The following is a 57,671-nucleotide window of genomic DNA, read 5'->3' as shown; positions in this document are numbered from 1 at the left end:
TACATTTGAAGTGAGTTTAGAGGTGCAAAGATCATCAGTACTTGATTGGAAGAGTATGTGCTCTGAAGATAATCTTGGAAAGGGGTGTTTGCCGAAACAATGAACGAGTCATACGTTTATTGTTGGGTCTGTGATTGAATAAATGCAGAACTGTCGTATAGTCATTTGACTATATGGAGGGCTATCTCACGCTGGATTACCGTTTAATTACACTTTCTAGCAGCAACGAGACCCTCGTTGTTGCTTTTTATTATTTTTTAGCGGTTGTTTATGCGATTTAGCTCTATTCAAGAACTTTCATCTTTTGATGAAAGAGACAAATCTGTTGAATAGAGGTGTTTTACATGAATTTCGGACAAGTAATAACAGCTATGGTCACACCATTTGACCAAGAAGGAAACGTTGATTTTCAAGCAACTAGAGAATTAATCCAACATTTAATCACAAACGGTTCTGATGGCATTGTCGTAGCAGGTACAACAGGAGAATCTCCTACGTTAAGTATTCAAGAAAAGGTTGCCTTATACGAATTTACAGTAGAAGTCGTAGATGGCAGAGTTCCAGTCATTGCTGGTACAGGAACAAATAGCACGAGAGCAGCAATTGAGCTAACTGAATTAGCAACAACAGCTGGGGTTGATGGCGTCATGCTAGCAACACCATATTACAATAAACCTAACCAAGAGGGCATGTATCAACATTTTAAAGCCATTGCTGCATGCACTCATTTACCTGTCATGCTTTACAACATCCCAGGTCGAAGTGCTGTGAATTTAGTTCCAGCTACAGTCATTCGTTTATCTGAAATCGAAAATATCGTCTCTATTAAAGAAGCGAGTGCAGATTTAGATGCAATGGCTGAAATTATTGACAACACTCCGGAAGATTTCACTTTATACAGTGGAGATGACAGTTTAACGTTGCCGATTTTATCTATCGGAGGTAATGGAGTCGTTTCTGTATCATCTCATATCATTGGCAATGAAATGAAAGCGATGATTACAGCTCACGAATCAGGACAAACAAAATACGCGGCAAAACTTCATCGCGAATTATTGCCGGTGTTCAATGTGATGTTTAGTGCACCAAACCCAACACCAGTGAAAGCTGCATTAGAAATGGGTGGAATAAAAGTTGGTTCTGTGAGATTACCAATGGTACCTCTCACACCAGAAGAATCTCAAAACGTATTCAAAACGATTCAAAGTAGAATTTTTTCTTCTGCTGTATAAAAGCGAGGCTGCCATTAACTGGTAGCCTCTTCTTTATTAGTCCTCTTCATAAACATGAGTGAAAGTCTAATCATATCACGACACCATATTCCATTTTTCTATTAAAGTTTTGAATATTTTTCAGTAAAAAATCTTGTTTCATTTCCGAAAAAAGACTTCCTTACATATGAGAATATGCAAGTTGATTAATACTTGAACTACCAGTCGCAACTTCCAAGACTTTCACATTTTAGATTTACATCGCTTAATAGCGACCACCATTCACTTTACTAATACTTCTTTGATAACTCGTTTAATTTTGTTGTTGCTGACAAGCATACCTGTTTTATCTCTTCCGTAGACATCATGAAGTGATCAGCTGTAAATGCAATAGGAGATTTACCATCTACAATTAACTTTCCATACTCTTTCATATTCGACTTTTCTACTTGTCTAAAATACCCGTAAATTGATTTTTCAGGTTCAGATAGCTTTTTAATTAATTGATCTCTCCGTTCAAAATAGGCATCTTTCTCATAGTCTGTCATCATTGTTCCTCCCCCATATTAACCGACAATGTAGTTTATATCTTATTGATATAGTTTAATCATCAATTAATTTGCTTGTATTACCTTTTCTTCATGATTAATTCATTTTCCTTTTAATAATTAATTTAACTATACATTAATTCTAATAAAGAACAAAAATACTCGAGATTTACATACCAAAATTGTGCCTGTTACAGTAATCTTAATACACATTTGGAGGGATAGATTTTATTATAATACAAAAAAATGCTTTAATATCAAGTATTAACTCATTATAATGATCGTTAAATTTAATCTGTTTCAACAAAATATTCATTCTGTTATATTTTTCATGAAAGTGTCACATTTATCCCTTGTTGTCATCCTTATTTCCTTTTATACTTAGGTTATACTAATAGTGTGAAGTGATTCACAATTGTTTAATTTAATATGACTTATGAATAAACAAACAAAACTTTATGGAGGCGTTAAAATGAGTAAAACAATGGAAAAAGTTAGTCGACCAGAGTGGTTAAATTTTAACAGTGGGGCTTGGGAAAAAGAAATTAATGTCCGCGATTTCATCCAATCAAACTACTCGTTGTATAGTGGTGACGAAAACTTTCTAGAAAGCGCTACGGATGCAACGGAAGAGCTGTGGAAACAAGTCATGTCTCTAACAACGCAAGAGCGCGAAAGAGGCGGAGTCTATGATTTAGATACGGAAATCGTCTCCACAATAACGTCCCATAAAGCCGGGTATCTAGATCAAACAAAAGAAAAAATTGTCGGTGTGCAAACAGACATTCCATTCAAACGGTCAATGCAACCATACGGTGGAATTCGTATGGCCAAGGCTGCTTTAGAATCTTACGGATATGAATTAGATAAAAATGTTGAAAAGATTTTTAGTGATTATGCTAAAACACATAACCAAGGCGTGTTTGATGCGTATACACCAGAAATGAAGCTAGCTAGAAAAGTCGGAATCATTACTGGCCTTCCTGACGCATACGGACGAGGACGAATCATCGGTGACTATCGTCGAGTTGCATTATACGGTGTAGATTTCCTTATAGAAGAAAAAATCAAAGAGAAAAATAGTCTATCAGGAAAAATGTCCGAAGAAGTTATTCGTTTAAGAGAAGAAATATCTGAACAGACACGAGCCCTTAAAGAATTAAAAGAACTTGGTAATATATACGGATTTGACATTTCACAACCAGCAACAAATGCTAGAGAAGCATTCCAATGGCTTTATCTTGGATACTTGGCTGCAGTAAAAGAACAAAATGGTGCGGCAATGAGTTTAGGTCGTGTATCAACGTTCCTTGACATTTACATTGAACGCGATCTCGAAAATGGAACATTAACGGAAAAGATCGCACAAGAATTAGTTGACCACTTTATTATGAAGCTTCGGTTAGTGAAATTTGCTCGCACACCTGAATACAACGACCTTTTCAGCGGTGACCCAACTTGGGTAACGGAATCAATCGGTGGTATTGGTGTCGATGGTCGACCACTCGTCACAAAGAGTTCTTTCCGGTTCCTTCATTCATTGAACAATTTAGGACCGGCTCCTGAGCCAAACTTAACGGTGTTATGGTCTCCTGCATTACCTGAACCTTTTAAGCATTATTGTTCAAAAATGTCCATTGACACAAGCTCTGTTCAATATGAGAATGATGAAATCATGCGACCAGAATATGGTGACGATTACGGAATTGCTTGTTGTGTCTCCGCCATGGAAATCGGAAAGCAAATGCAGTTCTTTGGTGCCCGTGCCAATATAGCGAAAGCTCTCCTCTATGCTATCAATGGTGGTGTTGATGAAAAGGCGAAGATGCAAGTTGTCCCAGGTATTGAACCAATTACATCAGACTATCTTGATTATGATGAAGTAGTTGAAAAGTACGATACTGTGTTAGAATGGTTATCAAGTCTTTACATTAATACACTGAATATCATTCATTTCATGCATGATAAGTATGCATACGAGCGTATTGAAATGGCTTTGCATGATAAAGATATTTTACGTACGATGGCTACCGGTATTGCTGGACTTTCGGTTGCTGCCGATTCGTTAAGTGCTATCAAACATTCTAAAGTTAAAGTTATCCGTGATGAAGATGGTCTAGCGGTTGATTATGAAATTGAAGGTGACTATCCACAGTATGGAAATGACGACGAGCGTGTTGATGACATTGCTAAAGAACTTGTCAGTAAATTTTCTGATATGCTTCAACAACACGATACGTACCGAAATGCAAAAACAACAATGTCCGTCTTAACGATTACATCCAATGTTGTTTATGGTAAGAAAACTGGTAACACACCAGACGGTCGTAAAGATGGCGAGCCATTTGCACCGGGTGCAAACCCACTTCATGGGCGCGATAAAAAAGGAGCCCTTGCATCATTGAATTCTGTTGCAAAATTACCTTATGCAAAGTCACTAGATGGTATATCGAATACATTCTCAATCGTACCGAAAGCTCTAGGAAAAGATGAAAATGTTCAAAAAGCGAACCTTTCTGCTATTCTAGATGGGTACTCTGAGAAAAACGGTCATCATTTAAATATCAATGTATTTAACCGATCTACATTGTTAGATGCTATGGAGCACCCAGAAGAGTATCCACAGTTAACAATCCGAGTGTCTGGTTATGCTGTAAACTTTATAAAATTGACTCGTGAGCAACAAATCGAAGTAATTAATCGAACATTCCATGAGTCCATGTAATAACTTTATCAAAAGACTGTTTTAGTAAGCTTAGACTTATTTCCGGAAGCATCAGCAGCTCCCTGCTGGTGCTTTCATACTTATAGGGGGTCATCTTATGGAAGGAAGAATCCATTCAGTAGAAACATCAGGTATGGTAGACGGACCGGGAATCCGCTACGTTATTTTTACACAAGGCTGCCTTTTACGCTGTCAATATTGCCACAATCCAGATTCGTGGGATCTTGGTGGTGGCGAAATGAGAAGTGTTGCTTCTTTGATCGAAGATATTAAAAAGTACACACCTTATATGAAACATTCCAATGGTGGTGTGACTGTCAGCGGTGGCGAACCACTCTTACAACTGGACTTTCTTATTGAACTATTTAAAGAATGTAAAAAAATAGGCATTCATACTACGATTGATAGCTCAGGAGGATGTTATTCTAATAGTGAATCATTTCAAGAAAAATTCACTGAACTCTTAGCTAACACTAATTTATTTTTAGTCGACTTAAAACATATTGATGATGATAAGCACCGAAAATTAACTGGAGTTTCAAACACCCATATATTAGAGTTTGCCAAAAAACTTTCTGATGAAAATGTACCTGTTTGGATACGCCACGTTTTAGTCCCTGGTATCTCAGATGATGAAAATGATTTAACAAACCTATCAACCTTCATATCAACGTTAAATAATGTTGAAAAAGTAGAAATACTCCCTTACCATAAAATGGGTATTTATAAATGGAATGAACTTGGTATCACCTATCCTCTTGAAGGTGTTGAATCACCAACAGAAGCTCAAGTAGATCGTGCTAAAAAACTCCTTAACATACAACAATAAAAAAACATCGTTTGTTCATTTTGAACAAACGATGTTTTTATTGATGACATCAGATTTAATAAATGAATATAGCTTACCTACTACCTATCTCAGTTTTGGATACCGTAATTTCAATAATCTATACACATTTTGTACGATGACTTTAGATACCGCATAAAATGGGATGGCTAGTATCAACCCTATTAAACCTGCAAGATTACCTGCTAGAATTAACAATAAAATAATCGTCAATGGATGAACATTCAATTTTTGTCCCATCACATTTGGAGAGATTAAATTACTTTCGATTTGCTGAATAATAACAATGGCAATAATGACCCATAATGCCGTAATAGGTTCGGTGAAAAATGCAACAAACACCGCAGGTATTGTTCCGATAAATGGACCGATAAATGGTATTAAGTTTGTAAACATAGCAATTAAAGCTAAAATTAATGCATATTCAACACCAATGATTAAATAAGCAATCAAAGAAAGTATTCCTACACATACACTAACAATCGCTTGTCCTTGAATATAAGCACTTAACGTTTCATCCATATCTTTCATAATAATTCTTCCGTCGTTCTCTTGATCTTTTGGTAAAAAACGAAGGATATTATCAGGCAATTTATTTGCATCTTTCAATAGAAAAAATAGCACAAATGGTAGAACAATAATAAGTGTAATCAAGCTTACTAACATACTGAAAAATTCAAGTAGATTACCGCCCATGTTAGCAAGTATGTTAGATAGATTATCGGTTATTGCTGAGGGATCAAAGTTTTGAAATGCTTCCTCCTCCATCGCTCTTCCTACCCATTCGTTTTCCATGAAATTGTTTAACCAAGCTTCCATATCATCAATATAGCCAGGAATATTATCTACAAAACCACTGATTTGAGTGACAAGAATAGGCCCTACAAATGTGATTAAACTGGCAACGATCCCTGCAAATAACGTAAACATAATGACGATAGACAGTGTGTTTGGAACAACTTTACTAATAAGTCTAACTAGTGGTCTTAATATGTAATAAAGAACACCACCTACTATAAGTATAGGTGCTAAAGTACTAAACGCCACTTGAATCGGATGAAAAACAAATGGAACTTGAGTAGCTAAATTTACGGCAATTAAAATTAATACAATACTATATAAAAATAGAAACCAATTTGATTTAGGCATAACAACCTCCTTTACTCCGCACATTCCCATAAATACAAGATTTTAAAACTTGGAAATAACATACAGAAGTATAACATACATATATTTGAAACTCTATTGCCTGATAATACAACAAAAAAGCGTCCACAAACCATCGCTACATCAGCAATAGAGTGTGGACGCTTAAACTAGGAACTCCTGAATCAATATAAAAATAAAAATCTTGAGCTTTCCTGCAGTATTCACTTATATCGCAGGGAACACATCTACTTCAAATCCTCTCGCTTTATAGGATCAACTCCTATTGAGATACCTTACGTAACTTACCATCCCTTAGAAGGAAGGGCAGCTATAGATCCTCCATTCCTCTCATTTAAAGAAAACAGCACCAAAACCTTCTGGAGATCAGAGTTATATTTGAAACTATATCAACTAGGAGATCTTTTCAATGTTAATAAGTTAATTTCAGGAGTGTTAAAAAGACGAAAATCCAACCAACTTACTGCATTACTACTTCCTAAGCCAGCACTGACATATTGCTTTAATCCATTGTATTCCCATACTCCCTTTACTCTATCTCGCGGTGGGAAAAACATGCTATCAGCATAAACTTCGGGTACAAATAAGGCACCATAAAAAGGAATCCTAATTTGACCACCATGATAATGCCCAGCAATATGAAGGTCATAATCTCTAAATAAAATTGACTGGTCATTTTTATATTTATCTATTCTATTATCAATTAAAGGGTAATGGTTGAGAGAAATGAGGACATCATCATCAGTCAGATCGTCAAGTATTGTCATATTATTATATAATTTCTTTTGATATTCAATATCCTTAACAGAACTGCTTGACGCCCCCTTCAATTTTTCTAATTGAGTTATAGGGTTTTTTAGTGAAATATCAAATTCTACAAAATGTATCGTTGCATTTCCTTTATTTATCGAATATAAAGATTCTAGAGATTGTACTCCTCTTTCAGACATTCCACGAATGAATTCATGCTTGTTAGCAGAACGTTCAGAAACGGATATAGAATTTTCAGGATCTGTATTTCCAGCAACATATAGAGCATGTGTAAGGTTATCGATACCTTCTAATAGCAAATATGTTGGTGTATAAATATCACTATTCTCATCGTCTAACATGTCACCAGTAAATACAATCACATCATAATCTAGTTGATTAACTTTATTAATTAATTTTACTTGATCTTCACCAAATACTTTTTCATGTAAATCTGTGACTTGTAAAATGCGAAACCCTGCTAACTCATTCGGTAAGTTTTCGATAAATATCGTTTCTTTAGCAACAATGACTCGTTGATTATCCCACATAGTATAAATAACTACTGATATAAAAACAATTAAGAACCCTGAAATAACACGAATTATCAATTTCATAGCCAACAACTCCGCTAGCATGTCTTATACACTATTTTACTAGTTGTCTTTCCTAACAATATTAGATTAGGAGAAAAGAAAAAGTCAGAAATAAAATAAGTTTTCGTTAACAAATATTATAGAAATGAATCTAGAGAGATCATATGATTGTGTCAGTCGGTATTATTTCTTTGTTTATCCCTTCAAAAAATACATTAATGTTTTTATCTGAAGAAATAATTGGTTCTCGATCCATATCACGTATCCATATTAATCCATCTTCAAGAGGATTAATTTTATTAGTTAAAGAGGGAAATTTATTATATAAGGCTATATCTTTATATATTTCCGGCATATTTAAACCAGCTTGTGTGAAAAAATTAGACGTTGTGAAAAAACGCATATTTATTTCCGTTGGATTAGGAAAATCGTTATAATCATATGCCATATCTACACCATAAACGCCATGTGGTTTCTTATCTATTGCATAAATCGTGTCAAGAGATACTCTGTTGACCTCATTGCACGAATATGTCTCACCAACACTCGTAATTCCAGTCACACCAGATAAAGTTCGATTTCCAAACCCCCAAGATTTTCGCCGTCTAGTTTGAGCCACCACCAGTTCACCTTCATACCAAATTGATAACCATGTCACAGTTTTATCAGATTGCAGTAATTCTGACGCAGTAAAATCCCCCCATCCTTTGTGTATATCTATCCAGTTTTGGGCAAATTCATAATCATTCGTTGGTAATGCACCTCTACCTCCTGCGCCAACAGTAGAACGCAACCATATATTCCCTTGAAGATTACCAAGTTGACTAAATGCTTTTTTTAAATCATTTTCATCCATAATCATCATTGTTTTCGGCACTTTAATTCCTTCTGTTTTCCAAATTTTATAAGATTTATATTTATCAGTACAGGCATCTATAACATAGTGATTAGGCATAAATACATTTGTCCCTTTTTCAATTAAATTACTTCTAAATTGAGAGGCCGCGAGTATCTCTCTATCATTCATAAAAACAGCTAGATTAGGTTTTTCTTTGTCTATAATGCTTAATAATGATTTCTTGTACTGTTTACTAAAAGCATAGTTATAAGGAATATAACGTTTTATATGTGCTCTTGATGAATATAAATTAAATGGGTTTCTGGACACACCAATAATTTCTTCATTTATTTCAGATTTTTCCCAAGATTTAATGACATTTTCACTAGGAGATGCTCCTACATCAGTAATTAATATTGTGCCCATCATTACACCCCTTTATTAGTTCTATTAGATAGATAGATTTATTAATCAAATCCCTTTATATCGCTCCATACTATAATGCTTTTTAGAACTCACTCCTTCTTTTTTAAATACCTTCTTCACAGTTATTAATAATATTTTAATATCTAAAAGGATAGATTGATTATCTACATACCAAATATCGAATCTAAACTTTTCTTCCCAAGTAATTGTATTTCGCCCATTAACTTGAGCCCATCCTGTTATACCTGGTTTTACATCATGCCTTCGTGCTTGTTCTTCTGTGTAAATAGAAAGGTAACTCATTAACAGCGGTCGTGGACCTACTAAACTCAATTCGCCTTTGATAACATTAAAAAGTTGCGGCAATTCGTCTAAACTATATTTTCTTAATGATTTCCCAAGTTTCGTTAATCTTTTACTCCCTGGAAGCAAATGGCCATTCTCATCTTTGTTTTCATTCATTGTTCTGAATTTCCAAATTCGAAACGGTTTTCCATTTAGACCAGGTCTTTCTTGTTTAAATAAGATGGGAGATCCTAATTGAAGTTTAACAACCCCAGCTATAAATAACATCAAAGGGAATAATAAGCATAATAAAGAAAGTGAACAAAGCAAATCAAAAATACGTTTCAATATTTTCACCTCCAAATCCCTGAAATTGTCCACCCTTTGTCCTTTTGCTATTTCTGTTCAACCCGTAAATTGAGTGGATGACTGTATAGAAAGAAATATTGTGTTTTGTTTTTAATAAAACTAGGCTCATATATATTAATATTTGAATCATCTACTATACTGCACGCATTCTCTTCCAAATATGTTCTGTATTGCAGCGAATAAATAGACTCAATCATGTTATACGCAGAAATTAATTCGAATTTACGTCGTAAATAATGATGTGCATCAGACGCAATGAAATGGACCAGATTATGATCTAACAAATCCCGAGAAAAATTTTTTAACCGCTTCCCATGGAGTCCAGTTACACTTCCAGCCGTTATTTGAACTAAAATCCCTTTTTTAACCATATTATATATTTTCACTGGATTTTTCCTAATCATTTTATTTCTCTCTGGGTGAACAAGTATCGGAATAAACCCTCGACTTTTTAATTCATACAAAGTTTCTTCTGTGTTTTGAGGATAACTATGACAAGGTAGTTCAATTAGAATATATCTTCCTTTATTATTTAAAGTTAAAAAATCATTTATGTTATTATCCATATCTTCACGAATATTTTTATGAAGATGATACTCAATCCCTGAAAATACAATAAGAGAAATATTTTCCTCTTTAAGAATGTGATTAAATTCATCCACCACTTTGATAATTTGCTGAGGATCATTTTCATAATAGTGATGTTTATGATGATGTTTATGATGAGGAGTTGCAAAAACATGAGTAATCCCAGAATCTGCCGCTTGTTTAGCTAATAAAATGGCTTCCGACCAATCTTTTGGTCCATCATCAAAATTCGGTAAAATGTGGTTATGGATATCAACAATCATTTCTTCCTCCTTCAATAAAGGTATTCAACCAATCAAATCAAAGTCATCTGACTTTGAACTCGACTAATAATTCGGGTTGTTTTTCTATTAATTCCCCTCTGTAGATTGGAAAATATTCATTCGTGTGGTATGTCTGTTTAATATCATTTTCAATTTCTCTGTATATATCATGATTATAAATTTTTGTTCCAATATAATAATCATAGTTATTGTTATTAGTAAAAGAAGATTTAAACTTAAATAAACCATCGTCTTCTTTATATCCTCCACCTAAATGTAAAACAGATGAACCATTCAACTTGCAATATTCAATCATGAAATCAAATAATAAATTATTAGGTTTTAAATTTAGGAACTCACTATTTGAAGCACCTAGATGATAATGAGCGTTTGTTTTACCAATTATCACCATAACTGCCGCAATAATTTCGTTTTTATACATTGCGAAAAGTAAAATTGTTTCGCTCATTGATGTTTTGTTCATTTGTTCTGAAAAGTAGCTTTTATCAAAATAGTAAAAGCTAGTAGCTTTATTTTTCTTCATTGTTTGTTTATACAGGGAGATAAATATGTTCATGTTTTCTTCTGTACTTTCTGCTTTTATACAGGTGACGCCTTCCTTTTTCGCTTTCTTAATATTACGTTTATTCATGGATGAATAATTATTTCTTATTTCTTCTAATGTCTTGTTAAGATCTACCGCGGTGGTCTTTCTGATATACTTACAATTTAAAAAACTCCCACAATAGGTTGCATTATTAATGATTGGATGAAATCTTACCGTCTCCGTAATAATATTATTAGTTAAACAATAGTATTTAAATTTATTATAGAATTCTACAACTATTTTTTTGCTTTCTCCTTCAACGATCGGCCCCCCATACCCATATGGAGTAATGATGTCATTTAATTTCTCATTTCCTATTTCTACCTTTCGTTTTATAAATGGATAAAATAATTTAGAACCTTCATTAGAATAATAGGCAGCAAACAGATCTCCATTTTCTTCGTTAGCAGATGTTTTTCCATATTGGTATGAATAATAGATATCTAAGTTATTAAATTCACTTGTAGCCATTTCCCAATCTAGTAACGAGTTTATTATTTTAAATGTAGTCATAAATGATACCACCTCCTAATCAATTTACTTTTTGTAAGTGACCAGCTATTATCAAGGATTACTTTCCGTTTCTAAATAATTTTCTGTTATTTTTTGTAAGTAATCCAATACTTCATTTCTCAAATCATCTCTTTGCAAAGCAACGTCTATTGTAGCTTTAACAAATCCTAATTTGTCCCCAACATCGTATCGATTCCCAATAAATTCATAAGCTAAGACGATTTGGTTTTCATTCAGTTTTTTAATAGCATCTGTTAATTGTATTTCCCCACCAGCTCCAGGAGCCAAATTTTCTAGAATATGAAAAATTTCTGGTCGTAATATATAACGTCCCATGATTGCATAGTTTGAGGGAGACTCATTTTGTTTTGGTTTCTCGATCAAGTCCTTTACGTGAATAACCCCATCTTCTATTGGTGTTATTTTTGGAGATACAATTCCATATTTTGAGACATCTTTATCTGGGACTTGCTGAACCCCAACTACAGATGAATTATAACGGTCAAATATATTTATTAGTTGCTTTAAACAAGGAGTTTCTGACTGAACAATGTCATCTCCTAGCAAAACAGCAAACGGTTCATCACCAATGAAATGTTTTGCACATCCAATAGCATGCCCCAGACCTAGGGGTTCTTTTTGCCTTATATAATATATATTCGCCATATTTGAGATACCTTTAATTTCTGCTAACAGGTCAAGCTTTTCTTTCTTTAGTAACGTTTCTTCTAATTCATATGATTTATCGAAATGATCCTCAACGGCACGTTTTCCTCGTCCGCTAATAATGATGATGTCTTCAATTCCCGAGGCAATAGCTTCTTCAACAATAAATTGAATTGTCGGTTTATCGACAATTGGAAGCATCTCTTTTGGCTGAGCTTTTGTTGCTGGTAAAAATCGTGTACCAAGACCAGCCGCAGGAATGATTGCCTTTTTAATTTTCATATCGTTTCACTCCTTTTAAAAGCAAATATCTTCTTTCTATATTGTAAAGGTACAAATGTTCTCGCTTGCTTTACTTCATAATAATCTTTATACCAATCTACAAATTTCTTTAATCCCTCATCAATCGTTGTGGAAGGATTAAATCCGATGGCATGTTGTATGTCATCTATTTTCGCAAAGGTTGATTGCACATCGCCTGGTTGCATCGGTAAAAATTCTTTCTTTGCTTCCATGCCTATGTGCCTCTCTAAAGTTTGAATAAAGTCCATAAGTTTAACTGGTTGATTGTTGCCAATATTATAAATCTTGTATGGGGCATAACTAGAACTAGGGTCTGGATTCTCTCGGTCCCAAAACGGGTTAGCTTTAGGTGGATGACCAATCAATCCAACAATGCCTTCGACGATATCATCTATATAGGTGAAATCGCGCATCATTTCACCTTTGTTAAACACCTTAATCGGTTTACCTTCAATGATGTTCTTAGTAAATGAATAGTAGGCCATATCAGGTCGCCCGTGTGTTCCGTAAACAGTAAAGAAACGTAACCCTGTCGTTGAAAGATTAAATAAATGACTATAGGTATGAGCCATTAATTCGTTAGATTTTTTTGTAGCAGCATATAAACTAACTGGATGATTTACTTCATCAGACGTTGAAAATGGCATTTTTACATTGGCTCCATAAACGGAACTAGAAGAGGCATAAATTAAATGTTTAATATGATGATGTCGACACGCTTCTAAAATATTAGTAAACCCTAGAATGTTAGAATTAATATATGCTTGTGGATTTTCTAAACTGTATCGTACTCCTGCTTGAGCAGCTAAATTAATAACCACATCAATTTTTTCGTTATCAAAGCATTGATTCAATGCCTGTCGATCAGCTAAATCTTCTTCGTAAAAAGAAAAAGAATCGAATGGAAGAAGAACTTCCAATCGATCCCTTTTTAATTGAATGTTATAATAATCATTTATATTATCAAAACCAATGACAGTATATCCATCTTGTAACAGCCGTTTTGATAAGTGCATACCTACAAATCCTGCTGCACCGGTAACTAAAATTTTCATTAATCATACCTCCTCAGACTCCTTGCACATAACAAAATGAAAACAACCCTTATTATAGTCTACATATCTAAAAATAAAATAAACTTTCATTTTCAATGTATTCTACTTTCTTTCTTAATCTAGGCAAAAGAGTTAATGCCCTCCGGTCAATACAACCAATCTGCGCTGGCACCTGTTTAAAACCTAAAATAAGAGCTATTGCAATTCTGTGAGTACCTCCATCAGCAAATATTAACTCCCCTTCTGGACCTATATTGATTCTAATGCCAAATTCTTCTCGATAAGCTAAAAAGCTTAATTCTTTTCTAGTTTTTAATTTCCCATCTTTTTTAATTTCTTCAAATATGCGATCTAACTCTTTGTGCCTTTTAATTATACTATTCATATTATTTGATTTCTTTTTATAGAAAGAATATTCGCCTGTATCTTCCCAGCTAGTTCCATCCACCCAATGCTTTATACAATAGTTAATTTTTTCAACTTCAGTAAGTGGTATATAATCACTTTTACTCAAAGGCCAAGATTCAATAACCTTTCCTGAATATTTCGGCCCCCACCCTATTTTCTTATGAGTATCTAAGTCAATTGCTAATAATTCAGTTGGATCAACATAGATTCTCTCTGCATATAAAGGTGCTATTTTACCATAATCTAAAATGTTTTTTATATCTCTTAAAAAAATCATTCTAATTCTAAATTTGACTCGCTTGATAAAATATTTATATTTTTTTTTCATTATGGTCATCCCCCCTTTCTATAATTAAGGCTCCCCTGAAGATATAGAAAATAAAGTTGCACTTTGTTTGGAAATCACCTGATTGCTATTTTTGAATCCAATTGAACTTTCTCCCTTGAATTAATTGTTTTCCATATTACCGTTTTCACTATCAATAAATTAGAAGGATTTTCTTTCTCTTGAAAAATATCTGGAATGTTTTCTTTTAAGTTTGTTATCATTAAATCACAATCAGGACTATTATCTATTAATGCAATCCCGCCTAAATTTAAATACTTTTCTAAGTCATTAATTAATCTTTTGGGATTTCTGTTTCCCAATTTAATATCAATTATTTTTACTTCTATTTTCCAATTTAGCCATTCCTTCACTTGATTAACAGTATCGTTATCATCTAGTATCCAAATAAACCCTCTTGCAGGTAATAATTTTTTTGTAATTGTAGTAGAATTATTATTGTATCTCATTTGAATTTTTCTGATAGTAATTCGATATTTCCAAATGTAATACTTCAACTGAGCGAAATTGGTGTTTTTAATGATGATTTTTTTAACTTCACGTTCTACTTTTTCGAAATTAATCCTTTCGAGAGATTTATGACTTAAAACATTCAAAAACTCTTCTTGCGCCCCTTTCTCAATCCCTGCTTCCTTTAATATAGAAACAAAGTCACCATAAGAGATTCTATTTATTAAAAAAGAAAAACTTGCTTGATATTTATTTTTGCTGCGTTCATCTTTAGATTTCTCTAATACTATTCTTGAGTATAGTATTAGTAATTCTATACAGGGGTTTTGAACATAAATATTATGAACGGAATCATATTCTCTAAGTTTTAATGATAGGTCATTAAAAGGAAGATTATATTCATTTACGTACTTATGTCCAATCTTTAATTCATAATGTAAATGTAAATGGACTAACTTTCCAGAAGGTAAATCTAAACCAATCCAATCTTCAATATTTTCACTTCTCTGTTCTTTTTGTGTAATAACATGAACAAAGTTTATAGACCTCAATAAAACAGAGCATTTTTCTTTCATTTGTATGGATACTAGTATATCTATATCACCAATACCGTTAAGTCCCTTGTAAACATGATCGTTTCCTTTCCAATGACAATACAAAATATTTTGTTTTTCAAATTGATCCAAAAGTTCTTTACATACATTTAACATTAATTTCACCACTCTCTTTTCACAGTTTTGCCCTCATACAAAAATGGTGATCATATGTTAGAATAACGCATATCTAAAATTTGACGCAGAATTAAAAGTTTCAATGATATATATTTATATCATGCAAAATCACATAACTATAAGAATATTTATTTAAAACGGCTCAGCTCTTCCATTATTAATTTTTTTATTTCTTTTAACTCATTTTCATAAGGTTGCGTAGCATCAATATTATATATAGTTGAATTTTCAAACTCTAATTCTTTAGTGATCTCAGCTTTTCTTTTTATTTTATCGAAGGAATGATCAGGTTTTCGGCTGATTGACACTTCTGGTGGCAAATGAAGTTTAAATACTAATCTAGGTGAGTATTTCTTCGCTTTTCCTAGAACATTTTCCTCACGATCAGCTAACTTTCTTATCACAGTTATGTGTGAATATTGAGAATATTTATCTCGGATTTTGGGACCATCATATATCCCTTTAAACTGCACTTGAGGAAAACGATCAAATATTACTATTCCACCTTTTTGTTGATATTTTTGTGCTTCCTTTAGCTTTTTTAATGATCTCTTTGATAATTTTAATAAGTCCATTGCATGAAACATAGTAAATAAAAATCGAATAAATACTTTATGTTTATTTATCTTTATGACCTTTATCTTGTTTACCTTTCCATCTTTAAAAGCTTTATCATTTTTATTGTGTTTGTTTGATAATTTATTTTTTTGTACTTTACTAATCACTTCTTTAGACCTTTTAAACATACTTAAATGTTGATCATTACTACCAAGATAAACTTTTTTACAAGTGTTATTTAAAGATAGCCATTTTTCGATTTCTTCACTAATCGTCGTTTTACCAGCACCATCTGAACCAATAAAACATATAGAAAAACCTCCATTTTTGATCTTTTCCATTCATACCCCCCCTATTACATTTTTGTGCTACATACGATAAGAAAGCATTTTCGTTGCAAATTAGTAATCAAGAGAGCAATTACAACGTGATATGAGTGTCAAATTCATGTCTGTGGTAATTTCTGTCAAAGAAGAGAAATGACATATATTAACCTTGGGCCTGATTAACTTTTATTAGTTCACCTCTATCCATCTCAAATACAACATCACAATTTTGTATAGTGCTTAATCTATGTGCAATAATAACCAACGTTTTCTCACCTTTAAGACTGTCAATCGCTCTCATAATTTCTTTTTCCGTATCATTATCAAGTGCTGAAGTTGCTTCATCCATAAATAGTATTTCTGGATCATGATAAAGAGCTCTTGCAATTCCAATTCTTTGTCGCTGTCCTCCTGACAGTCGGACGCCTCGTTCTCCAACAACTGTATCAAGTTTTTCTGGGAGACTATCTATATAATCTTTTAGTTGTGCTTGCTCGATAGCTCGAGACACTGCCTCATAATCTATTTGCTCATTTTCTATGCCAAATGCTACATTACGACAAATAGTATCATCTGATAAGTAGATAAATTGTGGTATATAACCAATTTTCTGTTTCCATGTCGTGTCGATAGTCTTTATTCTATTTCCGTCTATTTTAATTGCTCCAATAGAAGGTTCAAGAACACCTAATATAATATCAACTAATGTAGTTTTTCCTGAACCAGTTGGTCCAACAAATGCAATTGATTGGCCAATTGGTATAGAAAGAGATACATTTCTTATTGACTGCTCATGAGCATTTGGATACGTATATGACACATTGTCTACTTCAACAGATTGATGAAAGGATTTTTCCTTCGAGTTGATTGAAACTAATTCAAGAAGAGTATTTTCTATTTCCGTATTGTCATCTTCCATAAGTAAGTCATTATAGATCGCATCCAAAGCTGGCTTTTTATTTCGAATTGTTGTCATAGCACTAGTCATGCGATTAATTGATGGCATTATTCGAATGGCAGACATTGCAAATAAACTTATTGTCGCAATGAGAGTGGTTAGTTCTTGTGATTGAATCATTACGACTAATATGATTAATAAAATTGTTGCCACAACAATAGTTTCTATAAATAATCGTGGAACTTCTTTGATTACTGAATAAAACTGTGATGCTTGAGCATATTTTTGACTTTCTTTTGTATAAGCATTTATAAAGAAATCTTCTCTACCAGATACCTTAACTTCTTTCCCTGCACCTAAGCCTTGGTTTACCCATTTTATCATTTGCCCTTGAGCTTTCTGTTGTATTTTTCCAGATTTCTCGATTTGCTTTCTGAATATTTTGAAGAATAATATGACAGACACTAAGATTAAAGTTCCAGATAATAAAGTTGGTATGGGTGCAACAACTAATAGCAAAATGATAATGGCTACAATAACTAAGAGTTCTGTCATGATCATAAATGCAGGTGTTATGATGCTATTAAAAACTTTTTGAACTCCTGAATTTGTGTTTCGAACTAGATCAGCTGAGTTTCGTTCTAAATGGAATGTATAGGGTTTCGCCATATAAGCAGTTAGTAGTTTTTTAGACATTTTTACTTGCTCTCTAAAAATTAAACGGTATTTTAAATAATTAAATAAATATAGGTATAGATTCTTTAGTATGAAGACTCCTAACAACCCTATAATTGCAAAGATAAGAAAAGAATTTGTTGAGTTAAATCCAAAAAATGAGTAGATAGAAAATAATACATCATTTTGGAATATTATATCTGGATTAGTGACTATGCTTACGAATGGTGCGATAAGACCTATTCCTAGAGTTTCAATTAATGCAGCAATAATCATTAATATAAAAAGACCAAAAAACTTTTTCTTTTCTTCTTTGCCTATTAGGGCTCGTATTTTTCGGAAAGTGTCCATGCTAACGTTCACAACCTTTTTTAAATATATGATAAAAAAGTTGAATATCTTTTCACCTGTAACTCAACTTCAACTAAAATCTTTATTGTATTTCGCTTTAAAATTATAGAAGGTTTGACTGAATATTAACTTCAACTAATTCTGTACTTTTATGAGGTGAATGCAATTGGAATGAATATGTTAATCATAGAAGTTTTTAAGCTCCTCGATTATTTTATCTTTAGAATCTTTTAAATTATTATTGTTGATTGATATTACTTTCGTTCCTCCGCTTTCTAATATAGGTATTAAATCCTCACTAAATTCACTTATTTTATTAAGTTTATTTTCTAATTCTTTTGAAGTAAGCATTCGAAAACTTTCTGGAACACCTTTCTTTCTATTTTTCATTCTATCCAAAGAATTTGAAATGTTACACTTAACATAAATTACCACTTCAGGAAATTTTAAATTTGTATAAATTCTATTTATATATACATTCACATTGTCATTATTAAGTGGTAAGTTCATCATTAAAAGCCTATTCGTAAAGCCTTCATCCATTATCATATATCTTTCATCTTGTAGAGTCTTATTTACAATTCCCAATTGTGCAACAGTAATCATAATGTTTTTAATAATGTATCTTCTACGTTTTTCATCGTCATTTAATAACGTTAATGCCATTAAATCTTGCCATACTTTATTATTATCAATCATAAATATAGAAATTTGTTCGTTATAATCCTTCATAGGAGTATATGAACCTCTAAACATTCTATTAATTAATATATATCGTAAATACGTTATCTTTCCTTTCTGTCTATATTGTTTATTTAATGAATCCTTGAAAAACATATGAAAATTATCTACTTTTTTATTGTGTAATTTTAATTCTTTTGCAACCAAGTTACTTAATGTTGTTTTTCCGCTTCCTGGTAATCCCATGAATTCAATTCTTCTTACCATTTCGTTTAAGACCTCCTTCTTTAACTAATACCTACAGGTCCCAACTCATTAAAAAATATTTTTATCTTTTACTAATCAACTCAACGTTTTTATTGCTTCAAACGTCCTTTTGCAATTATCATTATCTCGCAATGTAAAAAATTCACTCGTCCTTCTCAAATATTTAGCTTCCATCTTAGCTTCATTGAGTAAGACTTTCTCAAGCTCCTCTAACAACTTTTCTATACCATTTACAACTGGGCCAAAACCATCCTTTTCATAACTAAAGTATCCAGAATGATAGTGCTTAGTCCTATAGTCTTTCTGGTCAAACTGAAAAAATATTTGAGGTTTTTTCATATAAGCAAAATCGAAAAACACACTCGAAAAATCCGTTATCATAACGGAACTGTTCATCAATAACTCCTGAACATCATATTTAAATCTATCAGCTACAATTATTCTGGTATTCTCAACTTCCTCTCTAAAAAGTGGAATATAACTTTGTATGGAATAATGAGGATAAAAGATTAACTCGTAATCAAAATCAGCAAGTAACTTTGCTAAGTGATCCCTGTTCATAAAATCAACATATGCTTGGTAGAACATACTTTTTTTGAACGTTTCTTTTTCTGACTTTTTAGCTTCTTTCGTTACGTCTGAAGCAGATAACCATTTTCTAAATGTCGGCATGACAATTATTTGTTTCTTTAGATTTTTTTCATTTTCATGTAGTTTATCAAACCTACAGAAACCTAAAAGCAACGCATTTTTTTCTGGATAACCATATTCTTTAATTATCGACTCACGCTCTTTTTCCGCTGCGCACGAAATGATGGAAAATCCAGTTTTATTAAAATGGTATTTGGGTCCTTTATAATCTTTTTCTATTCCGTGCTTTAAAAGAATATGTTTTTGCTGTTTATTTAATAAAAATGGAAACTTTTCCACTAAATTCAACCAAAAGGGAAAGGCACTATTATTAGATTGAGAATTTATATAGTTTTTTGCTGTTAGAAAAAAAATATAATGTTTCATTGAATAACAATAAATTACATTTCCGTATTTTATAATTTTAGATACATCTGGAGAATCTTTTGTAATAACATAGTAAGCATTTATATCAGGGTGATTTTTTCTTGTGTACTTAAAAAAATGATAACCATTATCTCTAGCTTCCGTTTTCTTTTCACCTATCAACCATATATTTTGTTTGTATAACGGTCTATAATATGTTTTTGCTAATATATATGCAACAAAAAATTTAAGAGCATGTATGAAGTATTTCATTTTTTTCATTTATAATAACCCCCTCCCAAGAATCTTTGAGATTTTATTGACTCTCTCCCTAGTGCAAATTAAGAATTTGATGTAGTAATCAAACATATAGCAGAATAAAACGATATTATAGCAACAGAAAATACATTGCTATGACTAACTAGCAATGTGCAATTGATAACTTTTTGCTCGACTATTATTCTTTATTTTCTAAATGTAATCCTTTTAATATCAATTCTCTATGAGCTTCACTTTCAATAGTATTTTCTATCGCTAATAACTTTTTTCTACTATACTTATTCCTCAAAAGCATTCCATTTAATAGCCTTCTATCAATTCGAGTTAACCATTTATTAAAACCTGATAATTTCCTTATATATGATTGAAAGCTCTCTTTTGCAAATTCTTGATACTTTTCTTCAATAAAGCCTTCTTCAAGTATCTCTTTTGAACGTAATTGAAATTCTTTTAATATATGTTCTCCTTTGTCAACAGCTAAACGAACACCATTATCTTTTTTCACTAATGGGATATAGTCAACAGTGAGAACGTTAGTGAAATTTAATTTTATTAGTAAACTTGTTTCCCAAAATTCATTTTTTTTAGAATAATCGAATAAGAAATTCCCTTGACCATATACGATAGTCGACCCTTTGAAATCTTCATAACTACCAATACAATGACTATGTTGACAGACCACAAAATCGGCTCCCTTTTCAGTCATTCTTCGGCACACTTTCTTAAGGTATGGTGATGGGTACCGATAATGTTCTTTCCCTCCATGATGTAAGACAATAACGTAATCACATTTTTCCTTAAGAGATGCAATATGATCAAGACTTAATAACGGATCAAATGGGTTTACACCTGCAGTCTTCGAAGTAGCTATAGAAAATTCATTTTCAGCACAAGCATATACACCAATTTTTATACCTTGATGTTGTAAAATAAAAGGTTTGGTAGCTTCATTAAGATTATCTCCTACTCCTACAAATGGAATACCTGTCTCATTAAATAGATTTACTGTAGTATTTAGCCCTTGTATTCCTTGGTCCAAAATATGATTATTTGCTAAAGTCACCAAAGAAGGCTTTAATGCTTTTATTCCATTGAAAGTTTCTGTTGGAGCAATAAGGTTTGGTCCATATTTAGGTATCGGTTCTTCTTTGTTACTTAGCGGTACTTCTAAATTTAAAATGCGGTAATCAGCTGAATTCCATACTTCAAGCAATTCTTCTCCAAATAAAGTAGTGATGTCCGCACTATTGAATAAATGCATATTTGATTCTGTTGGTGCTAAGTCACCAGCTATTATTAAGTTCATAAAACACCTCCTAAATTACTTACTTAATTTGAGTGGTAATTCTAACCAGCTACCTAATTCATAGTCATAAGATACAGGAGTAAGCAAACCAAATCCTGATCCTGGATAATAAGTTAATTCGCCAAAATACAACTCTCCATTTACCTCATAAAAATCTACTCTTAAAAAAATAGTGTCTTTCGATAGCTTCTCTGCTAATTTCACCATCTTGTTAAAATTCATTGGTTTATCTATCTTATTTTCACTCCTCGGAAAGTGCAATTCGAATGGTAATGACACCCAATTTAAATCATAATAATTTGCGTACGTTCCACCATCTTCCTTATTTCTTTTGGCACCAACATAAAAACATTTAACTATTCCGTTAAAGCACAAAAATTTATAATCTTTAAGTTCTGTGCTTGATTCATCTACCAAATACTTTTCACACACAATTTTAGGTGTTACGTTTTTATATGGTAATTCTCTATGATTCCAATAATATCTGAGTTTTAGCCACTTATTTATTTCATTTTTTAATTTATTGAAATCTATCTCTGATTTATCTTTACAAACAAATACATCCCCCGATGTATGATTAGGCTTTAATACAAATTGATTTGGTAAATTACTAAAATCTATCTCATGATAATTATTATAAACGCCTATTAGTGGAATTAAATATTGTTTTCCAATCGTTCTTTCTATATATTTTCTAACTTCATATTTATCGACCATTTTTGTATATTCTGGATTATGGTCAAATAATTTTAACCATTGAAGTTTTTCATTAAATGTTTTTGGATTCTGTAAATCTAGTTTTTTACCCATTCTTAATTTAAATTTGATTTTTAGATAGATTTTATCTGGTAATAACCTACATATTTTTGATTTAAGAAAATAAAAGATAACAATTTTAGGATTTTTAACTCCTTTAATTATTTTTCTCACCATAATATATCTCCTTAAATAATTTTATTTTGTGTTTCATTCTGAATGATGATATTTCTAGTTTCTGAATAATTACCATTTATAGATTTTTTTATATTCACTTTTTCCATACACACAATCACGCTTATTAACACAAATAGTATTTGATTGTATCGAGAATAGTACGAAACAAGTCCCCAATCGGTAACAATAGCTGATATCATAATAAACAAAGCAATTAATTTAAGTGGACTCTTTTTCGGAATCCATTTAATTATTCCATAAAGAGAAATTGCATAGAAAGAAAAAAATATAAGGAAACCTGTTAAACCAGTATTCATGAGAATCTCAATATAATTATTATGGGAATATGTTCCAAATATTTCGCGCGAATATGCAACTCCATTACCAAAGATAGGTTTATTAGCGAAAGCATCAATGCCTCTCTCTATCATATATAAACGGTATTCATCACTGCTACTTACTGCACCAGTACCAGTAAAGGTACCTATCATCTCCTCTGTTCTTTGCGCTATATACCAAAATGCTTCCACAGTATTAATTAACCAATAGACAGATGTCAGAAGTATGATCCCACTAACGAAATAAAAAATCCTTTTAAGTATTACGTTTTTCTCCGCATGTTTAAAAATAACAATTAACATAATTCCAAATACTAAAATAAATAACGCTTTTTTGGAACCTGTTAAAAATACAAAGGGAACACTTACTACTATTGCAGTAATATAAAATAAAAAAAATTTATTTCTATTAGAGAAGTTAAGCACCATATATAATGCAAAAACTGCACTGTATGCAAATGTCATCCCTAAAAAGTTTGCATTTCCGATATCACCACCAAGTCTATAACCTTGGTTACTAGCTGCCGCATGAGAAAATACACTGAACCCATTAAGACTAATTACAAGAATACTTAAAACTATCCCAGCCAAAATAAATCCATTGATTAAGAAATAAATCTTATCTTTACTGTCTAAATAGTTAACAAGAAGCACCATGATGATTGCACAAGTGATAAATGAATATATATCTGACAATCCTAGTCGCCAATCTGGCGTATAAATAATGGATACCAACAATAAAATAGAATAAAGCAAAATCGCAATAGTGTAATAATTACCTTTCAAATTTTTCTTTATAAAAATGTAAAGTACACTCATTAACATAAATGAATACAACATCAACGTTCCTAACAAAGGAAATACCTCATTAAAAGCAGATAAACTTACGATATAAAGCACAAGAAAAATACCAGTTAAATTGTTTACAATTGTATACCAATTAATTTGTTTTGATATGTTCATATAATTCACCTAAGTCTGTTTTTGAAATGGATTCATTAAATTCCAACCATTGATTAGCTATTTGTGGTAGTGCATATTTTCCATTATTTATTTTTATTGCATTTAGTGATATTTTTTTTCTTAAATGGGTATCTCTAGATACTCTTTTCATCGCATGAATTAAAGCTTCTTTATTATCAGGTGGAATTAATAATCCATTTTCTTCATCTGTAATTAGAGATGCAGGTCCTCCGCATGGACAATCTGTTGAAATACACGCTAAACCTAGAGCCATTGCCTCCATTAAAGCATTCGGCATCCCTTCATAATCCGAACTCATCACAAAAAATGACGCATCAAGTATAGATTGATGAATGTTAGTTACATTGCCTTTAAGCGTAATTTTATCCTCAAGTCCAAAATGTTTAATTAATTGTTCAAGAGGATCTCTTTCTGTTCCTTCACCATAAATATCTAGAATGTAATCCGCATTTTCTCTATGAAATATATGAAATGATTCAATAAGCAATGGTAGATTCTTTTGTTTTTCTAGTCTTCCAATTGCTATAATTTTTTTAGTTCTTTCTCCCATAAACGGTTCTGGTAAATCTCCTTTTATTGGATTTGGAATTACTATTGATTTATCTTGAATAACTTTATCGAAATAATGTTGTGCATCTTCTGTTTGAAAAACAAGTCCATCTGCCAATCTATAAGCCCATTCTCTGACTCTCCTTTTGATCACACTCTTAGGATCATGCCTAGGATCATTGCGTTCACTGACAATTACTTTGTGATCAGTAAAACCTAAAGCAAAACAAGTATATATATTAGTGACAGATAGAAAGGAGATCACAACGGAAGGTTTAAGTTGTTTTGCATACTTTCTTATTAATTTCCACCTTGATATCATTGCAGATAAACCGGCTTTTTTACTAATTTCATTACATACAGGAATGATATTTACCTTTTTATTGATCTTAAAAAATATATCATCACTTGATAAGAGTAAAATGTGTATAGTTATATCATTGTCAGCATAGTAATTTGCCAGTTCACTAATAACTCTCTGGGCACCACCATTAGCAAGAGAGGATACAATAAACATCATGCTTTTAGCAGAACGATTTATTTTCACCATACCATTCCTCCTAATCAAAATTAATTCCTTATTTAATAGATTACTTTTGTTTTGAAAATATAAAAAATGTACAGCAGTACCCATTTTGAAATCATAGGTAATTCTGTACATTCATTTCTTTTATATTTTTATTTTTGTGACATTTATTCTAAATTTATTTTTGTTTTAGCGATTAACGATGATTCTATTATTGTCGACTGTTGTTTCGGAGTGTTAACTTAGTTTAATTATTTGTTGAGAAGTAGCATTCAGAATAAAAATATATTGTTTTAAATTAATTTATAATAAAGCCAACTTTTAACTATTCAATAGTTCTTTACCATATCTTTTAAATCGGGATGATTCAATAGTTTTTTATCTACTTCCTGTAAATAATTATAGTTTTTATTATACAGATTTTCTCTTTTTTGTTGCCATTTTATATGCCTCGCTTTTACTTTTACAGGTATACTTTCTATTCCGAGTATCTTTGCAATAGACAATCTATGATTTCCATCAGCACTAAATAAAAATTGGCCGTCTCTATCTATATAAACATAAATCATATCTATTTCTGGATTATCTTTTGAGGGTAATAATATACCATTTGCTTTTATATGAAGATACATACTGTCAATTTTACTTTCATATCTATCTACAAGCTCATTTATAGTAGTACATCCAATTACGATCTTTTCTTTTTTTAACCTTTCTTCATAAATTCTAAATAATTCAGTATTTTCCCAATCTACCCCTTCTTCAAAGTGTTCTCTTATGCTTTTAAACTTACAGTCTTCTTTAATAGAATGAACATCATAATCCCAATTTCCATCCATTATTACTCCAAAACTCCACTTTTTGTTTTTTTCATTATTAATTCTTTTACTTATTTCCAATGGATTAACTTCAATTATTTTATTTGGATCGGCTCTAAATTTAAACTTATATCTGTAAAAAATATCCATAATTTTATTTTTAATACTATATATACTAATTCGCATTAATAATATGTTTATGTGTCTGATCAAAACGCTAATAATACTGAGTAAAAAATTATTCAATCCTACCTCTTTGTATTTATTCAAATTTCTTATAAGTGTACTCATTTTACACCCCCGCCCTATTAAACACAATTTAGAATCTTTAGAAGTATTTTTATAGATTGTTTTATTTACAAACAATCAATATAACAACAAAGTAATTTATTCCTAAACTTATGAATAGAACTCTTCGAGTACCTTCGCAGTATCTTCTATATCAAAAGCAGATCTTTTCAATTCAAAAGACATATTTTTCCTTTCATACCCATTTTTTAATAGATATATGTTCTCCACCCAGTGTTCTGTCTTATCATTGATGTTTAAATTTGTGATTAGATTCTCTACATTTACTTCTTTTGACACATTATCAGCTACAAAGCATTTTAGCCCCGCAGCTTGAGCTTCTACTAAGGTTACAGGTAGCCCTTCATACAATGATGGCATTATAAATACATCCATTGCCTGAAAATAGTCATTAATATTAGTAACAACTCCTGCCAATATGACACTGTCAGAAAGATCTAAACTTTTAATTTTATTTTCGATATCATTTCTTAGTTCCCCATCTCCAACTAACAATAATTTGCTGTCTGGTAATTTTGACTTTATCTGCTTAAATATATCGAGTAAAAACATATGATTTTTAGCAGGGTGAAATCTCCCAACATGACCTAATATAAAATTATTTTTTAATTCGAGTTTATTTCTTATTTGGTTTCTAGTGCTTTCTTTGTATATAAATTTTTGAATTTCAATACCATTTTTTAAAATGGTAAATTTAGTATTACCAAAAAGCCACAGTCCAGCTTCATGAGAACAAGCAAAAGAATTTGTTGCAACTGCGTTTAACAAAGGTCTACAAAAATAATGTAACTTATTTAGTTTTGCAGCATTCGTATTATGGGAATGAGCAATCAAAGTCTTTGCTCCTCCTAACTTTGCTGCTAACAAATCTAGAAAAACTGTCGATGTATTCGTATGTCTATGAACTATTTTATATTTATTATCTTTCACAATTCTTTTTATATTTTTAAAATTGTTTAACAGAGCTTTTTCTTTTGGCGAAACAAGAAATATTTTGCCTCCGAGTTTCTTTATTTCATCATCAAAGCCATTTTCACTTTTTATATTAACAACGAAGTCGAATTGAATTTTAGTTCGATCTATACTTCGGTATACATTCATTATAAACGCCTGAGCACCTGCTCTATTTAAACTTCCTATTATATGCAAGACTCTAATCATTTTACCCCCTCCTTTAATTCAGATTTACATGCATGAGTACTTCAAAATAAATAATAATAGATAACCGTTATTCTTCAATAACTATGTCCATAATAGTTCTCATATATCTGTTGTGACAAATACAACTCTTCATAGTAGTTCGACACAGATTGTATATCATATCCCGCTTCAACTATATCGCTGTAAGTGTTTATTCTTTTGAATTTTTGAGAATACCTTAATAAAATATCCGCCCAATAATCTGGACTCTTACTTAGCGAAACATACTTCACTAAGTTTGTTATTTTAACTTCATCTGTTATATTTTCTGAAATAACACAAGGAATACCAGACGCTTGTGCTTCAAGCACTACCCCTGGTAACCCTTCAAAAAGGGATGGAAATAACAATATATCCATGGCTTGAAGAATTTCAGGAACATCAGATCGAATACCAAGTAGTTGAACTTTATTCTCAATACCTAGTTGTTGAATTTTAGCTTTAACCATTTCTATTGCAGGACCATTACCTATCAAAAACAATTTCAAATTTCGACTTTTTCTAACTGCTTCTTTAAATACTCGTAACAAAAAGTCGTGATTTTTCTGAGATTCAAATCGGCCAATGTGTACGACTGCTAATTCATTTATTAGCCCTAATTCTAGTCTCTTTTCGATTCTCATTTGATTATTAAAAGAGTATTTATTTACCTGAATTGCATTCGGAATGATTTTAACGGTTCCCTTATTGACAAACTTTTTTCCAAATTCGCTTATTCCTGCTAACTTGGAAACTGCTAAAAGATCTGTCGCATAAAAACGAGTTAAGCGAGTTGTATATTTTTTAATCGAACTATCTTTATTTGAATTTCTAGCGTGAGCTATCCGCTTTGGGATACCATTTTTTTTCGCCTCATTTAAATAAATAAAGCCAGTACTCGTTTGATGTCCATGAATAATTTTATATTGCTGATGACTTTTGAAAAAATTTAGCCATGAGTTTTTGTATTCAAAGTAATTTTTTCCAGTAAAACGAGGAAAGTGAAATATTTTACCACCTAAGGACCTTATTTCTTCTGAGAAAAAGCACTCGTCCTCTGTGTGAATAGCAAAATCAAATTGTACCTTTGTTTTATCTATACAACGATAAATATCCATTGTTCTACTTTCTGCTCCACCAGAATCTAATCTACCAAAAACATGAAGAACTCTTGTTAATTCTCCCATTTTCTCATACCCCTAAAGTAATTTTTTAGTAGTTATGAATGAACCTTTCTCTTTAAGATATACCTTTAACATTGTCTATCCTTAAATGTTTATAGACCTATTTAACATGAAGCTGGTCATGTCACAACTTTATTGACCTCCTCTATATAGGCATCTACAACAATATTTCTATCAAATTCTTTTTCTACCTTTTTTCTTCCAGAAAGTCCCATTAGCTTTTTAGACTCATATTCTAACTTCAAAAATTTCTCTATCTTGTCTATTAAGTCTTTACTATCTTTTTGATTCACAATAAATCCATTTACACCATCCTCCACTATTTCACGACACCCCGCTCTATTTGTCGTAATAACTGGCCTTCCACTAGCTGCACTTTCAAGTAAAACATTTGACATACCTTCTGGATAATAAGTTGGATGAATCGTGCAGTGTGATATTTTGTGAAATTCTCTAACATCACTTTGCATTCCATGATATTGAATAATTCCTTTATCTTGCATGTATCTCAACTTCTCTTCGTAACCTTCTTCACAAAACCCTAAAATATGAAATACTGTATTAACATATTTCCCTCTAATAGTTTCAGCAGCTTCTAAATACTGATCAATTCCTTTTTCCTTCATCACTCGTGCAATGAATAAAAAATGAATAGAATCATCATTCGGATAATCCATAACTGAAAATTCATCAAGATTGACACCTGACCCTGGTATTAATCTCTGTCTACAATTAGTAATATTCTTTTTTATAAAAAAATCCGCATTTTCTTTATTTTGATAAAAAACACATAATTTTTTTTTCAAAGATAACTTATACATAAACAAAGTTGTTTTTTGTAATAGGCCACCATTTTCTACTGCAGAGCCTAAACCAGTTATATTAGCTATATTAGGTACACCTTTCATTCGACAAACAAGTCCACCGAATACATTGGGTTTTATCGTATAAGTTAAAACAACATCCGGCTTCAGTTTATTTAATAGAATCCTATATTTCATCATTAACTTTAGATCTGTAAATGGGTTCTTACCTCTCCTACTTATATCGGTGTCTATAAACTCACACCCCAACTCTGTAAGAAAGGGTATAAATTCACCATTTGGTAAAGATATATATACTTCATATTTCTTAACTAATTCCTGTATTAACTCTTTTCTAAATTTATATAAACCTCCATCATTGTTTGCTAATATTAGTATCTTTTGCATAGGAAGCTCTCCTAACGGAACATTTTTACAACGTTCACCATAGCTTTTTAATAATTCGAACAATTCTTTCTAGATCTTCTTTTGTCATCTTTGTATCGCTCGGTAAACAAATTCCTGTTTCAAATAACTTCTCAGATACACCTTTTCCAACAAAATCATATTTTTGAAAGTAAGGTTGCATATGCAATGGCTTCCATATCGGTCTTGCCTCTATATTTCTTCTTTCTAAAGCTTCTATAATATCTATAGGTTTAACCTTCCCACTAAGCGTCAGTGAACTTAACCAATAATTCGGTTTATTCCAATCATTTACTGGCATGAGCTTTACACCAGCGAGCTCACCTAGTTCTCTTTTATAATATTCAAAAATATACTTTTTCTTTTCTATCCTGTCGTCTAATACCTTCATTTGACCTCTTCCAATTCCTGCTACAACATTGCTCATTCTGTAATTGAATCCTAATTCACTATGCTGAAAATGTCTTGCTGGATCTCTAGACTGTGTAGCCCAATATCTCACTTTTGCAATTCTTTCTTCATTATTTGATACGAGCATGCCTCCACCAGATGTAGTAATAATTTTGTTACCATTAAAAGAGAAGACTCCATATTCTCCAAAAGTACCAGTATGTTTTCCTTTGTAAACAGTACCTAAGCTTTCAGCTGCATCTTCAATTAGAGTAACATGATGTTTTTTACATATCGTAACAATTTTATCCATATCTGCAGATAAACCATACAGATGCACAACAATAACTGCTTTTACATTTGGATACTTCTCAAATGCCTCTTCCAATGCTTTAGGACACATATTCCAAGTCTCATAATCACTATCTATAAACACGGGTGATGCGTGTTGATAAATAATGGGATTCGCTGTAGCAGAGAAAGTCAAACTAGGACAAAATACTAAATCACCTTCCCCAACACCTGCAGCTATAAGAGCTAAATGAATAGCACTTGTTCCCGTTGTTAGGGCTGCAGCAGCCTTACTTCCTATTTTCAAAGCAAGTTCATTCTCAAATTCATTTACGTTTTCACCAAGTGGTGCAATCCAATTAGTATCAAACGCTCTCTTAATATAGTGCATTTCATAACCCTCTTCACTCATATGAGGAGACGAAAGGAATATTCTTTGCTGTTTCTCCAAAGGTAATTTAATACTATGTTTTCTTATTACTCTTTCTACTGGATCTATAATGACATGACGAAGTGTTTCATTTCGCGCTCCTACAGTAGAAGCAAATGCCTGATTATACTCCATCTCTTTTCTTTCTTTCATAGAACCAGCTCCTCATTGTAAATGATTAAGCACCTACTATTATTAGAGAAACAAAAAAAAGAGTTAAATTAACTCTCTCCATAATAGTAATTAACTTCTTTTTCTAGTTCACGTTCATTTAGTACAACGCCTAATATCTTAGCATCTACCTTGCGCAACGATTCTAAGGCTTGTTTTGCATGTCGTTCTTCTGTTTGGCCACTACGTATGACAAAAACAGTTCCATCTACTAATCCTGATATCACTTGTGGATCTGTTACAGCATTAACAGGAGGTGCGTCAAACAAAATATAATCATAACTTTTTGATACATTATTAACAAATTCTGCCATTGATTTTGATCCAAGTAATTCACTTGGGTTTGGCGGTATTGGTCCTGAAGTTATTACATCGAGTCTTAGAATGGATGTTTCAACAACAACATCTTCAACCCTTGCTTGCCTTGTAATAATGTGACTCAAACCTACATGGTTAGGTAATTTAAACGTGTAATGTATCGTAGGCTTTCGCATGTCTGTATCTACTAATAATACCTTATTATTCTGCTGAGCTAGTACAACACCTAAATTTGCAATAATAGTCGACTTTCCTTCCCCTGTAGTAGTTGAAGTAATCATAATTTTTTTGATTTTACGATCGATTGCTGCAAACTGAATATTCGTTCTCAATGTTCGAAATTGCTCTGAAACAGTTGATCTTCTATCAAATTCTGCTACAAGACTACGTCTGTTGTCGGATAACTTCTTTTTTAATTTTTTACGCGCCATAGTTTTCACGTCCTGTTTTCGCTCGTCTCGTTTGTGCAATTTCATCCATCTTCACCTTTGAGACATCAATTTTGGAAATGGATGCTAGCAAAGGAACACCTAATATGTCTTCCACATGTTCTTCTGTGCGAATCGTATTATCCAAAAATTCTAGTAAGAAAACTAAACCAACTCCACCCATAAGACTTACAACAAAAGCGATCGTTATATTCAAGTTCGTGTTTGGAGAAACAGGTGACGGGTTAGTTGATAATTCAGCAGATGAAAGGATCGAAACATTATCAACCGACATAATATCTACAATATCTTCTTTGAACACTAATGATAAGGTATTTGCTATATCAACAGCTAAAGAAGGACTCTCATCGATGACTGATATATTAACTACTTGTGATTCACCAACATTGCTAACAGTTATTTGTCCATTTAACGATCCAGGAGATCGATCTAATCCGAGTTCTTCCAATGTAGCTTCTAAAATTCGCGGACTTGATATGATAACTTTATAAGTGTTAATTAAATCTAAATTTGTCCTTAAATCTCCTGATGAATAGTAACTACTTCCTTCATCTTGTGATTGGTTAACTAAAATCTGAGTTGATGCTCGATATGTTGGTGTTAACAAATAATAGGAAATATATGCACTTGCGGCCACAGCTAGAAAAACAATGACCAATATAATCCAAAAACGTTTTTTTAATATATTAATAATGTCTTTTATACTTAAAGTTGCTTCCATTTTCCCTCTCCTTCCCATCACTCCTATATTTAACTATAAAAATTTCTAATCCAATATAACTTTATAAGAATAATCTTCCCAATTAAGCTTCAACTGGTACATCTTTAGAGAGAATTTGCTTTTCGGGAATCTCGTTTGTTCCTTTGCTTAATTCAAGTAATCGTTTACGAAGTGCCTCTTTATCAAAAAGAGGATAACTCAATATTAAATCATTGATTTCATTTATATATATCGTTGAAGATTTACCTAAATATATTTTCGGGAAAACTTGTTTATCATCAATCTCCTCTTCATTTAATAACTCTTCATAAAGTTTCTCTCCTGGTCTAATACCAGTGAAAAGTAACGGAATATCTTCAAATGAATTTCCAGATAGTTTGATCATATTCTTCGCTAAATCAACTATTTTTACTGGTTCACCCATATCAAGTACAAATGTTTCGCCACCTCTCGCTAAGCAACCTGCTTGTATAACCAATCTAGATGCTTCTGGAATTGTCATGAAATATCTAACCATTTCAGGATGTGTAATTGTAATTGGACCACCTTTTTCAATTTGTTTCTTAAATAATGGTATGACGCTACCGCTGCTACCAAGAACATTACCAAAACGAACAACTGCAAAGTTAGTTTCACTACTCTTATTCATATCTTGGACAACCATCTCTGCCAGACGTTTTGTAGCACCCATAACACTAGTTGGATTAACTGCTTTATCGGAAGAAATTAAAACAAAAGTATTTACAGAATGAAAATCTGAAGCTTTTGCTACGTTCATCGTTCCTATTGTGTTATTTTTAAATGCTTCTTCCGGATTTCTTTCCATTAATGGAACATGTTTATGAGCAGCTGCGTGATAAATGACATCTGGTTTATAATAACCAACTACACTCAGTATCTTCTTTTGGTCTTGAATATCTGCAATCTCTGTTTCAATAGCAAATCTACCTTTATATAACTCCTTCAGTTCCATTTCAATGTTATAAATACTATTTTCTCCATGGCCTAATAAAATTAATTTAGCAGGCATATAGTCAGAAATTTGCCTGCAAAGTTCCGACCCTATTGAGCCACCTGCTCCTGTTACAAGGACAACTTTATTTGTAATAGAAGATTGAATACTTTTATTGTCCAGTTTCACTTGTTCTCTACCTAATAAATCTTCTACACTGACTTCCCTAAACTGACTTACAGATACTTTTCCCGTCACCAAATCTTCTAGCATAGGTAATATTTTTGTTTTCACTTTTGCTTTTAAACACGTTTCGTATATACTATTTAGTTGTTGACGTTTTAATGAAGGGATAGCTATGATAATATTTTCAATGTTAAATTTCTTTACAAGGACAGGTATTTCATTCACTTTTCCTACAACAGGTAATCCATAAATATCATACTGTTGCTTTCTCGGATCATCATCTACAAAAACAATAGGTCTAAGTTGGCAACTTTGACTATATAACAGTTGTCGAGCAACCATAGCTCCTGCTGAACCAGCTCCCACTATTAGTGTTCTAGTTTTATTAGGATTATATTTGCCTATTTTATCTTTCAGGACCCTCCATGAAAATCGAGATCCTCCTATTAAGATAACTTGTAAAAGCCAAGTTACAAAAAGAAGTCGATATTGAATATGAGAAAATATGACAAATTGTAATATACCAGTCAATGCAATTGAAAAAATAAGTGTTTTTAAAATTATCTTTAATTCACCTACGCTAGCATACTGCCAAATTTTCTTGTTCAGTCTAAAAAGTGAAGAAAATAAATAATAACTAGATAGAATAATAAAACTTGTTAACCAAAAATTAGTATTAAATAAGATAGTAATTTCATTTATAATAATAAAACTAGAAAAAAAAGCAGTAATGATGATTATCAAATCAGTGAGAATAAAGAAAGGTTTAATATTTCTGCTCATAATATTCCTCCTTTTTCACATTCTAGAACTCAGCATGTTATAAAATCAGCATTATTCTCGCGCCATCAAAACTTATCTTTTATTAATATTTTCTATCGGAGAGTTTTTCATCTGCCATTCAATAAACTCAATAACTTTTTCATATTCCAAAAATTTTTCTGTACTGATCCCATGCTCCTTCAACCTCTTAGCAAAACACGTCCATTCATCATTATTTGCTTGATCCATACATTGACTAGCACTAATTCCTAACAGATTAATTAATTCGACATCTAATTCATCTGCTATTTTTATTAATACCTTAATTGAAGGATTGTCATTAATATTTCTTTCAATGTTACTTAAATTAGATTTTGCAATATTTGCTTTGGTAGCTAATTCCGTCAAAGATAATCCTTTTTTCTTCCTGAGTAATTTGATATTATCTCCTATCATAAAAAATACTCATTTTTGTTTTTTTTAACTCCTTCAATCGGACGACTCGAACGAAACAAAATATCTACTGTAATGTTCTCGCTCATGAATCTTTCACCTCCAAGTTTAATAAATAGGTTTAACAGTCACCTCTCCTAATCTTTTGACTTTCTATATTCGTTAGTAAAAATATATTAATAAAGAAATTATTCGATTAAAGTCCAAACTTTTACGAATTGTATTTTATTTAATACGTAATAAAACCTAATAACATAAGATTTCATTACGTATTAAATAAAGTGGGCATTTAACCCCCCCTCACACCACACCAATGACGACAAGCGTCTAAGGTTATAAACCCACAGTATGATCGAGTATTTCCATTAATAAAGGTAAGGAAATATCACCTATAAATGATGCAACTTAATTCGATTTGATTCTATCTACAAGAAAAACTTTCTCAATAGTAAAGACTAAGTATGAAAAAACATAATAGTAAACTATTTGTAAAATAATAAAGCTCTTGATATAAATCAAACAACAAAATTGTGCTTAATAATGAACAAAAAATGTTTATAACTTATAAAATCTCTTTATATACATCTATAATAGTTCTTAATAACGAACAAGTCAATAAAAATATTCTGACAATTTACTTGGTTTTTTGTATTATTCTCTTAACTATATTTCGATAATATAAAAAAAGATTTTCATTTGGAAAATTTGTGTTAGAATATTCTTTATATTCCATTAATAAATATTACATAAAAAGGAGATGTGCCCGTGGAAACAGTAGAAAATATTATTAATAGTGTTAGTGGTTTTGTATGGGGGTTACCGTTAATCTTTTTACTAGTAGGTACTGGTCTTTATTTAACTATTCGGTTAACGTTTTTCTCTTTTCAACAACTACCTTATGCATTATCATTAGTATTTAAAAAAGGAGATGTAAAATCAAAAGGGGATATCACTCATTTCCAAGCCTTGATGACAGCTTTAGCTGCAACTGTTGGAACCGGTAATATTGCTGGTGTTGCATCAGCAGTTGCTGTTGGTGGTCCTGGTGCCGTCTTTTGGATGTGGATCACTGCTTTTGTAGGAATGGCTACGAAATATAGTGAAGCCATCCTCGGTGTACACTATCGCGTGAAAAATGATCGTGGAGAAATGTCTGGTGGACCAATGTACTACATTGAAAAAGGATTAAACATGAAATGGCTTGCAGTCCTTTTCGCTGGTTTTGCCGCAGTTGCAGCCTTTGGAATCGGGAACATGGTGCAATCTCATGAAGCTGCCGGTGTTGCTAGTCAAAACTTCAATATTCCAGTTTGGGTAACGGGTCTATTTTTATCCATTCTTGTAGCCTTGGTTATTATTGGCGGAATTAGAAGTATCGGGAAAGTGGTCGGTATCATTGTTCCTGTTATGATTATTTTTTATATTGGTGCTGGACTCTTAATTGTTCTTTTTAATGTAGCTGATGTACCAAGTGCTTTTGGTCTTATTTTTACGGATGCGTTTACCGGCCAGGCAGTTGCTGGTGGAGCTGTAGGTGCTGTGATTCAGCAAGGGGTAGCCCGAGGAATCTTCTCTAACGAAGCTGGTCTTGGTACGGGCGGAATTGCTGCTGCTGCTGCAAAAACTGATTTACCTGCAAGACAAGCGCTCGTTTCGATGACACAAGTATTTATTGATACCATTATTGTTTGTACAATCACTGGATTAGCACTCGTAATGAGTGGAATGTATGCAAGAGCAGATGAATTTGATTCTTCTGCACAGCTAACTTCTGCTGCATTTGAACAATATTTACCAGGTTTTGGTGGTATTATCGTTGCAATTGCGTTATTGTTCTTCGTATTTTCAACAATAATCGGTTGGTCTTATTTTGGAGAAAAGTGTTTCACCTATTTATTTGGTTTAAGAGCTGCTATGCCTTATCGAATCGCGTTTGTTATCGCGCTATTCATTGGTGCTGTTGTGTCCCTTGATATTGTATGGGGATTCGCAGACGTGATGAATGGACTAATGGCATTTCCAAACTTAATTGCACTACTGCTATTATCAGGCGTCGTTGTTAATGAAACGAAGAAATTTAAAAAGAAACGAAAAGAAGAGAAAGAAGAAGAGAAACGAGTAGGATAAAAGAATATAACTTTTACTGCACTTCCTTTGTTTAGGAAGTGCAGTTTTTATAGTGAGGATATTCCTGTAACTAGTTAGAATTGTGTTTTAATAGTTATTTCTACTAAAGGAATTTATAGTTTTACAAAAATTGAAACTTCTCAATCATTTAAGAAAAAAACATCGTACATCTCCCAAAAATCAGCAAAATGATCTTTAAAATTTTCTTAACTACACCCCATTTTTACCCACTTAAGACACTTACTCAAAAATCTAAAGTTTCCTAAACACCAAAAAAAGAGCTGATCATAGTTAAGTAATCAGCTCTTTCCTATTTAATTCATTCGTTAAAGTTCTCATTCCATTTAATCAACTAAAACTTTAATCAAACAACGAGCTAACGGATTCATTATGTTGCACTCTTAGAATGCCTTCCGCTAATAATGGTCCGATTGAAAGGGTCGTTATACGTTCATCTCTCTTTTCTAATGCTTGATATATTGAATTTGTAATGATCACTTCTTTTAATTGAGATTCTCGAATTCTTGTTACAGCTGGCTCAGATAAAACTCCATGTGTACAGCATGCATAAACTTCTTTCGCGCCATTTTGCAACAGTGCTAGTGAACCTGATGTAACCGTTCTTGCAGTATCTATCATATCATCCAAAATAATCGCTGTTTTTCCTTTTATGTCCCCAATCACATTAATACCATGAACGGAATTAGGATCTGAACTCCGTTGCTTATCTAAAAATGCAATCGGAGCATCTAATTTATTCGCTAATCCTCTAGCTCTTGCTGTTCCGGCATTTTCAGGAGCTACGACAACCACATCTTCTAATTTCTTCTCCAAGAAATAGTTGGCAATAATTGAATTAGCTTTTAATTGATCAACTGGAATATTGAAAAACCCTTGTACTTGAGGAGCGTGTAAGTCAACAGAAATGACTCTTGTAGCACCAGCTGCCTCAAGTAAGTTTGCTATTAATTTTGCTGTTATAGGCTCTCGTGAACGAGCCTTCCTATCTTGTCTTGAGTAACCATAGTATGGAATGACAACGTTAATGGTTTGCGCTGATGCTCTCTTTAATGCATCAATCATAATAAGTAATTCCATAAGGTATTCGTTTCCAGGCTCTGCTGTTGATTGAATCAGATATGTATCGTACCCTCTGATTGTCTCTTCAATATTCATCTGAACTTCTCCGTCGCTAAACCTTTTAATGGAACTTTTACCTAAATCAACCTTGATAAGTTTAGCAATCTCCTCAGCAAGAGGAACATTTGAATTCAGCGAAAACAACTTCATTTTTGATAAGTCTCTAGCTCTGCTCATTTTTCCCCTCCATTAATCATCATCTGTCGACTATTTTATCATATTGTTAATGACTAGTTCATGGATTTGCAAAAATATATTTCTTCTTTGCAATCCATTTGGATAAAAGACCACTATCATGTAAATTGTTCCCCTATCCATACTTAATATATCTTACAAATAGTTACGCCTCAAGTCTTATATAAGTCCCGCCTCTAGACCATCCCCTAATGAACATAACTACCATATGATTAACTTATAAAACATATAAGGTAGGGGATTCAAATGAATGTATTAAAATTATTATTATCTCGCAAGTTAATCGTTGGTTTAATGGTCGCACTTATTATCGGTATTGGTATTTTTTCCATTGATAAGCTCGAAAAAGAATTAATGCCTCCTGTGAGTATGGATGGAGGGGTTGTCTATTTAGAAAGCCCTTCTCTAACACCATTAGAAGTGGAAGAAAGAGTCACAAAAGCGGCTGAACAAAAACTAGATTCGATTGACAACATTGACTCTTATACTTCAAACTCATCAGATGGTTTCACTCAAATTACTTTTTTAACAGATAACGGGATGGGTGAAAAGGTATCAGAAGATGTGGAAAGAAATCTTCAACCTTTATTGAACGAAATTTCTTCACTTACTTCATTAAACGTTCAACAATTTTCAACAGAACAACCATTTGAATTTTATATGGATATTTCAAAAGGTAGTTTGGAAGAAATGAGCCGTTTTGCAAGTACTGTCGTAAAACCAAGACTCGAAGCATTACCAGAAGTAAGAGAAGTATCTTTATCAGGGTTAGAAGAAAAAAGCTGGAAAATCTCTTTCGACGAAGAAAAGCTAAGTGAAAATAACCTAACTGTTGATCAAGTAGTTGATTCTATTCAACTTTCAAATCAGGATATGATGTTAGGTTCTTTAGATAAAGAAGAAGGAAATCCTCAAATAAGGTGGGAACAATCTTTTCAATCTGTTTATGATTTATTGGATACGAGAATTGGAACTATTATAATTGATGACGTTGCTTCCATCGAACAAGTTGTATCTGAAACAGATGTAGAGGCTTGGAAAGATGGAGAATCAGGATTCGTTTTTGTAGAAATAGGCAGAGCAGACAGTTATACGCAACTAGATATGGCAGAAGCTGTTCGCGAAGAAGTGAAATTAATAGAGGAAGAAGGATCAGTTAATGGCTTTGCCTTAAATGAGCTTGTTGCTCAAGCAGATTATGTACAAGAAGCAATCGACGGTGTCACTCAAAATGTATTAATTGGAGGAGCAATCGCAATTGCCATCTTGTTTATGTTCTTACGAAATTTTCGTGCAACGTTAATCGTTGGTATTTCTATTCCACTCTCTATATTATTGACTTTCTCCACAATGTGGATTTTAGGTTATAGTTTTAATATGTTATCCATGATTGCCTTAGGATTAGGTATTGGTATGATGGTGGACGCGTCTATTGTAATACTAGAAGCTATTTATCGAAAGAAAGAACAAGGATTTAAAGGTGTGGATGCTGTAGTCACTGGAGTAAAAGAAGTTGCTTCAGCTGTCTTTGCTTCTATGCTAACAACAATGGTTGTTTTTTTGCCTATAGGTTTGTTCGGTGGAGATATGGGAGCATTTATGATTGTACTTTCTGTCGTCGTTGTCATCACGTTAGTAAGTTCATTACTAATTTCCTTTACATTAATTCCTACTTTAGCAGAAAACTTTTTAAAAATTAACAAGCCTAATACAAAAGCGAAAGAAGGTCTATTAGTCACCTATTATGCAAAAACGCTACAATGGTTAGCAGTTAAAAAGAGGAGAAGTTTTGCTATCATTGGTGTTTTTATTATCATATTAGCAAGCTCTCTCATGTTAACGAGCAAAATATCTGTCGTCCTTATGCCAGATATGTTCAATCGATATTCAGAACTGATGATTGACGTAGAAGATGGCTTAACTAAGCAAGAAAGAGAGAAAGTAGCAGATGCAATCCATAACCAGTTAAAACCTCTTAATGATGTAGAAAGTTATACGATTATGGATTCTAGAGATTTCTTATACGCAATAATTAATATGACAAAAGATGATGAAATTACCTTAGAACAAGATATTGTTAACGAAAACATTATCTCAGCTATTCGAGAATTGGAAGACAATCAACCAATCATAAGTGTCGGAAACATTATGGAAATGAACGGTCAACAACCCGTTCAACTAGAAATATCTGGTGAAAACTTTGAACAATTAGAGTCGGTAGCTTTGGAAACGAAAAATAAACTTGAATCGATCGATGGATTAACTAATGTTATGACATCATTTGATCATGGGCAAGAAACTGAAAAAATCGTATTAAATGAAACCAGTTTAGCCAACGACAACGTATCTTCCTTTGAAATGTTAGAATTAATTAATCAGCCTAATAACTCAGACCCTATTACTGAAATTCCTGATCACGCGTCAGGTTCAGAATGGCTACCTGTATACTTAGCAGAAGAAGAATCTCCTCAAACAAAAGAAGAGTTGCTAAATGTTCCAGTTATCACATTAGAAGGGGAAAAGAAACTATCTGATTATATTGACTTTGAAACTATATCTACTCCTTCTAATATTGAAAGAAAAAATGGAGAACGAGTTGTAAAAGTCATGGCCAACATTGAAAACCGTGATTTAGGATCTATAAATAGAGATATTCAAGACTGGCTTTCCACTCGAGAACATTCTCAAAACTACACGATAAGCTTAGGCGGAGACTTGCAAGAACAACAAGAAGCGATGACAGATTTATTACTTATATTTGCTATCTCCATCTTTCTAGTTTATGTAGTTATGACAATTCAATTTAATAGCTTAAAACATCCACTTATCGTCATGTCTATCATTCCATTTACAGCAACTGGAGTCATAGTCGGATTATTAATTACACAACACGAATTAAGCATTATCTCTTCTATGGGATTACTTATGTTACTAGGTATTGTTTTAAATAATGCGATCCTACTTGTAGACCGAACAAACCAATTAAAACGCAGAGGAATATCAACGAGTGAAGCTGTCGTTGAAGCTGGTAAAAATCGGTTAAGACCAGTATTTATGACGACGTTAACGACAGTAGGTGGGATGTTACCTTTAGCTATTTTTGGAGGAGCATCGGCAAGTTATCAAGCACCATTAGCGACAATCGTCATCTCTGGTCTTCTGTTTGCTACAACGATCACATTATTATTAATTCCGTCGCTTTACCTTTTATTAGAAAAAAAGGATCGAAAGAAACAAATAGAAAAGAAAAATGAAAAAATCGAACAAGCAAGTTAATGAATGATTATCGAACTCCCTTATATTTCGGGGGAGTTCATTTTTTAATGTTATAAACGCAGTTTTTTCTATTAAATCAGAAAATAAACGCAAGGAATAACAAGGTCAGACTCCATCAAGGTAGCAAGTGATATAAAGGAGTTCTATAAATTTCTATATACTAATCATATATTTCTTTTCATAGATAATTGTATATCCGTTAATGAAAAGGTATAATTTAAAATGTGTGAATACCACTTTTTTCATTATATAGTTGTTCTAGCTATGAAAATAAGTCTTGGGGAATAACCCATCGAATTTCTATCCGCTTCGTTTAAAACTACCTAAACATACGATTTGGCTCACTATACACACTATTTTCGTGAATACCAAACGGTAATGTTCAACAGTTGTACTTATTCATAATGAACGATGAGTGGTCACCTTTTAATAAACACGGGTGATTATTTCTATTGCAACAGAAAATTCTGGAATTTACTGAGGACGTGATCAATTGATTAAACGAAACATCCCTAACGGTATTACAATGTCTAATTTAATATTTGGCTTCTTATCCGTGGGTGCTGCTTTCATGGGAGATTACCAAAATGCAGCCATTTTCATCCTAATAGGAATGATGCTCGATAGCATGGATGGCTGGATGGCAAGAAAACTTGATGTAGAAACAGCTTTTGGAAAGGAATTAGATTCTCTAGCAGATATTGTCACATTCGGTGTCGCTCCTGCGATTTTAATGTTTGGAACAACTTTTTCAAACATGGGAATGACAGGTCTTATGATTGCTGGAATGTTCCCTGTATTTGGGGCCATTCGACTTGCTCGTTTTAATATTGATGAACAAACATCAACGAAAGGCTTTTTTACTGGAGTTCCTATAACCGCAGCTGGAGGAATTATTGCCCTTTTAACAATATTCAACTTTATCGTTCCTCAAGCAGCTATTTCAGTGATATACACATTACTATGCGTACTTATGGTTAGTAAATTAAAAATCCCTAGCTTAAAAGAAGTTCCTATCCCAAAATACGGGACAATCATTACTGTTTTACTTATCTCACTTCTTGCGGTTACAAGATTCAATGCATCGATAGAATATTCAAATTGGATCATTTTCGCCATTTTATTATATCTCGCCTTTATGCTTATTCATTTCTTTTTGAAAAAAAAGCGACTGAGTGAAAAATAATAAAAAACTACCTGATCGTTTCATAACAATGTCAGGTAGTTTTTTTACTTTGAAAAATACATACTCAATGGAATAATTCCTTTCTAAATGGATTTTTCTTCCATTACTTTATCGAGGTTTTCTTTTAGATCATATAAGTCTTGTCTTATGTCTCCTCCTTCATTAATCATATTTTCAATGGCTAAATACTCATCAATTAATTCCTCCATTTTTTTGTAATGCCTTATACCCATTTTTTCACCTCCCTTCTCTAAAAGGAAATCATGGAGATAGAGCCTCAAATAAAAGAATTAGCAAAATTTTAAGTTATCTTTAATATACACTATTTTTATGTTATTTTACAAAGCAAAGCTTTCGCTAATTTTAATGACAAGAATATTACAATTTTATTGTTAAATTGCTAAAAAATCTGAAAAAATGAAAACTTATTCAAAATAATGTTGAATTATAGAGGAAAGTATTGTAAGATTTAATAGTAATGGTTCTTAAGTAACGGAAAACATTTCACTTTAATAGAAACGATCTTGGCAAAACTGTGGAAACACAGTGACGCAAAACTACAGGGGCTAAAGCTATGCTATGCCAGCCAGTTGCCGTTTCAGGATAAACATCCTGTAACAGGATGTTTTTTTATTTATTCCTTTCAAATAGGCAATTTGCTGACTTGGTATAGTTCACTATAGTGAAATGACTATACACAAGGAGGTTCCATCATGTTAAAAACGAATACAAGAATCGATAACACGCAACAAAACAGCATCTTATTTAATGATTCAAAAGACCTGATGCCTACGTCATTAATAGAAAATGTTAGTAACCATATCGAAATGAGAAAGTTTCAATCTGGAAATAATATTAAACATTGGAATTTCTATGTTGTTGATGGATATAGTGAACAAACAAAACAGCAATTAGAAACCCATTTGCATTACGACCATTGTAATACGAGGACTCTTCTAGTGATTAGCGGTCCTCTTGATAAAAATATAATTAAATATTTGCTTCTACCGATTAACGGTATTGTATCCTTGTCGTTTCTAAACTTTGAATATGAAACTATTTTAAATTCTCTAGAAAAAAATGCGATGTTTTTAGAACAAGGATTGCACAAAAATTTAAGTTCAGAGCTAGATTTTAAGAAAACATTTTCTAAACCAATCAAACAATTTATTTTAAATAAAGACAAAATTACACTTGAATTATCTGATAGAGATTATCAAGTACTTCAACTTCTATTGGATGGCCATAGTAATTCAGAAATTGCTGAAAAAATGCATTTTGCTCGCTCTACTGTATCAACAATCATTAGCTCATTATTGAAAAAAATGCAAGCTTCTGATAGAACGGATGCAACCGTAAAAACGATTCGAAATGGATGGGTAGACTGTTATAGATAATTATATTTATGCATCAAAAAACGAGCATGTCCATCATGCTCGTTTTTTGATTGATTTCTAATAGTCATCCATGAGTATTTAATATTAATTAAATGGATAAAAGCTCTGTTAACCGATACAAATCCTTATCAAACCTTTTCTTCACTTTTAATGACTCCGTTATATCCATATGAAACAAATGACTGTCCTTTATTCCGACAACCATGTTCGTATAACCTTCAAGTAACATTTCTACTGCATGAACTCCCATTTTACTCGCTAATATTCGATCAAATGAGGTTGGATCTCCACCTCTCTGAATAAAACCTAAAACACTTACTCTTGCATCAATTCCTGCTTTTTCAGCAAGTTCGATTCTCATATCTTCCGCTTTACCAGCCCCTTCTGCTAGTAAAATGATGTGGTGCAGTTTACCTCGATCATATCCTTGATTTAATTTCTTTATCATATCTTCTATTTTCAATGGCATCTCTGGAATGACAATACTTTCAGCTCCTCCAGAAATTCCAGCATGAAGAGCGATATCTCCGCAGTTTCTTCCCATAACTTCAATAATCGTTGCTTTTTCATGTGATGTTGATGTATCGCGAATTTTCGAGATCGAATCCAATACAGTATTTACTGCTGTGTCAAAACCAATCGTAAAATCTGTATAAGCAAGATCATTATCGATTGTTCCTGGAATACCAATTGTTTTAATACCTAATTCACTTATTTCTCTTGCTCCTTGAAAAGAACCGTCTCCCCCAATTACAACAAGTCCCTCAATACTTGCGTTATTCAAGTTCTCCATTGCTTTTTTTCTTCCTTCTATTGTCTTGAATTCTTCAGAGCGAGATGATTTTAACATCGTCCCACCTTTATGGATAATATCACCCACTGAAGAGACATCCATCATAAACAGGTCTCCTTCAATTAACCCTCGAAATCCCCTGTTAACTCCCATTACTTCTATTCCATGATAAATTGCAGAGCGAACAATGCTACGGATAGCCGCATTCATTCCCGGTGCATCTCCCCCACTTGTCAAAACTCCAATTCTCTTCATTTTTCATCGCCTGCTTTCAAAAGATGTCGGACATCTAACGTATATATGTATATCATACACAGAATTTTTAGACAAATCTATACTTTATAAAATAAATATTCTAACCTTTTCTATTCATTTTGGAACGAGTAAAAGAAAAGCAACCAAATGAGGTTGCTTTTCTTCGTTTATTTATTTCATATAAGATATACCTACTATAATTAATAAAACAAATAAAACTACAATGAGAATAAATGACATCCAATCACCGTCCTTTAAAAAGATGCTCAGAAAACGTCATTGATTTATTCCAATAAACGCCATTTCAATGAACTCTTTATAATAAGGTATAGTACATCATATGCATTTAGCTTTCATTTGATTGGATGTCCGTAATTAACCCTCTAATTGGTGTACTCTAAATATTCCGTAAAATCACTTACTGGAATAGCAAGACCAACTTTTGTTCTTGAACCTTTATGGTCTAATCGCGTTGTTGCATAAACGACACCCACAACATTTCCATCATGATTAATAACAGGACTCCCACTACTCCCTTGATAAATCGGTGCATCAAGCATTAATACTGGGTTATCTCTACTTTGTGTTGTTGTAGTTCCTATTAAATCCCCTTCATTTGCAATGTAATTAAAAAAAAGCGGATTTCCAATAACGTAAACTGGAATACCTTCTTCCCAACTTTCGTCAAATTCCAAAACAGGGGGAGCATAATCACCGGGTTCAATTTGTAAAATGGAAATATCCATCTCTTCATTATTTTCAACTACACGAGCTCGATAACTTTGACCATCTTCAAACGTAACAACAGGTTGAGGATCGTTACTAACGACGTGCTCATTTGTCATAATATACCCTTCGTCTGAAATGTAAAATCCCGTCCCTTTACTATTGTCTGTTCTTACAACTACAATAGATTCCTTATACTCTTGGACCTGTTCGTTATTAGACAATTCTTGAGATGTAGCAATAAAGTCAATGGCTGGAAGATTAAATAACCTTGGCCATATTGCAAATACATTACTCAATAAAGCAACAATAAGTAAAGATGCTATTATAATTTTCATTCCTTTTAATTTCTTTTTAGGAGGAGAGTTTTTTTCTTCCACTTCTTCCTCAGGGTTAAAAAATTCTTCTTTTGTGTAATAATTTTCTCCGTCAAAAAAGAGTTCTTCTTCTTTTTTATCTATTGGATTATCATTTTCATTATAAGTGATTGCATTCCCCTCCCATTTATAACACATGCCTATTAAAATATCTTATCATATTAAAATGTATATGGAGTTGCTACAGATGCTTTTATCGTAATGAGATATATTTAGACTCTTTCATTCCCTATTGTTAACCATTCCTTTTCACTGTAAAATAAACTAGTGAAAAGAAAATGAGGTGATTTTATTGAGTGAACAAACGTCTAATATCGGTTATGAAAAGAAAGCCCCACGATTTGATAATAATGTTAACGCAATTATTTCCGCCTTTTTAGGTGCACTTTCTATTTTATTTTTGCTTATCATTGTTTATGTAGGGATGATTATTGGCTTCATTAGTATTATATTCGGTATTATAGCATTGGTCCAAATGAGAACGACAGAACAAGTAGGAAAAGGAATGGCTAAACTTGGAATCATATCTGGTTCTATAACTATTGCACTTCCTCTACTTGTAATTGTATATGCTATCACGTCCTTATGATTCTGTTTTACAGAACACAATAGGTGACTTAATTTAGGTATTTCATATTGTAGAGCAATTTATTAAAATTAGAAAACCCTACATCCTATCAAATAGGTGTAGGGTTTAAATTGTGTATTTATGCTTTTGATTTCTCTCTATCTTTTTTCATTTGTTTACTTCTTAACTGTCCACAAGCAGCGTCAATGTCTGATCCTTGTTCATGACGAACACCACACTGTACGCCATTTTTCATTAGAATATCATAAAATGTCAGGATCGAACCTTTTTTACTTTGTTTGTATTGAATATATTCATCAACCGGGTTGTAAGGGATAAGATTTACATAGGTTAATTTCTTTTTATCCTTAACCAATTCTACAAGCTCTCGTGCATGCTCTGGCTTATCGTTCACACCATCAAGAAGAATATATTCAAACGTAATTCTTCGGTTCGTCTTTTCTAAATAATAATCAACTGCTTCCATCAGCTTTTCAATCGGTTGCCCTTTGTTCACTTTCATTATTCTTGTACGAAGCTCGTTGTTCGGTGCGTGAAGAGAAACAGCTAAATTCACTTGTAGGTTTTCCTCAGCAAATTGATAAATCTTGTTAATAATTCCACTCGTAGACACTGTAATATGTCTTGCTCCAATAGCAAGTCCTCGATCACTATTTACTACCCGAAAGAAGTTCATCATATGCTTATAATTATCAAAAGGTTCACCGATACCCATAACAACAATATGGCTGACGCGTTCTTCTTTGTTCGCTTCATCCATACTCAGCTGAACGTTCATCACCTGTTGGACAATCTCTCCACTAGTTAAGTCGCGATCTTTGGATAATAATCCACTTGCACAAAAACTACAACCGATGTTACAACCAACTTGTGTTGTGACACAAACAGACGATCCATAAGCAAATCTCATCAACACCGTTTCAATCAAATTACCATCACTTAGTCGAAATAAAAACTTTTCAGTACCGTCTTGTGACTTCTGTTTTGAATGAAGTTCTAATGTTTGTATATCAAAATTATCTTCGAGAAGCTCAATACAGTCTTTTTTCAAATTCGTCATTTCTGAGAATGATGTCACTCGTTTAATATATAACCAATCCCAAACTTGATTAGCGCGGAATGCCTTTTGCCCTCGTTCCGTGAACCACGTTTTCAATTGATCAAACGTTAATCCGTAAATGGATTCTTTAGTCATTTTCGTACCCTCATTTCACAATCTCTTTATCAGATCAATTATTAATGATCTTCAAACCATCAGATATTATCTCATAAACCCCATTATAATATCAAGTAATACGCTCCATTAGATATATAGAACTGGCTAAATTCTTGTGTTGTATTATAGTTTTGCCAATTAAGAAAAAGTTTATAAAGGATGATTGTAATTAATAAAAGAAAAAAGATAGGTTCAAAAATCAAGAACCTATCTCCAACAACTAACAAATCGATTTACTATCTAAAGTGATATTTCTATTTTTTAATTCCTCTTTGAGGATAGTAACAAATTCTATATCTAGTCCTAGATTTTTAGCATTTTTATAAGCTTCAATTAGCTGCTCATCTTTTAGATGACTAATAGGTAAAGACATGTTATCCCCCCTCCATTACTTATAATTAAATTTATTATAGGAAAAAGTTGAAATGTATGAATTTCGATATAAATATGTAACTACGTTGACAGATTGTATAACAGTTGTATTACTTATTTATACCACATATTTGAAAAATCAAACATTAAAATGTTTATATAGTCATCGAATTCATACATTAATTTGATGAGTATTATACCATATGGAACATCCATTTAAGAATACACGTTCTTATTTTCACAAAATAACACATTTTAACCTAACAACCTCTTCGTGTATTAATTAAATTAATAATAAATCAGAAAAAGCGAATCATTAGGTATTACTACCTTTATGATTCGCCCAGATAATTTAAATTTATTATAGATCAAACGGACTCTATGGTAAATCGTTTCCTGCTGCTCTGTAAAGTTCGTACCATTCCTGACGTGATAGTATTACATCAGATGCTCTGGCAATATCTTTAATCCTTGATAAGTTCATTGACCCTATCACTGCTTGGATATTAGCAGGGTGTCGTAATATCCAAGCTACCGCAATGGCTGAATCTGTCACACCTTTTTTATCTGCAATCTCTTGTAGTTTATTGTTCACTTCTGGGAAGTCTTTATTCCCAACAAAAACACCTTCAATCATGCCATGTTGGAATGGAGACCAAGCTTGGATTGTCATATCATTTAAGCGACTATATTCTAAAACGTTACTATCGTGAACGATAGAAGGTTTATTTTGCATGTTGACATTTAATCCAGCATCTATCATTGGTGTATGCAATAAGCTAAGTTGAAGTTGGTTAATAATCAAATCTTCTTTAACATACTTCTTTAAAAGTTCTACTTGCAAAGGATGTTGATTACTAACACCGAAATGTCGTACTTTTCCACTTGCTTTGAGCTGTGAGAAAGCTTCCGCAATTTCTTCTGGTTCCATTAAAGCATCAGGACGGTGAAGTAATAAAATATCGATATTTTCGGTGTTTAATCGTTTCAAGCTCTTTTCCACAGATTGTATGATATGATCTTTAGAAAAATCAAAAAAACCATCTCTAATTCCACATTTTGTCTGAAGAATCATTTGTTCTCGGATAGAAGACTTTAAATCAACTGCATTACCAAATACCTCTTCTGATTTTCCTCCACCATAAATATCTGCATGATCAAATAAATCAATACCTACTTCCAATGATGTATGTATTACTTTTTCCGCTTCTGCTTTTGTTAATTTGTCCATTCGCATGCAACCTAATGCAATATTGCCTGTTTGCACATCACTTTTACCAATTGTGATTTTCTTCAAATTGACACCTCATTTCGTTTGATATATCCATTTTAACACTCCACTTGCTAACATACATCCTTTCTCTCTAGTGCAGGTTTCAATGAAAAGTACTTCCTTTCTTCATATTCTCCTGTTAATCTAAAAGAATAATAGATTATTTAATCAGGAGGAACAAATGAATTTTTTATCAGTTGATTTTGAAACTGCTTCAAGTCGAAGAGGAAGTGTTTGCGCCATCGGACTTGTCAACGTTGTTAATGATGAAATAGTTGACGAGAAATATGCGTTAGTTCGACCGAAAGATCCATACTTTGATCCTATTTGTGAAAACATCCACGGGATATCTTGGGAAGATGTAAAGCATGAACCGACTTTCGAGGAACTTTGGCCAGAATTAGTCGGTTATTTTGAAAAAAAACTCGTTATTGCTCATAATGCTAGCTTTGATATTAGCGTCTTAAGACATGTATTAGATGACTATCATCTCCCATATCCGTCGATGGAATACAATTGCACCGTGAGCATTGCAAAAAAGACGTGGCCTGAATTTTTCAATTATAAGCTTAATACCATTGCACACTACTTAGATATGACGTTCCATCATCACCATGCGTTAGAAGATGCAAGAGTTGCTGCAACTATACTATTGAAAGCATCTGAAATTCATAATGCCTTTGAACAAGAAGAATTCCTGCGAAAAATCAATTTATGTAATGGAATATTGTCTCCGGATGGCTATCTCACTCCAGGAATGAATAAGAAAAGACAACAGAGTTTAAAAAGAAAAAAGAAATCCATTAAATAAAAGAGTGACGATATTACGATTTTCATTACACTTTTATTCTCTATTATTTCGTTATAATTGGGGTGTCTTTATATGATATCCAGTCACTCCAACTTCCAATGTATAATTTTGGTTTTACTCCAAGTTCTGTTAATGCAAGTACATTTACACATGCAGTCACCCCTGATCCACAGTATACAATGATTTCTTTACTAGATTCTAAATAGTTATTCAACTCTTTTCTTAACTCTGTTTGATTTTTCCATAAGCCTACATCAGTCGTACGATCTTGCCAATTTTCTTGAAAAGCTCCTGGAATATGTCCGGCCACGGTATCAATTGGTTCTACTTTACCTTCATATCGCTCTTTTGCACGTGAGTCAATTAGCACAACTGCATCATCGCCTATTGAATCTTTGACCTCACTTTTTGATGCTATTAAATGCGTTTGAAGATCGTACTTAAAGTTCGAACGATTTGGTAAGGGAATTCGACTACTCGTTGAATATCCTTTTTCTACCCAATATTGGAATCCCCCATTTAAGACATACACGTTATCATGTCCTACATAGTTGAGCATCCACCAAAGCCGCGATGCCATCGCACCTCTCTGGTCATCATATGCAACAACAGTGCTATCTTTGGATACACCTGATTTGCGGAGTTTTTCTATAAAATCATCGATATCAGGGAGTGGGTGTCTTCCTCCATGGATTTGAACTTCTCCAGATAAATCTTTTTCTAAGTCCAAATAAACAGCTCCCGGAATATGGCTTACTAAATATTCCTCATAACCTTTATTAGAATCATCTAAATGAAAACGACAATCAAAAATAACGACGTCAGCTAATTGTTGTTTCTCGAGCCAGTCGGCTTCAACAATATTTTTAGTCAATAAAATCATTCCCTTCCATTAATTTATACTCTGTTCTGTATTCATAAGTATTTACATAAAAATCAAGTAGCTAATCCGATCGATTGGCGAACGGTCTTATCATTGTTTAACGTTTGTATCATAAAATGTGCCACATCTGCGCGAGAGATACTTCTTCCGTGTTTTGGAACCATTCCAAGAGATGTGCGATACTTTTTTGTTAGTGCTTTATCAGTTAACCCCATTGGTCGCACGATTGTCCAGTCTAATTTTTTTGTTTTGATCATTTCTATAGAGCGTCGATGATCAGACAAGACATTTCGTAACAAGCGTTGCGCAATAAAACCAGTAACACCTGGAATCTCTTTATGCACTCCAGCGCTCGCCAAATAGATTAGACGGTTAACTTGATGTTTATCCATACCTTTCAAAACATTTGTCATCATCTGTGAGGTTACGGTTGACGGTTTCAATCCTTGACCACCTAAACAAGATACAACCGCATCAACTTCGCTACTCATTCCATTGAGAATATCGCTTTCAACAAGTGCATCTCCAATGACTTTTTTTAATCTTTTATGTACGAATGGGAAGTCAGATGTCGGCCGAATAAAAGCAATAATTTCATGACCTTCTTCTAACGCTTGTTCAACAAATAATTTTCCGGTTGCACCGCTAGCTCCAAAAACCATAATATTCATACATATCCCCTACTTCCCATTTTACTAAATATCGTTTTATAGCTCTTCTATTAACTTGTTGAACTATCCTGCTTCCATTTCGAATTACCTCTTTTTTTTCCTGCTTGCGTTGTCATCAGCACACCAAAGATGACAATAACTGTTCCAGTTATTTGCATAGACGTGATCTCTTCATTTAACCACAAATATGCACCGAGTATCGTAAATACAGGTAAAAAGTTCAAGAAAATGGATGCTCTAGAAGCCCCGAGAACACCAACTGCTCTATTAAAGAAAATCAATGCTATAAACGAAGGAAACACCCCTAAATAGACAAGACCAATCACTAAGTCAGTTTGATACAATGACGGCACACCAACGATGAGCCATTCTATAGCTACAAATGGTAAGAGAACGATAATAGATATTCCTGTCATGACGAGAAGAGCAGCGAAAGCCGGAAATAAATGCATGTATTTCTTTACCATGATCGAATAGACGGACCAAGAAATAATCGCACCGATCATTATTCCATCTCCTGGATTCCAATCCATTGTCGCTATCTGAAAAATCCGACCATCCATGACAACCCATAACGCTCCGAATAGTGAAACACATACACCTAACCATTGAATTTTTATTAACCGCTCCTTTAATAATATTGCACTAAGTACGACGGTTAGTGCTGGGATAATAGTTTCTAGTACAGCGACATTTGAAGACGTCGTAAATTGCAATGATCCGTAAATAAATGTATTAAAAAACGTTACTCCAGATAAGGTCATAAGTAAAAAAGGCCACTTGTATTTTATAAATAAATTTTTATTGATCCAAGTTTTTTTCCAAGCAATAGGAAGTACGATAAGAAAAGCGAGAAATAACCTAAAAAACGCTATCGTAAATGGGGGTAATTCATTGATTGCTTTACCTACTAAAATATTTCCAGCATAAAAAATAACGACAAAAATCATTAATATATAAGAATAAACGATGGGAATCCCTCCAGCTATTTAACCATTAAGAATTACTAACTATCAACTTGATAAAAATGTTCCACTAATTAAATCAGCTTCCGCACTTTATCTTAGCATATTATTGTCATTTATCGTTCTCTCAACATGAAAAGTCAAATCGTTTGCGTCTCTATCCTCTTTCTAATAAACTAATGGGAGAAAAAGGAGGTAATCACATGACAACAGTTCATGATTTTTCCGTACAGAAACCTAACGGTGATGATATTTCACTCGATACATATAAGGGGAATGTACTTATCATTGTAAACACAGCAACAAAATGTGGACTAGCACCTCAATTTAAAGAACTTGAAAAACTTTATCAACAGTATAAGGATCAAGGTGTCGATGTTCTCGGGTTCCCTTCCAATCAATTCATGAAACAAGAACCTGTAGAAGATCAGGATATGATTGAAACTTGTGAGATGAACTTCGGCGTCACTTTTCCACTTTTCAAAAAAATTAAGGTGAACGGCAATGAAGCCCATCCTCTCTATAAGCATTTGAAAGAAAAAGAATCTGGTATGCTTAGCTCGGACATAAAATGGAATTTCACAAAATTTTTAGTTGATCAAAACGGTGACGTTGTGAAACGCTATTCACCACAAACATCTCCTGCTAAAATTGAAAAAGATCTAGAGAAGCTTTTACATTCATAAACAAAACAAAGTCCCCCACTTCGCATTTGGGAGACTTTTTATTTAACTATTTTGATTGACTTTAACATTGTGATTCTTTACAAACATCTTGTAATACTGTTTGATTTGACTCTATTTGTCTCGTTATTTCTTCTGGTTTACATTCATATCCACATATGATGAATCCATGATTTTTTAAAAATCTTGCACTTATATTTAATTCTACTTTATCAGAAACAATTAAGTAGACTTCCTCTTCATCAATGTCATGGTAATGTCTCTTCAAATAAGCAAGAGGCATACTTATGCTTCCTTTAATAGGGTCATTATGAGCCAATTGAAAGGTACGCATATCAACAATAAGAATATCATCACGGTTTTCAAATGAACGAAAGTTACTTTCAAAAATTCCTTTAACAGGAAAATACCTCATATAACCACCATATGCAATTACTATTAAAATAAAGATCATTAAAATTGTCATATATACCCCTCTTTAATAACGAATAATTAGCTTTAATAACAATCCCATTCTATACCATCAAGGGTATTTCAGTCAACTTAATGAACCTATTTTTTTCAATACCTAACATCCACACACGAATTTTCATAGATTAGTTACTAAAGAGGCTATCTCAAAAGCCATTTAAGTAAGAAAAACGAGTCAGGAATAACATCCTAACTCGTTTTGTATGTAGTCAATTTTTCTGTAAGTGACACTCTATCGTTAATAAACAGGCCACTGATTTTTTTCAGCAATTTGCCTCATGTCTTCCCCAGGATTTACAACAACCGGATGGTTTACAAATTCAAGTAAAGGAATGTCACTTTCACTATCTGCATAGGCCCATATGTTATTTATCGTCCCTGCATTAGATGTTGATGGATTTTGACTTAGCCAATCAACAATTCTTCTGACTTTTTCTTCCCCGTTTACGATTGTCCCAATTTCACCGGTACATCTACCATCAGAATCAAACTTAAGCTCTGTACTAATAACATCTACATCTAAATTTAGTTCTTTTTTAAATGCATACAAAAAAGGTTGAAGTGCTCCAGATAATAATACAATATGATCACCATTTGCTTGATGTTTGCGAATTTCCCCAACCAAATCATAATGAATGTCATTTATACCTTGTTTTATTAACCCTTCAAAAAAATCTTCTAGTTCCTTTTCCGTTTTACCTTTGAAAGATCTAGCGAACGATTTAAAAAAAGAATGACGGAAAGCATCTTTCCCTTTCGTTATTCTTACGACAATAGATTTGACTAGTCCTTGTCCTACATTCATCCACTCATTCCAAGTAAATTCTTTTTTAGCCATTTGAAACATCATTTTAAATGAATTTCCTCGATAAAGTGTTCCGTCAAAATCCACCGTTATAACCGCCATTACTATCACCTCGCATCTATTTTAATTCACAATAGTCTAGATGTAAATAATTAGAAAGTAATCTTATTTGCATGAAAACAAGCAATTCATTGAAAATATCGTCGTATTTTGTCGACTACAAGCGACTATTAGATATTGTGACAGGACTTTCATTTGGATAGTGATTTTCACGAGTAGACTCGGTACTTCTCCTATAAGAAACGATGACTTTTAAAATAAACACGAAGGCGAGAACTGAGCCAATATTAAAAAGGCTCTCATGGAAAGAGAACCTATTTCAACATAGATATTTAAAATCAATGAAGGTTCATAAAAGGGTTTTTATGAATATCAATCCACAAATCAGTTCGTTCAAAACTAGCTGCAACTTTAAGAAGTAAATCCTCTCTTCCACGCGCTGCCATAACCTGAACACCAACAGGTAGTTCGTCTTTTGTTTCATGTATAGGTAAACTCATAGCCGGTTGTCCAGTTAAATTCGCTAATTGAGTGAATGGGGTTCGCATCAAACTTTCTTCAATTAATTGATCGATCATTCCCGTTTTCAGTAATGCTTTTCCTGCCCCTAACCTAGAAACGAGTTGTATTAATGCCTTCTCCTTTTTCTTTAAAGATAGCTCCCCAACCTTAGCTTGTGTCGTTGCCGTTGTCGGTGTAATAAACAAATCATATGTTTCATGAAAGGTTTCCATTGCAATAGCAGCTTTGTCCCATTCTCTAAGTTGAAGGACAAATTGCTCAGCACTCGTTGCTTTTCCTAACATACCTAAAAGCCAAGTAGTAGGTTCCACATCATTCATCGATACTTTTCTTCCAAGTGATTCCTTTACATCTTTAAGACTTGCCGCTACTTCTCCGAAATATAACGTTAAATAACTTTTCGCTATTTGTTGTCCATCCACAGGTGGATCAACTTCTTCTACATAATGTCCTTGTTCTTCCAACCATTTCACTGCTCGGTAAACTCCTTGTTTGCACTCCAGATCAACTGAGGTACCAATTGGAGAATTTAATGAATAAGCTACTCTCATTGGATGTTTTATTTCTTGGTTCATCACATCTAAATAGCTACCATAAAATATAGGTGCACGATAAGCATTTGTCTTTTCATTGACGTAAAGAGCATCTAAACTAGCAGCACTGTCTCTGACGGATTTTGTAACGACATGTTCTGAAGATGCGCCCTGCCAAACACGACCTCGAGCAGGGCCACATGGTGTTCTACCTCTAGTAGGTTTCAAGCCAAATAAACCACAATAAGCCGCCGGAATTCGAATGGAACCACCTCCATCATTCGCTCCAGCAACAGGGACCATTCCGGCAGCGACTGCCGCTCCTGCCCCTCCGCTAGATCCGCCAGGTGTTACTCCAATATTCCATGGGTTTCTTGCGGGGCCATAAAGACTCGGCTCTGTTACTCCCATAAGTGAAAATTCAGGGAGATTTGTATGACCAAGCATAATCATTCCTGCTTTTTTCAATTGTTTCGTATACGTTGCATCCACTTTAGATCGGTTGTTTTTTAATCCTTTCGAACCAGACGTGAGCTTTTGCCCTGCTACTTCTTGTGTGTTGTTTTTCAATAACATTGGGACTCCAGAAAATCTTCCATTATTCTCATCTATTTCATTCAAAGAGTTTAATGCATGTTTATAAAATTTATGATTTACAGCATTTAAAGTAGGATTTAATCCTTCAATTTTAGCAATCGCTTTCTCAAGCACTTCTTTTCTACTCACTTCTTTCTTGCGAATGAGCTCTGCTAAACCTAATCCATCGTACTTTTCATATTCAAATCCATTCATTCCATATCCCCTCCTATGTCCATTTATTTTAAGAGTTCGATGGACATTGGGAGATTTCCTCTTATTAGGCGTTTTATTTCAAATTTAGAAATGAACCTATTTCCACTTTTTATTAATTTTAATAATTAGGAAAGATAAAAGTATAATAATGATAGATCCACCTAATACGATTGTCATATCGTTCATGTACGTCTTTCCTAAAAGAAGAACAACAGCTAAAAATGCCATTAAAGCACCTGAAATAAATTTCAACGTTCTACCAGCTTCTTCTTGTATAAAAGCTTTTCTCATCGTTACAACCATAACGGTAACAATCGTGATTTCTACTAGAACGTACATAAATAAATATATA

53 protein-coding genes and 2 riboswitches (1 of these 55 cut by a window edge) are annotated in these 57,671 nt (G+C 32.8%); of the genes, 10 read left to right on the top strand and 43 right to left on the bottom strand.

Annotated elements, in window-relative coordinates:
- The first annotated feature begins 9 nt into the window (after positions 1-9).
- A riboswitch (Lysine riboswitch) is annotated at positions 10-192 on the top strand.
- Positions 193-344: 152 nt separating this feature from the next.
- Positions 345-1,232, top strand: coding sequence for a 4-hydroxy-tetrahydrodipicolinate synthase (dapA, locus tag QDN89_RS14700; protein ID WP_280770911.1), 888 nt, complete (start codon positions 345-347; stop codon positions 1,230-1,232).
- Between the two features lie 269 nt (positions 1,233-1,501).
- Here dapA and QDN89_RS14695 read toward each other — a convergent pair whose 3' ends face one another.
- Positions 1,502-1,759, bottom strand: coding sequence for a hypothetical protein (locus QDN89_RS14695; protein WP_280770910.1), 258 nt, complete (start codon positions 1,757-1,759; stop codon positions 1,502-1,504).
- A 472-nt stretch (positions 1,760-2,231) separates the two neighbouring features.
- On the opposite strand from QDN89_RS14695, the gene pflB reads away from it, so the two are divergent.
- Both pflB and pflA read left to right on the top strand, forming a co-directional pair.
- Positions 2,232-4,484 (top strand): formate C-acetyltransferase, encoded by a 2,253-nt coding sequence (gene pflB, locus QDN89_RS14690; RefSeq protein WP_280770909.1) that lies wholly within the window; start codon positions 2,232-2,234, stop codon positions 4,482-4,484.
- A gap of 97 nt (positions 4,485-4,581) precedes the next feature.
- Positions 4,582-5,313 (top strand): pyruvate formate-lyase-activating protein, encoded by a 732-nt coding sequence (gene pflA, locus QDN89_RS14685; protein WP_280770908.1) that lies wholly within the window; start codon positions 4,582-4,584, stop codon positions 5,311-5,313.
- 84 nt (positions 5,314-5,397) lie between these two features.
- Here the strand turns inward: pflA and QDN89_RS14680 are convergent, their stop codons facing one another.
- The 27 genes from QDN89_RS14680 to QDN89_RS14550 form a co-directional block, all read right to left on the bottom strand.
- Positions 5,398-6,480: an AI-2E family transporter gene (locus tag QDN89_RS14680; protein WP_280770907.1), complete on the bottom strand. Its 1,083-nt coding sequence runs from the start codon at positions 6,478-6,480 to the stop codon at positions 5,398-5,400.
- A 407-nt stretch (positions 6,481-6,887) separates the two neighbouring features.
- Positions 6,888-7,865, bottom strand: a complete 978-nt coding sequence (locus QDN89_RS14675; RefSeq protein WP_280770906.1) for a metallophosphoesterase — start codon at positions 7,863-7,865, stop codon at positions 6,888-6,890.
- A 139-nt stretch (positions 7,866-8,004) separates the two neighbouring features.
- A complete protein-coding gene (locus tag QDN89_RS14670; protein WP_280770905.1) occupies positions 8,005-9,108 on the bottom strand; it encodes a carboxylate--amine ligase in 1,104 nt (367 codons plus the stop codon).
- 45 nt (positions 9,109-9,153) lie between these two features.
- On the bottom strand, positions 9,154-9,741 hold the full coding sequence (locus tag QDN89_RS14665) for a sugar transferase (RefSeq protein WP_280770904.1): 588 nt from the start codon (positions 9,739-9,741) through the stop codon (positions 9,154-9,156).
- Between the two features lie 47 nt (positions 9,742-9,788).
- Positions 9,789-10,613: a tyrosine-protein phosphatase gene (locus QDN89_RS14660; RefSeq protein WP_280770903.1), complete on the bottom strand. Its 825-nt coding sequence runs from the start codon at positions 10,611-10,613 to the stop codon at positions 9,789-9,791.
- A gap of 43 nt (positions 10,614-10,656) precedes the next feature.
- Positions 10,657-11,733 carry a lipid II:glycine glycyltransferase FemX gene (locus QDN89_RS14655; protein ID WP_280770902.1) on the bottom strand — a complete coding sequence of 359 codons (1,077 nt, stop codon included), beginning with the start codon at positions 11,731-11,733 and terminating at the stop codon, positions 10,657-10,659.
- 51 nt (positions 11,734-11,784) lie between these two features.
- On the bottom strand, positions 11,785-12,681 hold the full coding sequence (gene galU, locus QDN89_RS14650) for a UTP--glucose-1-phosphate uridylyltransferase GalU (RefSeq protein ID WP_280770901.1): 897 nt from the start codon (positions 12,679-12,681) through the stop codon (positions 11,785-11,787).
- Positions 12,678-13,757: an NAD-dependent epimerase gene (locus QDN89_RS14645; protein ID WP_280770900.1), complete on the bottom strand. Its 1,080-nt coding sequence runs from the start codon at positions 13,755-13,757 to the stop codon at positions 12,678-12,680. The genes galU and QDN89_RS14645 overlap by 4 nt, the downstream gene beginning before the upstream one ends.
- 67 nt (positions 13,758-13,824) lie before the next feature.
- Entirely contained in the window at positions 13,825-14,493 is a 669-nt protein-coding gene (locus QDN89_RS14640) for a hypothetical protein (RefSeq protein ID WP_280770899.1), read from the bottom strand.
- Positions 14,494-14,567: 74 nt separating this feature from the next.
- Positions 14,568-15,671: a hypothetical protein gene (locus QDN89_RS14635; RefSeq protein ID WP_280770898.1), complete on the bottom strand. Its 1,104-nt coding sequence runs from the start codon at positions 15,669-15,671 to the stop codon at positions 14,568-14,570.
- A gap of 149 nt (positions 15,672-15,820) precedes the next feature.
- A complete protein-coding gene (locus QDN89_RS14630; RefSeq protein WP_280770897.1) occupies positions 15,821-16,591 on the bottom strand; it encodes a nucleoside/nucleotide kinase family protein in 771 nt (256 codons plus the stop codon).
- Positions 16,592-16,739: 148 nt separating this feature from the next.
- On the bottom strand, positions 16,740-18,500 hold the full coding sequence (locus QDN89_RS14625; RefSeq protein WP_280770896.1) for an ABC transporter ATP-binding protein: 1,761 nt from the start codon (positions 18,498-18,500) through the stop codon (positions 16,740-16,742).
- Between the two features lie 180 nt (positions 18,501-18,680).
- Complete coding sequence (locus QDN89_RS14620) at positions 18,681-19,448, bottom strand: P-loop domain-containing protein (RefSeq protein ID WP_280770895.1); 768 nt, start codon at positions 19,446-19,448, stop codon at positions 18,681-18,683.
- Between the two features lie 75 nt (positions 19,449-19,523).
- Positions 19,524-20,726 (bottom strand): CDP-glycerol glycerophosphotransferase family protein, encoded by a 1,203-nt coding sequence (locus QDN89_RS14615; protein ID WP_280770894.1) that lies wholly within the window; start codon positions 20,724-20,726, stop codon positions 19,524-19,526.
- Positions 20,727-20,901: 175 nt separating this feature from the next.
- Positions 20,902-22,029 (bottom strand): CapA family protein, encoded by a 1,128-nt coding sequence (locus tag QDN89_RS14610; protein WP_280770893.1) that lies wholly within the window; start codon positions 22,027-22,029, stop codon positions 20,902-20,904.
- 15 nt (positions 22,030-22,044) lie between these two features.
- On the bottom strand, positions 22,045-22,962 hold the full coding sequence (locus tag QDN89_RS14605) for an ATP-grasp fold amidoligase family protein (protein ID WP_280770892.1): 918 nt from the start codon (positions 22,960-22,962) through the stop codon (positions 22,045-22,047).
- Between the two features lie 11 nt (positions 22,963-22,973).
- Positions 22,974-24,263 carry an O-antigen ligase family protein gene (locus QDN89_RS14600; protein ID WP_280770891.1) on the bottom strand — a complete coding sequence of 430 codons (1,290 nt, stop codon included), beginning with the start codon at positions 24,261-24,263 and terminating at the stop codon, positions 22,974-22,976.
- Positions 24,241-25,383: a glycosyltransferase family 4 protein gene (locus QDN89_RS14595; RefSeq protein ID WP_280770890.1), complete on the bottom strand. Its 1,143-nt coding sequence runs from the start codon at positions 25,381-25,383 to the stop codon at positions 24,241-24,243. Before QDN89_RS14595 ends, QDN89_RS14600 begins: the two co-directional genes overlap by 23 nt.
- A gap of 305 nt (positions 25,384-25,688) precedes the next feature.
- Positions 25,689-26,468, bottom strand: a complete 780-nt coding sequence (locus tag QDN89_RS14590; protein ID WP_280770889.1) for a ParB N-terminal domain-containing protein — start codon at positions 26,466-26,468, stop codon at positions 25,689-25,691.
- Positions 26,469-26,576: 108 nt separating this feature from the next.
- Positions 26,577-27,647, bottom strand: a complete 1,071-nt coding sequence (locus QDN89_RS14585; protein WP_280770888.1) for a glycosyltransferase family 1 protein — start codon at positions 27,645-27,647, stop codon at positions 26,577-26,579.
- Positions 27,648-27,721: 74 nt separating this feature from the next.
- The gene (locus QDN89_RS14580) at positions 27,722-28,852 is read right to left on the bottom strand and encodes a glycosyltransferase family 1 protein (RefSeq protein ID WP_280770887.1); all 1,131 of its coding nucleotides are present in this window, start codon (positions 28,850-28,852) and stop codon (positions 27,722-27,724) included.
- A gap of 116 nt (positions 28,853-28,968) precedes the next feature.
- Positions 28,969-30,060, bottom strand: a complete 1,092-nt coding sequence (locus QDN89_RS14575; RefSeq protein WP_280770886.1) for a glycosyltransferase family 4 protein — start codon at positions 30,058-30,060, stop codon at positions 28,969-28,971.
- 34 nt (positions 30,061-30,094) lie between these two features.
- Complete coding sequence (locus tag QDN89_RS14570) at positions 30,095-31,171, bottom strand: DegT/DnrJ/EryC1/StrS family aminotransferase (protein WP_280771040.1); 1,077 nt, start codon at positions 31,169-31,171, stop codon at positions 30,095-30,097.
- Positions 31,172-31,410: 239 nt separating this feature from the next.
- On the bottom strand, positions 31,411-32,109 hold the full coding sequence (locus tag QDN89_RS14565; protein ID WP_280770885.1) for a CpsD/CapB family tyrosine-protein kinase: 699 nt from the start codon (positions 32,107-32,109) through the stop codon (positions 31,411-31,413).
- Positions 32,099-32,848, bottom strand: coding sequence for a YveK family protein (locus QDN89_RS14560; RefSeq protein ID WP_280770884.1), 750 nt, complete (start codon positions 32,846-32,848; stop codon positions 32,099-32,101). Before QDN89_RS14560 ends, QDN89_RS14565 begins: the two co-directional genes overlap by 11 nt.
- Positions 32,849-32,930: 82 nt before the next feature.
- Positions 32,931-34,769, bottom strand: a complete 1,839-nt coding sequence (locus QDN89_RS14555; RefSeq protein ID WP_280770883.1) for a polysaccharide biosynthesis protein — start codon at positions 34,767-34,769, stop codon at positions 32,931-32,933.
- A 72-nt stretch (positions 34,770-34,841) separates the two neighbouring features.
- Positions 34,842-35,204, bottom strand: a complete 363-nt coding sequence (locus QDN89_RS14550) for a helix-turn-helix domain-containing protein (protein ID WP_280770882.1) — start codon at positions 35,202-35,204, stop codon at positions 34,842-34,844.
- A 762-nt stretch (positions 35,205-35,966) separates the two neighbouring features.
- Here QDN89_RS14550 and QDN89_RS14545 point away from each other — a divergent pair.
- Positions 35,967-37,328 (top strand): alanine/glycine:cation symporter family protein, encoded by a 1,362-nt coding sequence (locus QDN89_RS14545; protein WP_280770881.1) that lies wholly within the window; start codon positions 35,967-35,969, stop codon positions 37,326-37,328.
- A 360-nt stretch (positions 37,329-37,688) separates the two neighbouring features.
- Here the strand turns inward: QDN89_RS14545 and QDN89_RS14540 are convergent, their stop codons facing one another.
- Positions 37,689-38,645, bottom strand: a complete 957-nt coding sequence (locus QDN89_RS14540) for a ribose-phosphate diphosphokinase (RefSeq protein ID WP_280770880.1) — start codon at positions 38,643-38,645, stop codon at positions 37,689-37,691.
- Between the two features lie 264 nt (positions 38,646-38,909).
- Between QDN89_RS14540 and QDN89_RS14535 the strand changes: the two genes are divergently transcribed.
- Both QDN89_RS14535 and pssA read left to right on the top strand, forming a co-directional pair.
- On the top strand, positions 38,910-41,939 hold the full coding sequence (locus QDN89_RS14535; protein WP_280770879.1) for an efflux RND transporter permease subunit: 3,030 nt from the start codon (positions 38,910-38,912) through the stop codon (positions 41,937-41,939).
- Between the two features lie 493 nt (positions 41,940-42,432).
- Complete coding sequence (gene pssA / locus QDN89_RS14530) at positions 42,433-43,125, top strand: CDP-diacylglycerol--serine O-phosphatidyltransferase (protein ID WP_280770878.1); 693 nt, start codon at positions 42,433-42,435, stop codon at positions 43,123-43,125.
- 83 nt (positions 43,126-43,208) lie between these two features.
- Here pssA and QDN89_RS14525 read toward each other — a convergent pair whose 3' ends face one another.
- On the bottom strand, positions 43,209-43,358 hold the full coding sequence (locus QDN89_RS14525) for a hypothetical protein (protein WP_280770877.1): 150 nt from the start codon (positions 43,356-43,358) through the stop codon (positions 43,209-43,211).
- A 283-nt stretch (positions 43,359-43,641) separates the two neighbouring features.
- A riboswitch (cyclic di-GMP riboswitch) is annotated at positions 43,642-43,723 on the top strand.
- 115 nt (positions 43,724-43,838) lie between these two features.
- On the opposite strand from QDN89_RS14525, the gene QDN89_RS14520 reads away from it, so the two are divergent.
- Positions 43,839-44,522 (top strand): LuxR C-terminal-related transcriptional regulator, encoded by a 684-nt coding sequence (locus QDN89_RS14520; RefSeq protein ID WP_280770876.1) that lies wholly within the window; start codon positions 43,839-43,841, stop codon positions 44,520-44,522.
- A gap of 88 nt (positions 44,523-44,610) precedes the next feature.
- On the opposite strand, the gene pfkA is transcribed toward QDN89_RS14520, so the two are convergent.
- The 3 genes from pfkA to QDN89_RS14505 form a co-directional block, all read right to left on the bottom strand.
- Positions 44,611-45,570, bottom strand: a complete 960-nt coding sequence (gene pfkA / locus QDN89_RS14515) for a 6-phosphofructokinase (protein WP_280770875.1) — start codon at positions 45,568-45,570, stop codon at positions 44,611-44,613.
- Between the two features lie 171 nt (positions 45,571-45,741).
- Positions 45,742-45,810, bottom strand: a complete 69-nt coding sequence (locus QDN89_RS14510; RefSeq protein WP_280771039.1) for a YjcZ family sporulation protein — start codon at positions 45,808-45,810, stop codon at positions 45,742-45,744.
- 143 nt (positions 45,811-45,953) lie between these two features.
- Complete coding sequence (locus QDN89_RS14505; RefSeq protein WP_280770874.1) at positions 45,954-46,811, bottom strand: S1 family peptidase; 858 nt, start codon at positions 46,809-46,811, stop codon at positions 45,954-45,956.
- Between the two features lie 154 nt (positions 46,812-46,965).
- On the opposite strand from QDN89_RS14505, the gene QDN89_RS14500 reads away from it, so the two are divergent.
- On the top strand, positions 46,966-47,262 hold the full coding sequence (locus QDN89_RS14500; RefSeq protein ID WP_280770873.1) for a DUF4190 domain-containing protein: 297 nt from the start codon (positions 46,966-46,968) through the stop codon (positions 47,260-47,262).
- 118 nt (positions 47,263-47,380) lie between these two features.
- On the opposite strand, the gene rlmN is transcribed toward QDN89_RS14500, so the two are convergent.
- The 3 genes from rlmN to QDN89_RS14485 form a co-directional block, all read right to left on the bottom strand.
- Positions 47,381-48,457 carry a dual-specificity RNA methyltransferase RlmN gene (rlmN, locus tag QDN89_RS14495; RefSeq protein WP_280770872.1) on the bottom strand — a complete coding sequence of 359 codons (1,077 nt, stop codon included), beginning with the start codon at positions 48,455-48,457 and terminating at the stop codon, positions 47,381-47,383.
- A gap of 241 nt (positions 48,458-48,698) precedes the next feature.
- Positions 48,699-48,851 carry a sporulation histidine kinase inhibitor Sda gene (gene sda, locus QDN89_RS14490; RefSeq protein ID WP_280770871.1) on the bottom strand — a complete coding sequence of 51 codons (153 nt, stop codon included), beginning with the start codon at positions 48,849-48,851 and terminating at the stop codon, positions 48,699-48,701.
- Between the two features lie 378 nt (positions 48,852-49,229).
- Positions 49,230-50,147: an aldo/keto reductase gene (locus QDN89_RS14485; RefSeq protein WP_280770870.1), complete on the bottom strand. Its 918-nt coding sequence runs from the start codon at positions 50,145-50,147 to the stop codon at positions 49,230-49,232.
- Positions 50,148-50,304: 157 nt separating this feature from the next.
- Between QDN89_RS14485 and QDN89_RS14480 the strand changes: the two genes are divergently transcribed.
- Complete coding sequence (locus QDN89_RS14480; RefSeq protein WP_280770869.1) at positions 50,305-50,934, top strand: 3'-5' exonuclease; 630 nt, start codon at positions 50,305-50,307, stop codon at positions 50,932-50,934.
- A gap of 43 nt (positions 50,935-50,977) precedes the next feature.
- On the opposite strand, the gene QDN89_RS14475 is transcribed toward QDN89_RS14480, so the two are convergent.
- From QDN89_RS14475 to QDN89_RS14465, 3 genes are all read right to left on the bottom strand, one after another.
- Positions 50,978-51,808: a sulfurtransferase gene (locus QDN89_RS14475; RefSeq protein WP_425335405.1), complete on the bottom strand. Its 831-nt coding sequence runs from the start codon at positions 51,806-51,808 to the stop codon at positions 50,978-50,980.
- A 62-nt stretch (positions 51,809-51,870) separates the two neighbouring features.
- A complete protein-coding gene (locus QDN89_RS14470; protein ID WP_280770867.1) occupies positions 51,871-52,488 on the bottom strand; it encodes an NAD(P)-dependent oxidoreductase in 618 nt (205 codons plus the stop codon).
- A 50-nt stretch (positions 52,489-52,538) separates the two neighbouring features.
- Positions 52,539-53,438: a DMT family transporter gene (locus QDN89_RS14465; RefSeq protein ID WP_280770866.1), complete on the bottom strand. Its 900-nt coding sequence runs from the start codon at positions 53,436-53,438 to the stop codon at positions 52,539-52,541.
- Positions 53,439-53,656: 218 nt separating this feature from the next.
- Here QDN89_RS14465 and QDN89_RS14460 point away from each other — a divergent pair, with 218 nt between their 5' ends.
- Positions 53,657-54,139, top strand: coding sequence for a glutathione peroxidase (locus tag QDN89_RS14460; protein ID WP_280770865.1), 483 nt, complete (start codon positions 53,657-53,659; stop codon positions 54,137-54,139).
- Between the two features lie 61 nt (positions 54,140-54,200).
- Here the strand turns inward: QDN89_RS14460 and QDN89_RS14455 are convergent, their stop codons facing one another.
- The 4 genes from QDN89_RS14455 to QDN89_RS14440 all read right to left on the bottom strand — a co-directional run.
- The gene (locus QDN89_RS14455) at positions 54,201-54,602 is read right to left on the bottom strand and encodes a hypothetical protein (protein ID WP_280770864.1); all 402 of its coding nucleotides are present in this window, start codon (positions 54,600-54,602) and stop codon (positions 54,201-54,203) included.
- A 243-nt stretch (positions 54,603-54,845) separates the two neighbouring features.
- Positions 54,846-55,514 carry an HAD family hydrolase gene (locus tag QDN89_RS14450; RefSeq protein WP_280770863.1) on the bottom strand — a complete coding sequence of 223 codons (669 nt, stop codon included), beginning with the start codon at positions 55,512-55,514 and terminating at the stop codon, positions 54,846-54,848.
- Positions 55,515-55,810: 296 nt separating this feature from the next.
- Entirely contained in the window at positions 55,811-57,319 is a 1,509-nt protein-coding gene (locus QDN89_RS14445; protein ID WP_280770862.1) for an amidase family protein, read from the bottom strand.
- Between the two features lie 96 nt (positions 57,320-57,415).
- A protein-coding gene (locus tag QDN89_RS14440) for a hypothetical protein (RefSeq protein WP_280770861.1) crosses the window boundary here: on the bottom strand, positions 57,416-57,671 show its end. It continues 1,001 nt past the right edge of the window; 256 of the gene's 1,257 nt are visible here — the last part of the coding sequence; its start codon lies beyond the right edge, outside the window; the stop codon is at positions 57,416-57,418.

Origin of the sequence: Salipaludibacillus daqingensis, assembly GCF_029891575.1 — a bacterium.
Taxonomy (GTDB): Bacteria; Bacillota; Bacilli; order Bacillales; family Salisediminibacteriaceae; genus Salipaludibacillus; species Salipaludibacillus daqingensis.
This window is presented reverse-complemented; position numbering and strand designations above follow the sequence as displayed.

What these genes read in the sequence shown, in the direction of transcription:
- pflB (WP_280770909.1), top strand. Translation starts at nt 2,232, where the DNA reads ATGAGTAAAACAATGGAAAAAGTTAGTCGACCAGAGTGGTTAAATTTT.
- QDN89_RS14525 (WP_280770877.1), bottom strand. Translation starts at nt 43,358, where the DNA reads ATGGGTATAAGGCATTACAAAAAAATGGAGGAATTAATTGATGAGTAT.
- QDN89_RS14670 (WP_280770905.1), bottom strand. Translation starts at nt 9,108, where the DNA reads ATGGGCACAATATTAATTACTGATGTAGGAGCATCTCCTAGTGAAAAT.
- QDN89_RS14535 (WP_280770879.1), top strand. Translation starts at nt 38,910, where the DNA reads ATGAATGTATTAAAATTATTATTATCTCGCAAGTTAATCGTTGGTTTA.
- QDN89_RS14455 (WP_280770864.1), bottom strand. Translation starts at nt 54,602, where the DNA reads ATGACAATTTTAATGATCTTTATTTTAATAGTAATTGCATATGGTGGT.
- QDN89_RS14575 (WP_280770886.1), bottom strand. Translation starts at nt 30,060, where the DNA reads ATGCAAAAGATACTAATATTAGCAAACAATGATGGAGGTTTATATAAA.
- QDN89_RS14660 (WP_280770903.1), bottom strand. Translation starts at nt 10,613, where the DNA reads ATGATTGTTGATATCCATAACCACATTTTACCGAATTTTGATGATGGA.
- QDN89_RS14570 (WP_280771040.1), bottom strand. Translation starts at nt 31,171, where the DNA reads ATGAGTGAAGAGGGTTATGAAATGCACTATATTAAGAGAGCGTTTGAT.
- QDN89_RS14680 (WP_280770907.1), bottom strand. Translation starts at nt 6,480, where the DNA reads ATGCCTAAATCAAATTGGTTTCTATTTTTATATAGTATTGTATTAATT.
- QDN89_RS14470 (WP_280770867.1), bottom strand. Translation starts at nt 52,488, where the DNA reads ATGAATATTATGGTTTTTGGAGCTAGCGGTGCAACCGGAAAATTATTT.
- QDN89_RS14555 (WP_280770883.1), bottom strand. Translation starts at nt 34,769, where the DNA reads ATGAGCAGAAATATTAAACCTTTCTTTATTCTCACTGATTTGATAATC.
- QDN89_RS14610 (WP_280770893.1), bottom strand. Translation starts at nt 22,029, where the DNA reads ATGAACTTAATAATAGCTGGTGACTTAGCACCAACAGAATCAAATATG.
- QDN89_RS14600 (WP_280770891.1), bottom strand. Translation starts at nt 24,263, where the DNA reads ATGAACATATCAAAACAAATTAATTGGTATACAATTGTAAACAATTTA.
- pfkA (WP_280770875.1), bottom strand. Translation starts at nt 45,570, where the DNA reads ATGAAGAGAATTGGAGTTTTGACAAGTGGGGGAGATGCACCGGGAATG.
- QDN89_RS14465 (WP_280770866.1), bottom strand. Translation starts at nt 53,438, where the DNA reads ATGATTTTTGTCGTTATTTTTTATGCTGGAAATATTTTAGTAGGTAAA.
- QDN89_RS14590 (WP_280770889.1), bottom strand. Translation starts at nt 26,468, where the DNA reads ATGAGTACACTTATAAGAAATTTGAATAAATACAAAGAGGTAGGATTG.
- QDN89_RS14480 (WP_280770869.1), top strand. Translation starts at nt 50,305, where the DNA reads ATGAATTTTTTATCAGTTGATTTTGAAACTGCTTCAAGTCGAAGAGGA.
- QDN89_RS14460 (WP_280770865.1), top strand. Translation starts at nt 53,657, where the DNA reads ATGACAACAGTTCATGATTTTTCCGTACAGAAACCTAACGGTGATGAT.
- QDN89_RS14695 (WP_280770910.1), bottom strand. Translation starts at nt 1,759, where the DNA reads ATGACAGACTATGAGAAAGATGCCTATTTTGAACGGAGAGATCAATTA.
- QDN89_RS14585 (WP_280770888.1), bottom strand. Translation starts at nt 27,647, where the DNA reads ATGATTAGAGTCTTGCATATAATAGGAAGTTTAAATAGAGCAGGTGCT.
- QDN89_RS14605 (WP_280770892.1), bottom strand. Translation starts at nt 22,962, where the DNA reads ATGGTGAGAAAAATAATTAAAGGAGTTAAAAATCCTAAAATTGTTATC.
- dapA (WP_280770911.1), top strand. Translation starts at nt 345, where the DNA reads ATGAATTTCGGACAAGTAATAACAGCTATGGTCACACCATTTGACCAA.
- QDN89_RS14615 (WP_280770894.1), bottom strand. Translation starts at nt 20,726, where the DNA reads ATGAAAAAAATGAAATACTTCATACATGCTCTTAAATTTTTTGTTGCA.
- QDN89_RS14620 (WP_280770895.1), bottom strand. Translation starts at nt 19,448, where the DNA reads ATGGTAAGAAGAATTGAATTCATGGGATTACCAGGAAGCGGAAAAACA.
- QDN89_RS14450 (WP_280770863.1), bottom strand. Translation starts at nt 55,514, where the DNA reads ATGGCGGTTATAACGGTGGATTTTGACGGAACACTTTATCGAGGAAAT.
- QDN89_RS14550 (WP_280770882.1), bottom strand. Translation starts at nt 35,204, where the DNA reads ATGATAGGAGATAATATCAAATTACTCAGGAAGAAAAAAGGATTATCT.
- galU (WP_280770901.1), bottom strand. Translation starts at nt 12,681, where the DNA reads ATGAAAATTAAAAAGGCAATCATTCCTGCGGCTGGTCTTGGTACACGA.
- QDN89_RS14595 (WP_280770890.1), bottom strand. Translation starts at nt 25,383, where the DNA reads ATGGTGAAAATAAATCGTTCTGCTAAAAGCATGATGTTTATTGTATCC.
- QDN89_RS14505 (WP_280770874.1), bottom strand. Translation starts at nt 46,811, where the DNA reads ATGTGTTATAAATGGGAGGGGAATGCAATCACTTATAATGAAAATGAT.
- rlmN (WP_280770872.1), bottom strand. Translation starts at nt 48,457, where the DNA reads ATGACTAAAGAATCCATTTACGGATTAACGTTTGATCAATTGAAAACG.
- QDN89_RS14540 (WP_280770880.1), bottom strand. Translation starts at nt 38,645, where the DNA reads ATGAGCAGAGCTAGAGACTTATCAAAAATGAAGTTGTTTTCGCTGAAT.
- QDN89_RS14640 (WP_280770899.1), bottom strand. Translation starts at nt 14,493, where the DNA reads ATGAAAAAAAAATATAAATATTTTATCAAGCGAGTCAAATTTAGAATT.
- QDN89_RS14630 (WP_280770897.1), bottom strand. Translation starts at nt 16,591, where the DNA reads ATGGAAAAGATCAAAAATGGAGGTTTTTCTATATGTTTTATTGGTTCA.
- QDN89_RS14675 (WP_280770906.1), bottom strand. Translation starts at nt 7,865, where the DNA reads ATGAAATTGATAATTCGTGTTATTTCAGGGTTCTTAATTGTTTTTATA.
- QDN89_RS14445 (WP_280770862.1), bottom strand. Translation starts at nt 57,319, where the DNA reads ATGAATGGATTTGAATATGAAAAGTACGATGGATTAGGTTTAGCAGAG.
- pflA (WP_280770908.1), top strand. Translation starts at nt 4,582, where the DNA reads ATGGAAGGAAGAATCCATTCAGTAGAAACATCAGGTATGGTAGACGGA.
- QDN89_RS14655 (WP_280770902.1), bottom strand. Translation starts at nt 11,733, where the DNA reads ATGACTACATTTAAAATAATAAACTCGTTACTAGATTGGGAAATGGCT.
- QDN89_RS14580 (WP_280770887.1), bottom strand. Translation starts at nt 28,852, where the DNA reads ATGGGAGAATTAACAAGAGTTCTTCATGTTTTTGGTAGATTAGATTCT.
- QDN89_RS14560 (WP_280770884.1), bottom strand. Translation starts at nt 32,848, where the DNA reads ATGGAAGCAACTTTAAGTATAAAAGACATTATTAATATATTAAAAAAA.
- QDN89_RS14520 (WP_280770876.1), top strand. Translation starts at nt 43,839, where the DNA reads ATGTTAAAAACGAATACAAGAATCGATAACACGCAACAAAACAGCATC.
- QDN89_RS14565 (WP_280770885.1), bottom strand. Translation starts at nt 32,109, where the DNA reads ATGGCGCGTAAAAAATTAAAAAAGAAGTTATCCGACAACAGACGTAGT.
- QDN89_RS14625 (WP_280770896.1), bottom strand. Translation starts at nt 18,500, where the DNA reads ATGGACACTTTCCGAAAAATACGAGCCCTAATAGGCAAAGAAGAAAAG.
- QDN89_RS14645 (WP_280770900.1), bottom strand. Translation starts at nt 13,757, where the DNA reads ATGAAAATTTTAGTTACCGGTGCAGCAGGATTTGTAGGTATGCACTTA.
- QDN89_RS14635 (WP_280770898.1), bottom strand. Translation starts at nt 15,671, where the DNA reads ATGTTAAATGTATGTAAAGAACTTTTGGATCAATTTGAAAAACAAAAT.
- sda (WP_280770871.1), bottom strand. Translation starts at nt 48,851, where the DNA reads ATGTCTTTACCTATTAGTCATCTAAAAGATGAGCAGCTAATTGAAGCT.